The organism is Nonomuraea sp. NPDC051191, from assembly GCF_044455665.1.
GTDB lineage: Bacteria > Actinomycetota > Actinomycetes > Streptosporangiales > Streptosporangiaceae > Nonomuraea.
On sequence record NZ_JBITEZ010000001.1, the window covers coordinates 884,560 to 934,143 of the forward strand.

The following is a 49,584-nucleotide window of genomic DNA, read 5'->3' on the forward strand; positions in this document are numbered from 1 at the left end:
GAGTCTTCGCGTGGAACGCTGACCGCTTTTCGGCTGACCGAGTGGGTGGGTGGAGTCGTGGGGCCGTCTGCTACTTCGCGATCGTCTTCACCTCGCCCGTCTGCGCAGCCGCGCGGTGCGGGTGGCGGCGGCCGTCGCGGTCCTCGCCTGCCGTCGTTGCACGTGGTGGGGAGCGAGGGGGGCGAGGTCGCGGGCGCCGTCCTGCAGGCGGTCGTCGGCTCGTGCCTGCTGAGCCCGTCTCGCGGATGACGCCGGGACGGGCAGGGGTCAGATCGCGGCGGTGAAGCGGGCCAGGAGGGTGCGGAGGGTGGCGCGTTCCTCGGGGGTGAAGGCGTCGGAGATCCTGCGTTCGATGATCACGGCGGCCTCGTCCGCCACCCGGAGCGCCTCGCGGCCCGCGTCCGTGAGGTGGGTCTCCAGCATGGTGCGGTGCCATTGGTGGGGGGAACGTTCGATCAGGCCGTGTTCCAGCAGGTTCTTCAGTACGACGTTCATGGCCTGCGGGGTCACCAGGCACTCCCTGGCCAGGGCGGCGGCGGAGATGCCGGGGCTGGCGTCGAGGGCGAGCAGGGCGGCGTACTGGGGGACGGTCAGCCCGGCGATCTTGACCGCCGCGTGCTTGGCCGCCATGAGTCGCTGCTCGGCGCGCTTGACGTCGAGGCCGAGCCGCTCCTCCGGGGGCATGTCCATGCAGGGAGCCTACAAGCCGGCACGCTATACAAGCCCGTATAGATATCAAAGCTTTGATAGTGTGCTGCCATGTCTGTGATTCCGGAGAGCCACCTCGACCTGCTGACCCGCCCCCTGTACGCCCACCTGGCGACGTTGATGCCCGACGGCACCCCGCAGGTGACCCCCGTGTGGACCGTCTGGGACGGCGAGTTCCTGCGCTTCACCACCACGAACGACCGGCAGAAGGGGCGCAACGCCGCCGCCCGCCCGTACGTTGCCATTTCCGTCAACGACCCCGACCGGCCGTACCGCTACCTGGAGGTCCGGGGCACGGTCGAGCGCGTGGAGCCCGACCCTCAGGGTGACTTCTTCGACGTCCTGGCCAGGCGGTACGGCCTGGACTACGAACGGCCGGTCGGCGACGCCGAACGCCGGGTGGTCATCGTGGTCCGGCCCACCCGCTGCACCAGCCAATGACCGGGCACCTGTAGGACCCTCTAGGACGGCTGCCGGGAGCGGGGCTGGGCGCGCATGTGCATGCGTTCGCCCTGCCGTCCGAACAGGTTGAGCACCTCCACCGGTTGATCGCCCGCGGGGCCGAACCAGTGGGGCAGGTGGGTGTCGAACTCGGCGGCCTCACCCGGCCCCAGGATCAGGTCGTGGTCGCCCACGATCAGCCGGACGCGCCCCGAAAGCACGTACATCCACTCATAGCCCTCGTGCGTGACCGGCTGCGGCCGCTTCTGGTCGGCGGGGATGACCGACTTCCACGCCTGCAAAGGGCCGGGCTGGGTGGTCAGAGGCAGCACGGTCCGGCCGTTGCGGACGACCGGTTTGAGCCGCACGCGCGGATCGCCCACCTCCGGCGCGCCGACCAGCTCGTCCAGCGGCACCTGGTGCGCCTCCGCGATCGGCAGCAGCAGCTCCAGGCTGGGACGGCGCTGCCCCGACTCCAGCCGCGAGAGCGTGCTCTTGGAGATACCGGTGGCCTCGGCCAGGGCTGCCAGGGTCACCCCGCGCTCGGTGCGGAGATGCCTGAGCCGGGCGCCGACCTGGGCCAGCGTGGCGTCTATCCGGGATTGCTGTTCCATGAGGCCCATTCCACCTCCGCTGTCCCGGAAATGGCAACAGAAGTTGTCATCTCCGCGTGCCGGATCGCACCATCGGGGCCAGGAGGTGATCGTCATGACCAAGGCGATGAACAGCAAGGACACCGAGCACGACGTGGTGGTGGTCGGCGCGGGGGCGGCCGGACTGAACGCGGCTCTGCTGCTCGGGCGGGCGCGGCGCAATGTGGTCGTCGTCGACGCGGGCGCGCCGCGCAACGCCCCGGCCGCGCACATGCACGGCTACCTGTCCCGCGACGGCCTGCCGCCGTCGACTTTGCTGGAGCTCGGACGGGCCGAGATCGCCCGGTACGGCGTGCGGCTCGTCCGGGCGCGCGTGGACGAGATCGAGCCGGGCCCGTCCGCGTGGCAGGACGGCGAGATCGGGTTCTCCGTGCGGTTGGAGGGCGGTCCGGTGCTCGGTGCGCGTCGGCTCCTGGTCGCCACCGGCCTGTACGACGAACTGCCCGCCATCCCCGGCGTACGGGAGCAGTGGGGCAAGGACGTCCTGCACTGCCCGTACTGCCACGGCCACGAGGTCGGCGACCGGCCGCTCGCGGTGCTCGGCACGCATCCCAGGGCGGTCCACCAGGCCCTGCTCCTGCGCCAGTGGAGCGACGACGTCGTCTTCCTCGCCCACACCCTCGACCTGACGCCGGCGGACCGCGACCGTCTGGAGGCCCGCGGCCTGCGCATCGTCGAGGGTCCGATCGACCACCTCGTCGTCGAGGACGGACGGCTGCGCGGCGTCGAGCTCGCCGACGGACGGGTGCTGCCACGCGCCGCCGTGTTCCTGTTCCCGCGCATGGTGCCGAACGACCAGCTGCTCACCCGCCTGGGCTGCGAGAAGGACGACGCCGGCTGGGTCGTCACCGACCGCACGGGACGGACGAGCGTGCCCGGCGTCTGGGCGGCGGGCAACGTCGTGGACCCGCGGGCGCAGGTCGTCACGGCGGCGGGGATGGGGGCGGCGGCCGCTTTCGCGCTCAACGCCGACCTGGTGGACGAAGAGGTCCGGCACGCCGTCGAGCGGCGCCGCGCCCCAGCTCGCTAGCAACCCCCTCATACGTAAGGAGGTCTCGTCATGCCCGCGCATGCTCCGGGCTCGGTGCGCAGCGTCACCGAGCAGAACTTCATCGAACGCGTCCTCCAGGCGGAACGTCCGGTTCTGATCCAGTTCTGGGCGGCGTGGTGCCGTCCGTGCCGGCTGGTCACGCCGATCGTGGAGAGCCCGGCCGCCCGGCACGACGTCACCGCCGTCCCCGCCTACCTCACCGCGGCCCTGCGCGACGCGGGGGTAGACCGTTGAGCGCCGAGGCCGCGGCCGCCCGGGGGACGGCGGTCGCCCGCGGCAGGCTCCCCCTGGGGGTCTACCTGCTGTCCTTCAGCCTGTTCTCGATGGGCAGCGCGGAGTTCCTGCTCGCCGGGGTGCTGCCGGCGGTCGCCGAGGACCTGCGGATCACGCTGTCCTCCGCCGGCGGGCTGATCTCCGCCTTCGCCGCGGGCGTCGTGATCGGCGGGCCGCCGCTGGCCATCCTGACCCTCCGCTGGCCGCGCCGGACGACGCTGGTGGCCGCCCAGGCGACCTTCGCCGCCTGCGTCGCGGTCGGCATCCTCACCGACAGCCATCCGGTGCTGCTGGTCGCGCGGTTCCTCTGCGGTCTCGCGTACGCGGGGTTCTGGGCGGTCGCGGCGGTCACCGCGATCGGACTGGTCCCGGCGGACCGTACCGCCCGCGCGTCCGGGGTCGTCGTCAGCGGGCTGAGCCTGGCGATGATCGCGGGTGGGCCGGCCGGGGCGATGATCAGCTACTTCACCGGGTGGCGTGGCGGGTTCTGGGCGGTGGTCGCCCTCACCGTCGCGGGCGCCGTCCTGACGCTCGTCGCGCTGCCCGCCACCGGCGGGCACGGGCGGGCGAGCGTCCGCGGCGAGCTCCGCACGATGCGGCGGCCTCAGCTCTGGGTCGTGTACGCCGTCACCCTGCTGAGCACCGCGGCCTACATGATCTCCTACAACTACCTGGCGGCGTTCCTGACCGAGGTCACGGGCGTGCCCGGGGTCTGGGTCCCGGTGATCCTGACGCTCTTCGGCGTGGGGGCCTTCGCCGGGTTGTCGATCGGCGGCCGGATCGCCGACCGGTTGCCCACGCACGCGCTCCTGGCCGGGGTGCTCGGCATCGCCGCCTGTTCCGTGCTGCTCGCCGTGCTCGGACGGCACGTCCCGGCCGTCGTGCCGCTGGTGCCGCTGCTCGGCGTGGCCGGGTTCGTGCTGAACCCGGCCGTCTACGGGCGCGTGTTCGCCATCGCGTCGGGGGCGCCGACGCTCGCCGGGGCCACCACCGTCTCGGCCTTCCAACTGGGCATCAGCCTCGTCCCGGTGCTGGCCGCCGCCGCACTGGACGCCGGGGCGGGGATCGCCGCCGTCCCGTGGATCGGCGCGGCACTGGCCGCGACCACGCTCGTCCCCGTCCTGCTGGACCGCTTGTTGTCGCGCCGGTCGCTCTGAAGGTCGTCTTCGCTGTGTGGTGCGGATCACAGTGGGGGCGTGTCACGGATGGGGTGGCTGTTTGCATCGCGTGGTCAGAGGCACCGTACGAAAGGGACGATGATGACCACACAGCGCGAGAACGGCAAGGCTCCGCATCACATCCTGGTTCTGGGGGCGGGGTACGCGGGGATGGCGGCGGCGGTTCAGCTCGCGGCGCGGACCAAGGGGCGTGAGGACGTCCGGGTGACGCTGGTCAATCCGCAGGAGCGGTTCACCGAGCGGTTGCGGATGCACGTCGTGGCGAGTGGGCAGCAGGTCGCCGAGATGAGCATTCCGGAGCTGCTGGAAGGTACGGGGGCGCGGTTCGTCCGGGGCTGGGTGACGGCCGTGGACGCGGACGCCAGGAGCGTGCGGATCGACGACGACCGGGTCCTGCACTACGACACCCTCGTGTACGGGCTGGGCAGCGTGGCCGACACGGCGACCGTGCCCGGGGTGGAGGAGCACGCGTACACGCTGGACAGCGTGCAGGACGCCGAGGCGCTGGCCGCCCGGCTGACCCGGCTGGCCCAGGCGGGCCGGGGCACGGTGGTCGTCAGCGGCAGCGGGCTGACCGGCGTCGAGTCGGCCGCCGAGATCGCCGAGCGTCACCCCGAGCTGGACGTCGTGCTGCTCGGCAGGCAGGAGCCGGGCGCGGCCATGGCGGCCGGGCCGAGGGCGTACCTGCGCGAGGCCCTCGCCCGGCTGGGCGTGCGGGTGCGTAGCGGCGTCGAGGTCACGAAGGTGCTGCCCGGCTCGGTGGAGGTGGCGGGCGGGGAGAGCGTCGCCGCGGACGCCGTGCTCTGGACGAGCGGGACGCGGGTCTCGCCGCTGGCGGCGGCCGCCGGGCTCACCGTGGACGAGCGCGGCCGCATCGTCACCGACGCCTTCCTGCGCTCGGTGTCGCACCCGGACGTGTACGCCCTCGGCGACGCGGCCGCGATCAGCCAGGGCTACGGCGTCATGCACGGCACCTGCCAGAGTGGCATGCCGACCGGCGTGCACGCCGCGGTGTCGATCCTGCGCGCCCTGGACGGCCGGCGGCTCAAGCCGTTCCGCTTCGGCTACTACCACACCCCGGTGAGCCTCGGACGGAACGACGGCGTCGTGCAGTTCACCCACCCCGACGACAGCCCGCGCAGGGTGTACCTCACCGGCCGGATGGCCGCACGGTATAAGGAGACGGTGACCGCAGCACCCTGGCCGACGTACGTCCGCATGAAGAAGATGCCGGTCTCCGGCGCGCTCTGGCCGCGTGGCGGCCGGTTCACCCGGATCGGCGCCGGGCGATGAGCCGCGCGTACTCGGAGCAGGATCAGCAGGTCTTCGACGAGCATCGCAGGCTGCTGTTCTCGGTGGCCTACCGCGTACTGGGGTCCGTGGCCGACGCGGAGGACGCGGTCCAGGACGCCTGGATCAGGTGGTCGGCCGACGACCGTTCGCAGGTGGCCGATCCGAAGGCGTATCTGGCGCGGATCGTGTCGAACCTGGCGTTGCAGCGGTTGCGGTCGACGCAGTACCAGCGCGAGACGTACGTGGGGCCGTGGCTGCCGGAGCCGATCCTGACCAGCGGCGACACCGCCGACGACGTCGCGGGCGCCGACTCGGTCTCGACGGCGATGCTGGTGGTCCTGGAGACCCTGAGCCCGCTCGAACGGGCGGTGTTCGTGCTCAAGGAGGTCTTCGGCTTCAGCCACGCCGAGATCGCCGAGGCGGTGGAGCGTTCCGAGGCGGCGGTGCGCCAGGTCGCGCATCGGGCGAAGGAGCACGTACAGGCCCGCCGGCCGCGCTTCACGGCGGACCGGACGCGGCAGCGGGACGTCACGCGGCGCTTCCTGGCCGCCGCGACCGGCGGCGACATCAACACGCTCATGGAACTGCTGTCCCCCGACGTCACCCTGTGGACCGACGGGGGAGGCAAGGTGCGCCAGGCGCTGCGGCCGGTCGTGGGCGCGCAGACGGTGGCCTCGTGGTTCGCCGCGATCGGCACGGTCTCCTACCAGGGCGTCGAGCCGGGCGACATGCGGGCCGAGCTCGCCGAGATCAACGGCGGCCCCGGCGTGGTGTTCAGCGGTCTGGGCCGGGTCGTCGCCACCGTGACCTTCGACTTCGACGCCGACGGGCACATCACCGCCGTCCACAACGTCGCCAACCCCGACAAGCTGGGCGCGATCGCGGCTGGGACCGCCCGCGACCTCACGCCTTGACAACCGTCGCTGACCCGGACGGTGGCGACGACCTGACATGTCGGTTGTCCGCCATGACCTAGTCATGGTGTGTAAGTCCCTTTCTGGCGAAACTTTGTTCTGCCGGTTGCGCAACCCCCCAACCGGTAGAAAGAGAGCCACCGCCATGCCATTCAGTCGTAGAGCGGCGCTGCTCAGCGCCGCCCTCGCCGCCACGCTCGTCGCGGCCGGCACCGGAAGCGCCCACGGTGACGCGACGGCCCCCGCCGCCGGAGTCGCCGGCGTCACCGGCGTCCCGGCGTCGTCGGTCACCACCGCGCGGGTCACCCTCATCACCGGGGACGAGGTCACCGTGGCCGGCCAGGCCGGCCGTCCCGTCTCGGTCACCGTCACCCCCGGCGAACGCTCGGCCGGCGACCTGCGCACCTACACGGTGGGCGGCGACGTGTACGTGCTGCCGAACGAGGCCGCGCCGCTGGTCGCCTCGGGCCAGGTGGACAAGCGGCTGTTCAACGTCACCCAGCTCATCGCCCAGGGGTACGACGACGCCCACAGCGAGTCGATCCCGACCATCGTCCGCTACTCCGGCAAGGGCCTGGCCAAGGCCGCTCCGCCCGACGGCGGCCGGCTCACCCGGTCCCTGCCCGGTATCCGGGGAGCGGCCGTCGCCGCGGACAAGAAGCGCGGCGGCGCGTTCTGGGAGGCCGTGGACGACGACACCGCCAAGGCGGGAACGCCCAAGGCCCGGCTCTCCGGCGGCATCGAGAAGCTCTGGCTGGACGGCAAGGTCAAGACGCTGCTCGACAAGAGCGTGCCGCAGATCGGCGCCCCCGAGGCATGGGCCGCCGGTTACGACGGAACCGGCGTCAAGGTCGCCGTCCTGGACACCGGTGTGGACGCCGAGCACCCCGACCTGGCCGACCGGATCGCCGAGAGCCGCAGCTTCGTCCCCGGCGAGACGGCTCAGGACGGCCACGGGCACGGCACGCACGTCGCCTCCACGATCGCGGGCAGCGGCGCGGGCTCGGGCGGCAAGTACAAGGGCGTGGCGCCCGGCGCCCGGCTGATCGTGGGCAAGGTGCTGGCCGACGAGGGCGCCGGCATGGAGTCGTGGATCCTCGACGGGATGAACTGGGCGGCCCACTCGGGCGCGAAGGTCGTCTCGATGAGCCTGGGCGGCCAGGAGGGCGCCGACGGCACCGACCCGATGGCCGTGGCGGTCAACGAGCTGACCGCCGAGACGGGCGTGCTGTTCACCATCGCCGCGGGCAACAGCGGCCCGGGGGCGACCACGGTGGGCTCGCCCGGCGCGGCCGAGGCGGCGCTCACCGTCGGCGCGGTCGACTCGGCCGACGCGGTCACCGACTTCTCCAGCCGCGGTCCCCGCGGCGGCGACGGGGCGCTCAAGCCGGAGATCACCGCTCCCGGCTTCAAGATCGTGGCCGCCCGCGCCGCGGGCACCTCGATGGGCACGCCGGTGGACGGCACGTACACCACGGCGAGCGGCACGTCGATGGCCACGCCGCACGTGGCGGGCGCCGCCGCCATCCTCGCGCAGCGGCACCCCGACTGGACCGCCGCGAGGCTGAAGAACCAGCTCGTCAGCACGGCGCGGACGACGGCCGGCACCTCCGTGCACAGCCAGGGCGCCGGCCGCGTGGACGTGAGCCGCGCCGTACGCCAGCCCGTCTCGGGCTCCGGCGTGATCGACTTCAGGCTCGCCGACTGGGACGCCGGAGAGCCGGCCACCAAGCAGATCGAGTACGTCAACGACGGCGACCAGCCTGTCACCCTGACGCTCGCCGCCAAGGGCGCGGGCGAGGATCTGCCGGCCGCGGCGCTGACCCTGGGCGCCCAGACGGTGACCGTGCCGGCGCACGGCACCGCGTCGGCGGCCGTCAACGTCGACACCTCGGCCGTGCCGGCGGGGGCGCACGGCGCGCACGTCACCGCGTCCACCGCCGACGGCCAGACGGTCGTGACCACGGCCGTCGGCTTCGTCCGGGACGTGGAGCGCTTCGACGTCACCCTCAAGGTGCTCGACCGGGACGGCAAGCCGACCACCGGCGCCGCCGTCGTGCACGACATCAACCTCGACAGGCTGGCCCTTCCGGACAGCTACCTGATCGGCGCGGACGGCACCGCCAAGGTCCGGCTGCCCCGGGGCGAGCACGCCTTCATGGCGGAGATCTTCCACTACGCCGCCGAGGGGAACCGGGTCTGGGAATACACCTACGGCGCCGAGCCGGGCGCGGTCATCGACTCCGACCGGACCATCACCTTCGACGGCGCCAAGGCCGGACCGGTCACCATGGACACCCCGAAGCCGAACCAGGCGAACAGGGTCCGGCTCGGCCTGTCGGTCCAGAGTGCGGCCGGCACCAGCGCCTACGGCCTCGAACAGTGGATGAACGGCGAGACGAAGGTGTACTCCGTCCCGTCCCAGGGCACGAGCAGCCGCTTCGAGTCCCGGGTCGCCTGGTCGCTCACCGCGCCGGAGCTGAAGGCCCAGGTCCTCGGCGCCGGGGCCGAGCCGATCGAGCCGGCCTACTTCCGGGGCCGGGCCGGCTCCGCGCGCATCGACGGCGCCCAGGTCCTGCGGGCCGCGGACGCCGGGACCGGGCGTCCTGAGGACTACGCGGGGCAGCCGGTCCGGGGACGGCTCGCGCTGGTCAAGCGCAGCGCCGAGCTCACGCCGCAGCAGCAGGTCGACAACGCGGCCGCCGCAGGAGCGGGCGCGGTCATCATCTACAACGACAAGCCCGACAACTGGGGCGCCGACAACTGGAGCACGTCGCCGACCAGGATCCCGGCGATGACGCTCGCGGGTGAGCAGGGCGCCCGGCTGGCCGCGGCGGCGGCCAAGGGCAGGCTGCAGGTCCGGCTCTCGGGCACGGCGGTGAGCCCGTACGCCTACGAGCTGGTCAAGTACCGCAACGGCGGCGTCCCGGCGGACCAGCGGTACAAGGTGCGCGACGGCGAGCTGGCCACCGTGCAGTCGTCGTTCCACGCCTCGGCACCGGCCACGGAGGCCGGGTACGCCCGGTCGCTGGTCTCGCCGATGCAGGGCACGGCCTACGCGGTCTTCACCCGGATGATCACGCCGCGGCCCCTCACCGAGTACGTCACGGCCGACCTGCGGACCTTCGAGTCGATGCAGGTGGGCTCGGTCTGGGAGGGCGGCCAGGCGTGGCAGCAGACCGCGCCGTCCGTGCTCAAGGCCGGTCAGCGGGTGTCGCGCGACTGGAACAAGGCGGTGGTCCGCACGGCGCTGCCGGCCGCGGCGGACAAGTCCGCGGTCCGCGAGGGCGCGATCGGCGTGCTCTTCGCGGGCGGGCTGTTCGACACCGCGCCCGGCCAGACGTACCTGTTCCGCGCCTCCGCCGACAAGGAGCAGTCGACGGTCTACCGCGACGGCGAGCTGCTGGGCTCCGCGCCGTCGGCGGCCGTCGCCTTCCCGGTGGTGCCGGAACGCGCCCAGTACCGCGTGGTGACCGACGTGCAGCGGAACGCACCTTTCTGGACGACCTCCACCAAGGTGCGCACCGACTGGACGTTCCACTCGCAGCAGGTGGCCGCCCAGGACCTGCTGCCGGTCCTGTCGATCGACTACGACCTCGACGTGGACGAGACCAACAGCGCCCACGCAAACGCCCCCACCCGCGTCGGCCTCGGCCTGCGCTACCCGAAGGGCCTGGCGGGGCCGCGCATCACCCGGGCCGCCCTGTGGACCTCGGCCGACGACGGCGCCACCTGGCAGCCGGTACGGCTCGCCGGGGCCGGTGAGCGGGCCTTCACCGGCGCGATCAGGAACCCGGCGAAGCCCGGCGGCTTCGTGTCGCTGCGCGTGCAGGCCACCGACGCCGACGGCGGCACCGTCGAGCAGATCGTGACCCGCGCGTACCAGCTACGCCGATAGTTCCAGGTGAGGGGCGTCCCCGGCGGGGGCGCCCCTCACAGCGGGATCATGCCGGACCGGGCCGCGTACCAGGCGAGCTGCATGCGGCTGTCGGTCCCGGCCAGCTTCATCAGCCGCCGGATCCGGCGCTGGACGGTGCGCTCGCTGGTGCCGAGCCGGCTGGCGACCGTCTTGTCCGGCATCCCGGACAGCAGGTACGTCATCAGCGCGACATCGGTGTCGTCCCAAGCCGCGACCCCCTCGGTCACGCTCGTGGCGGTGAGCCGCAGCGGGGTCGCCGCCTGCCACACCCGCTCGAACAACTCGACCAGAAGATGGACCAGGGACTGCCCCCTGACCAGGAGGAAGCCCGGCTCCACGCTCGTCTGGTCAGGTAGGACGGGCAGGAGCACGACCTCCCGGTCCACGATGATCATCTTGCTGGGCAGCTCGACGGCGATCCTGATCTCGTAGCCGCCCTTCAGGAACCTGGCGATCTCGGCCGGGGCCCTGGGGTCGTCCAGCGCGGCGCGTTCGTACACGTAGCGGTAGGTGGCCAGGGCGTTGGTGGAGTCGTCGAGGTTGACGTCGAGCACGTACGGAGGCCGGAAGAACGCCAGCACCTCCCGGCGGGCGCCGCGTTCCAGGTTGCCGAGCCAGGTGGCGAGCTGTTCCGGCGTGGTGAGCGCCTCGATCTCGCCCGCGGGCGAGGCCGCGCCCGTGCGGTACACCTCCACCAGCTCGGCCAGCCTGCCCTGCACCTGCTGCAACGCGGCTTGGCGCTCGGCGATCAGCGTGCCGAGGCCGACGTCGGGGGGCACGGCCATGTACAACCCGGTGTTGTCGCGGCTGGCCAGGCCGAGCGCGACGAGCCGCGTCACGGCCGCCGTCACGGCCGCCACCGGCAGGTCCAGCGCCTCGCCCACATCGGGGATCGTCACCCGGCGGCGGCGCAGGAGCTCCAGGTAGACGACCTCCTCCTCGTCGCTGAACCCCAGCCTATCCAGCATCTCTCATCACTTTCCGGCTGTCTGGCGGCATCACGGTCGCTCGTACGCGGGCGCGGCCAGCTCCCAGAGGCCGACCGGCCGCAGGGTGGCCGCGGCGGCGAGCAGCTGCTTCTCGTCCATGTCCTCGCCGGAGAGCCGCACGAGGGTGTTCCCATGGGCGGTGAACACGACGTTGCCGAAGTCATCTCTCAGGATCCAGAGGTCCGGCGCCGCCTGCACGCAGGTCACATCCTCGTGGCGATCCACTTCGTCAGCGCAGGCCTGCGCCGGGGGCATGGTCTCCGGCAGGACTTCGACCAGGAGGATGTCCGGGGCGCGCTCGTACCTGAGGGAGAGCTCCGGGCCGCGGACCTCCACCTTGTCGAGCCGGAAACCGGGCAGGTCGGGCACGACGTTCGAGGTGTCCCGGGCGGTCATGGCCTGCGCCTGGGCGGCGAGTGCGATCACGTCCTGGTTCGACCACGCCGCCAGGAACAGGGACGCGGCCACGCCGACCGCCGAGACGCGCACAGGTGCGGCAACCGGCAGGGCGATGCCCGCTCCCAGCGCGTAGCCGCACGCCCCGGCGGCCATGATGATCAGGCCGACGCGCCAGGCGCCGAAGCCGACCATGACGGAGACGGGGGCGGTCACGTTCAGGCCGACGTACAGCGCGATGAGGGCGAACTGCCCCAGCAGCGAGGCGAGCCACCAGTTCCGCAACATGGCGTACCAGGACAGCAGCATGCCGAGCGGAAGGGTCGCGAACAGCATCAGCAGCAGGTTGCCCGCGGCGTCATCGGGGCCGTGGAAGGCGATGACCGCCTGTGCCAGGCCGACCACGGCCCCCACGAGCGCCGCACGGATCAACGCATTCATACTCGATCATGGACGTTCTGCGCCCACTGCTGTCAAGAGGGGGTGTCCGCCCGGTCCCGGCGGGAGAACCAGCGCCAGGACGGCGGCAGGAGCAGCAGGACGACGACGGGCAGCGGCCCGAGGGCGGTCGCGAAGAGCACCCGTTCCAGGTCGAGGCCGGGGTCGAGCGCGTCCACCGCGACGGCCCCGCCGACCTGCAGCAGTTCCAGGGCGACGGCGGCCCAGAGCGTCCACGTCCTACGGGCGCCGAAGCGTTCCATCAGCCATCCGGTCAGCAGGAGGAACGTCACCTGCACCCCGAACAGCAGGAGCGGGCCGGGCGCGAAGGCGGCCAACACCGCTCCGGCCAGGAAGACCAGCCCCACGAGGCCGAACGCCACCTGAAGCGTCATGACGAACCTGGCGGCCCGTACGACGAAGGGCATCGGCTCGATCCCGACCGTCTTCATCATGGGACAAATGCTGACGGATCGGCCATCCATCGGGACAGAGAAACCACGCGTGAATCCCACCTTTCGATCAGGAGACGATCGTCCCCCGCAGGGGCCCCCAATTGGACAGCGGCATGCGCGCAACGGATATTGGACGGGAATAGGAGGATCTATTACATGGATGCGCGTCTGGACCATCTCGTTCTCTGGGTCTCCGACCAGCTCGCCGCCCTGCGTTTCTACGAGCAGGTGGTGGGCCTGCCGGGGGTCCGGGGGGAGGAGTTCCGCGAAGGCAAGGCGGGGTTCCCGAGTGTACGGATCACCGATGAGACGATCATCGACCTGATGGCGCACGACGTGTCGAACGGCGTGGAGGAGGGCACGGGGGTGACGGGCAGCGCCGGGCACCAGATCAACCACTTCTGCCTGTCGGTGAGCCGGGAGGACTTCGACGCGCTCCAGGTCCGGCTGAAGGACCACGGGATCGAGGTCACCGGCAGAGGCTCCAACTCCTTCGGCGCCCAGGGCATCGCCCCCGAGACCATCTTCTTCCCCGACCTGGACCGCAACGTCATCGAGGTTCGTCACTACCGCTGAGCCGGCGAGGTTGTCGGTCGGGTTTGGTAGACAGACGGCATGGGTGTGAGCGTCGACGAGTTCCTTGATCTGGTGCGGGGGTTGCCGGAGGTGACCGAGCATCCCAGCGCGGAGTGGGTCGGTTTCAAGGTCAACGGCAAGGGCTTCGGCTACCTGTGGGAGAAGACCGAGACGGTCGGGGTCAAGGCCACGATCGAGGAGCAGCTCGCGCTGGTGGCCGAGCGGCCCGAGGTGTTCGAGGTGCAGTTCACCGCCGGGCGCTTCGGGTGGGTCGTCGTCCACCTCGACAAGATCGAGGCCGACGAGCTGTTCGAGCTGATGGCCGAGGCGTGGTGCCTGACCGCGCCCCGGCCGCTGGTCAGCGCGTTCGAGGAGGCGCACCAGATCGCCCCGTCATGAGCCGCGGGTAGTCTCGGGCAGCGTGACCCCCATCGACATCCGGCTGCGCGAATGGCGTGAGGACGACGCCTCGGTCGTGCTGCGTGCGTTCGAGACGCCCGATCTGCGCCGCCAGTCGCCTTTCCCCGTCGTCACGCTCAAGGACGCGATGGGCTGGATCACGTCCTGGACGGGCGTGGGGCACGCGTTCGCCGTGACCGTCGAGGGTGGCACGGTGGTCGGGAACGTGGCGGTGGCCGGGATCGACGCCCACGACAACGGGTGGGTGTCCTACTGGGTCCTGCCCCCACACCGGGGGCTCGGGATCGCGACGGCGGCCACCGAGGAGCTGGCCCGGTGGGCGTTCGGCGAGCGCGGGCTCTTCCGGCTGGAGCTGGGGCACCGCACCGACAACCCGGCGTCGTGCCGGGTGGCGACCAAGGCGGGGTTCCTGGCCGAGGGCATCGAGCGCGGCAAGCTCTGCTACGAGGGCGTGCGCCACGACGTCGAGCGCCACGCCCGCCTCGCCACCGACTGACCCCGCCCCGCGGCGGGCCGGTGGCGGCGGAGCAGGGCCGCGGGCCGGGGTGATCGGCCGGCCTGGTCACGTGGTGGTGGGGTGAACTACCCTTTCCGGGTGGACAGCGAGAGCCGGGCCGCGGCCGGGCTGCTGGCGGCCCTGAGCAGGGCGGCCGAGATCCTCGCCGACTTACGCCACCCCTTCGTGCGCGGCAACCCCTTCACCCGCTTCGTCCCACCCTCGGGCGTGCGCACCGGCACCGCGTTCACCCTGCCCGACGGCCGCGAGGTGCTCTTCGAGGTCTCCCTCACCGTCTCCGGCGACGCCTTCCACGTGGAGGGCGGGATCACCGCCGAGGGCGAGCCGCTGCTGGAGCTGCCGCGCCGGAGCCTGCCGGACGTACACGACGCGCTCACCGTCCTGGACGACTACGCCGGCGACGTCGCCGCCCCCGCTGACCGCATGCTGGACGGACTTCTGGACGAAATTGTCTAATTGTCTGACAATGGAGGCATGAAGAACGGACCTCTCGCCGTCGTGGGCGCCTCCGCGCTCTGGGGCACCGCCGGCACCGCGGGGCTGCTCGTCTCGGCCGGGTCGGTCGGTTCGGTGGACTCGGTCGCGCTGGCCGCCGCCCGACTGGTCATCGGCGGCGCCGCGCTCGGCCTGCTGGCGAGGGCCGGCCTCAGGCGAGTGCTGCGGCCGGGGCTGCTGCTGGCCGCGCTGGCGGTGGCGGCGTACCAGTTGTGCTTCTTCGCGGCGGTCGCGCGGACCGGGGTGGCCATCGGCACGGTGGTCGCGATCGGCAGCGGGCCGGCGTTCACCGGCGTGCTGTCCTGGGTGCTGCACCGGCGGCGGCCGAGCGGGCGGTGGGCGCTGGCGACCGCGGCGGCGGTCTGCGGCTGCGCGGCGCTGATCGTCGGCGGCGGCGCGCAGGCGGGCGGGCGGCTGGTGTCGGGCGTGCTGTTCGCGCTGCTCGGCGGCCTGCTCTACGCCTTCTACGCGGTCTCCGCCGCCAGGGCCATCGAGCAGGGGGCCGAGTCGGACGCCGTGATGGGGGTGATGTTCGGCGGCGCCGCCGTGGTCATGCTGCCGGTGCTGCTGGTCGGCGGCGTCGGCTGGATGGGGGAGCCGCGCTCGCTGCTCGCCGTGCTCTACCTGGGCCTCGGCACCACCGCGCTGTCCTACGTCCTGTACGGGCGCGGCCTGCGCACCACGCCGGTCGCCACGGCCGCGACGCTGGCCCTGACCGAGCCGGCCGTCGCCGCGCTGCTGGGCCTGCTGGTGCTGGGGGAGCGCCTGGCCCCGCTCTCGGTCGCCGGGCTGGTGCTGCTGGTGCTCGGCCTGGTGGCGGTGGCCGTGCCGGAACGAGGCAGGGAACGCGTCGCGGAAACGGCACTAGCATCACAGCCGTGATGTTGCCCCTCAAACCCGTCTCCACGGTCGGCGCGCTCGCCGACGCCCTGCGCAGCCGGGTGCTCTCCGGCGAGATCGCGGCGGGGACGTCGCTGCCCGAGCAGGAGATCGCCGCGTCGTACGGCGTGGCCAGGCCGACCGTGCGCGAGGCGCTGGCCGGTCTGGTGCACGAGGGACTGCTCAGGCGCGAGCGCAACCGCAGCGCCTATGTCCCGGAGGTGACGATCGCGGACCTCCAGGACCTCATGTACGTGCGCCGGCCCCTGGAGGACCTCATGGCCCAGGCCGTCGCCGGCCGCCGGGTCCCCGACGCTGAGGCCGCGCTGCTCAGATGGGAGGAGCTGCCCGCCGACGCGCCGTGGTCGGCGACCGTGGCCGAGCACATGGCCCTGCACGAGGCGCTGATCGAGGCGGCCGGCAGCAGGCGGCTCGTACGCCTCTACGCCGCGCTCGCCGCCGAGACCAGGCTCGGCATGGTCCGTCTGCGCGAGGTCTACCGCGACCGGGACGTCCTGGTCCGCGAGCATCGCGAACTGCTCGACGCCATCGCGGCGGGCCCGGCGGAGGCGGCACAGGCGGCCGTAGCGGCGCATCTCAGCCACAACTGGGGCAGTCCCGAGCGTCCCTGAACGGAAACGCCATGGCCGTCATTGAGCGCGAGCCCTTGCGGGACAAGCCCGGAACTCGCAAGAATCGCGGCCATGCACGGCAACCCGATGCCGGACTCCTACGTATATGTCACCGAAGAGGGCGTCACCCGTCACTACGCCGACGGCAGCGTCGAGGCCCTTGCGTGGGAGGACGTGGCGGAGGTCCGGGTCGCCACCGAATCCGGGGAAGACGTTCTCTTCATCCTGCTCGATCGTGAGGGCGAAGGCTGCGTGGTGCCGCGTTCCGCGACTGATGCCACCTTTCTCGCCCGTCTACGCTATTTGCCCGATTTCGATCTCGACCGGCTGAACCTGGCCGCCGATTCCGCGCGTGACGGGGTTGTGGTCGTGTGGCGCAGCCCTGATCCGCCGTCCGCATTGCCGGATCTGGAGTACGACTAGCGCGTTCGCTAGCCTGTTACCTGGCGAAATGTCGCCATAAACATCACATTTCCTCGCCCGCGTGCTGCACTTTTGGATCGTTCCGTCAACCCCCGAAACCCCTAGATCGACGTCCGATTGTGGACATTTCCCGTTATTCCCCAGGTTGGAATCGATCTTTACTCTTTAGTGGGGGCCGCCGCCCTTGATAACGCATGGGTCATTGTCAACCTATGTGGCACAAGGAACGTCCTGTTATCGCGGTGAAAGCAGTTATCACAGGGTGGTGCTATGAGGGTGGGGACTGGGGAGTCCACTGCTGTGCTCCTCAAGGCCGCGCCACGCCTTGAGTCCAGCATCTGGACCCGGGCGTACCTGCGGCTCCTGTTAGGCGGAGACACGGCATGCGCGCTGCTCGCGTGCGTGTGCGTGCTGGGCGTACGCCTGGCCTCCGGCGTGTACGTGCCGATCGCCGAGTACGTGCTCGGGCTCGGCCTGCTCGTCGCGTGGCCGGCAGCGCTCAAGATGGGAGGCGCGTACCGCCAGCGCGCCAACGGCGAGGGCCCGGAGGAGTTCAAGGCCGTCTTCACCGGCGGGATCGGGCTGATGGCCACCACGGCCGTCCTGGCCTACGCCACGCAGACGGCCATCGCGCGCAGCTTCGTCATGGCGATGCTGCCGCTGGTGCTGATCGCCACGCTCTACTTCCGCTACCGCATGCGCAAGCGGCTGCATCGCAGGCGGGCGATCGGCGAGTACATGCGGCAGGTGATCGCGGTCGGGCACCGGGAGTCGATCCTCGACCTCGTCGTGCAGTTCCGCCGCCAGCCGCACCACGGCATGCAGGTCGTCGGGGCCTGCCTGCCGCACGACACGCTGGACGTCGACCTCGACGGCATCCCCGTGATGGGCTCCTTCGGCGACGTCGCCGAGGTCGTGGCCCACTCACGGGCCGACGCGGTGGCCGTCCTGGCCTGTCCCGAGCTGGACGGGGCGGCGCTGCGCCGGCTGGCCTGGAGCCTGGAGACGGCGCGTACGGACCTGTTCGTCGCGCCCGCGCTCATGGACGTCGCCGGCCCGCGCATCAGCATCAGGCCGGTGGCCGGGATGCCGCTGCTGCACGTGGAGCACCCGGAGTTCGACGGCACGCGGCAGTTCGCGAAGGCGGTCTTCGACCGCATGGTGGCCGGCGCGGCCCTGTTGGTGCTCGCGCTGCCGCTGCTGGCGCTCGCCCTGGTGATCAGGCTGACCAGCCAGGGTCCCGCGCTGTTCCACCAGACCAGGGTGGGCAGGGGCGGCAGGGAGTTCCGGGTGGTGAAGTTCCGCACGATGGTGGTCGACGCGGAACGGCTCAAGCACCAGCTTCTTGAGGCGAACGAGTTCGACGGGGTGCTGTTCAAGATGAGGAACGATCCAAGGATCACCCGGGTGGGCGCCTTCCTGCGCCGTTACTCCCTGGACGAGCTGCCGCAGCTGCTCAATGTGATCCGTGGTGAGATGTCCCTCGTCGGCCCCCGTCCGCCGCTGCCGGAGGAGGTCGCCAGGTACGGCGCCGACGTGCGCCGCCGCCTGGTGGTCAAGCCCGGCATGACCGGCCTCTGGCAGGTCAGCGGCCGTTCCGACCTGACGTGGGAGGAGTCCGTACGGCTCGACCTGCGTTACGTGGAGAACTGGTCGCTCCTGCTCGACCTGCAGATCCTGTGGAAGACCTGGTCCGTCGTCACCCGTGGAGAAGGGGCTTACTAGCAGTGAAGGCACTCGTGCTCGCCGGGGGGTCGGGCACACGGCTCCGGCCCATCACGCACACCTCGGCCAAGCAGCTGGTCCCCGTCGCCAACAAGCCGGTCCTGTTCTACGGGCTGGAGGCCATCGCGGCGGCCGGGATCAGGGAGCTCGGCCTGGTGGTCGGGGACACGCAGGCGGAGATCGAGTCGGCCGTCGGGGACGGCTCGGCGTTCGGGCTGCAGGTGACCTACCTCCGCCAGGAGGCGCCGCTCGGGCTGGCGCACGGCGTGCTGATCGCCCGCGAGTACCTGGGCGACGACGACTTCGTGATGTACCTGGGCGACAACTTCGTCGTCGGGGGCATCAACGACCTGGTGGACAGGTTCACCAGGGAACGGCCCGCCGCGCAGATCATGCTGACCAGAGTCGGCGACCCCGGCCAGTTCGGGGTCGCCGAGCTGGACGCGGAGGGCCGCGTGGTCGGCCTGGAGGAGAAGCCGGCCAGCCCCAAGAGCGATCTGGCGCTGGTCGGCGTCTACCTGTTCAGCCCGGCGATCCACGCCGCCGTCGCCGAGCTCAAGCCGTCGTGGCGGGGCGAGCTGGAGATCACCGACGCGATCCAGTGGCTGATCGAGGCCGGCCTGCGTGTGGAGTCGTCGGTGATCTCGGGATACTGGAAGGACACCGGCAACGTCACCGACATGCTGGAGGTCAACCGGCTGGTCCTGGAGTCGGTCGAGCCCGGCGTGCGCGGGCGGGTCGACGAGGCCAGCGAGCTGATCGGTCGGGTGGTGGTCGAGCCGGACGCGGTGGTCGAGCGCTCCCGCGTGGTCGGCCCGGCGATCATCGGCCGGGGTGCGCGCATCCAGGACAGCTACGTCGGGCCGTTCACCTCGGTCGGCGCGTCGTGCGTGGTCACCGGCAGCGAGATCGAATACTCGATCCTGCTGCCTCGGGCGTCCATCGACGGCGTGGGCCGGATCGAGGCGTCCCTGATCGGCCACGACGTCGAGGTCACCCGAGCGCCCAACACGCCCAGAGCCCACCGCCTCGTGCTGGGCGATCACAGCAAGGTACAGATCACTACATGACAAGAATTCTGGTGACGGGCGGCGCGGGGTTCATCGGCTCCCACTTCGTCCGGGGGCTGCACGACGCGTACGTGACCGTCCTCGACAAGCTCACCTACGCCGGGAACCGCGCCAACCTCGAAGGCGTGCGCCACGAGTTCGTCCACGGCGACATCTGCGACGCGGAGTTGCTGCGCGAGGTCGTCCCGGGTCATGACCTGGTGGTGAACTTCGCCGCCGAGTCCCACGTCGACCGGTCGATCGAGGGCGCCGCCGCCGAGTTCATGCGGACCAACGTGCTCGGCACCCAGACGCTGCTCCAGGCGTGCCTGGAGGCGGGCACGCCGAAGGTCGTCCAGGTCTCGACGGACGAGGTCTACGGGTCGATCGACATCGGCTCCTGGGACGAGTCCGCGCCGGTGCGCCCGCGTTCGCCGTACGCGGCCAGCAAGGCGGGCGGCGACCTGATCGCCCGCTCGTACGCGATCACCTACGGCCTGGACGTGTCGATCACCCGCTGCGGCAACAACTACGGCCCCCGGCAGTACCCCGAGAAGCTGATCCCGCTGTTCGTCACGAACCTGCTGCGCGGCCGCCAGGTCCCGCTGTACGGCGACGGCGGCAACGTGCGTGACTGGATCCACGCCGAGGACCACTGCGCCGGAATCCGCCTGGTCGCCGAGAAGGGCGAGCCCGGCGAGGTCTACCACATCGCCGGCACCGCCGAGCTGACGAACAAGGAGCTGACCGCCCGCCTGCTCGAAGCCTGCGGCCGCGACTGGGACTCGGTGCGCTACGTCGAGGACCGCAAGGGCCACGACCGCAGGTACTCCCTGGACGACGCCAAGCTGCGCAAGCTCGGCTACCGCCCGGAGATCCCGTTCGACCAGGGGCTGAAGGACACCGTCCGCTGGTACGCCGACCATCGCGACTGGTGGCCCTCGTGACCGGAGGTCTGTCATGAGGTGGCTCGTCACGGGCGGCGGCGGCATGCTGGCCGCCGACGTGCTCGAACGGGCGGCGCGGACCGGCGATCCGGTGCTCGCGCTCGGCCGTTCCGAGCTCGACCTGTGCGACCGGCGCTCCGTCCGCGACTTCGTCACCGCCTACCGGCCCGGAGTGGTGGTCAACTGCGCCGCCTGGACCGCCGTGGACGACGCCGAGACCCACGAGGCCGAGGCGCTGGAGATCAACGGGCACGCGGTGGGCTGGCTGGCGGAGAGCTGCGCGCGGGCCGGGGCGCGGCTCGTGCACGTGTCCACCGACTACGTCTTCGACGGAACCGCGCCGGCGCCGTACCCGGAGGACGCGCCGACCGCGCCGGTGAACGCGTACGGCAGGACCAAGCTCGCCGGTGAGCGAGCGGCGCTGGAGCACGGGCACCACGTGGTGCGCAGCGCCTGGCTGTACGGCGCGGCCGGCCCCAACTTCGTGCGCACCATGATCAGGCTGGCGGCCGAGCGCGACACCGTGGACGTGGTCGACGACCAGCGCGGCCAGCCGACGTGGACCGCCGACCTGGCCGACTACCTGGTACGGCTGGCGCAGTCCGAGCTGCCGCCGGGCGTCTACCACGGCACCAGCTCCGGGGAGACGACATGGTGCGGCCTGGCCAAGGAGATCTTCACGCTGCTCGGCCTGGACCCGGAGCGGGTGCGCCCGGTGAGCTCGGCGGGCTTCCCCCGGCCGGCCCGGCGTCCGGCCAACAGCGTGCTCGCGCACACCAGGGGAGAGCCGATCCGGGACTGGGACCAGGCGCTGCGCGCGGCCTGGCCGGCGCTGACGCACGGGCGCCGGTGCGGCGTCGCGTAGGCGGCGCGGTGCTGTGGCTCATGGTGGCGGGCCTGGCGGGGTGGGCGGGGCTGCGGCTGTCCGGGTGGGAGCCGAAGTTCCTGTGGTCGCAGCTCGTGTCGTTCACGCCGTACGCGGCGGCGCTGTCGGTGGTGCCGCTGGGCTTCGCGTTCCACCTGCGCTCCTGGCCGCTGATCGCCGCCGCGCTCGCCGTGACGTGCGCGTTCGCGGTGGCCGTCGTGCCGCGCGCGGTGCCCGAGGGCAACCCGCCGGCCGCCGGGCCGGTGCTGCGGGTGATGGCGGTCAACCTGCTGCACTCCTCCGTGCTGCCGCCGGTGCTGGTGGAGACGGTCGAGCGCGAGCGGCCGGACGTGCTGAACCTGCTGGAGTTCACCGGCCTGATGCGGGAGCGGGTGGAGGAGCTGGGGCTGGCGCGGCTGCTGCCGTACCGGATCGTGCTGCCGGGGGAGGACTCGTCGGGGGCGGCGATCTACTCGCGTTACCCGCTGCGGGCGGCGGACCTGCCGATCGCGGCGCCGCCCTTCGAGGAGAGCCCGCGCCACCTGCCCGCCGTCGTCACGCTGCCGGGCGGGCGGGAGGCCGAGATCGTCGCGGTGCACGCGTGCGCGCCCTCGGAGGGCTGGCGGACGGCGTGCTGGGCGTCCAGCATCCGGGCGCTGCCGCCCGCCGCGGCGCCCTTGCGGATCCTGGCCGGGGACTTCAACTCCACCCTCGACCACGCGGTGCTGCGCGACCTGATCGCCACGGGCTACCGGGACGCAGCCGACGTCACCGGGAAGGGGCTCTCCATGACGTGGCCCTACTACGAGCAGCCGCGGCTGTTCCCGAAGGTGGCCATCGACCACGTGCTGGCCGACCGGCGGATCGCGATCCGGAGCTTCCAGACCCTGCGGGTGCCGAGGACCGACCACCGGGCGACGCTCACCGAGCTGGTCCTTCCTTGATGTGACGTTTCCGGAGCTGAGACCGATATGTCATGGACACCCAGGGGGACGGATGACGAGGTTGCCGGAGAGGAAGACGGTGTTCGGCACCGTGCTGGACGCCCTCACCATGAGCCAGGTGATCGACCGTTGCGTGGCGGCCGTCGCGGCGGACGGCAGGCTGACCATCGGCGTGGTGAACGCCGCCAAGGTCGTCAACATGCGCGCGGACGCCGCCCTGCGCCAGTCGGTGCTGGACAGCGACCTCGTGCTGGCCGACGGGCAGTCGGTGGTCTGGGCCGCGCGGGTGCTCGGCCACCGCCTCCCCGAGCGGGTGGCGGGCATCGACCTGTTCACCGAGCTGATGGCCGAGGGCGCCCGGCGCGGCTACCGGGCCTACTTCCTCGGCGCGACCGCCGAGGTGCTGGCCGGGGTGCTGGACGAGGTGCGCGCCCGCTACCCGGGCCTGGCCGTCGCCGGCTCCCGCGACGGCTACTTCGCGCCGGAGGAGTCGGGCGAGGTCGCCGCCGAGATCGCCGCCTCGCGGGCCGACCTGCTGTTCCTGGGCATCACCTCGCCGAAGAAGGAGATCTTCATCCGCGAGTGGGGGGAGCGCACCGGCGCGCGGATCATCCACGGCGTGGGCGGCTCGTTCGACGTGCTGGCCGGGCGCACCCGGAGGGCGCCGCTGCGCTGGCAGCGATTAGGGCTGGAATGGCTCTACCGCATGCTTCAGGAGCCGTTGCGGCTCGGGCCGCGCTACGTGCGCACCAACGGCAGATTCCTGCTCCTGGTGATCAGGGAGTGGGCCGGTGTCAGACGCAGGATCGAGGAGACGACGTGACGGATCACCGGATCGCTCTGCTGAGCTCCGGCCACCAGGACTTCGTGCGGGACATGCTGGACCTGTCGGTACGCGGCCTGCCCCCCGGATACCGCGACGGCGGCTTCGTCTTCACCCGCCGGGGCCGGCAGCAGGCCGACGGCACCTGGACGGCCGTGCCGGAGGGGCGCAGCATCCGCTACTCCGCGATCGTCGCGCTCGGCGTGGCCACCATGGAGGAGTCCCGGCAGCGGGCGGCGCTGGCCGGTGACGACGTCCTCGACCTGGTGGGGGACCTGGTCAAGCGGCTCCCCGAGGTGACCGGCGCCGGTGACGCCGCGCTGATCTGCTGGGCGGCGGCCGAGAGCGGGCACGCCGACCTCGACCAGGCCCTGAGCCGTCTCGCCGAGCTGGACGCGGGCGATCAGATCTACACCGTCGAGGCGGCGTGGGTGCTGGCCGCCCTGGTCGCGGCCGGGGTGCGCGACGTCCGCGCCGAACGGGCCCGCGAACGGCTGCTCGGCGGGCTGGCCGGCAACAGGCTCTACCCGCACGCGCTCGGCCGGGGCCCGCTGGTGCCCCGCTACCGCGCCCACGTGGGGTGCTTCGCCGACCAGGTCTACCCGCTCCAGGCGCTGGCCAGGCTGCACGCGGCCACCGGCGACGCCGAGGCGCTGCGGGCCGCCGAGCAGGTGGCCGCGGGCATCTGCCGGGCCCAGGGGCCGCGGGGCGAGTGGTGGTGGCACTACGACGCCCGTACCGGCTCGGTGGTCGAGGGGTTCCCCGTCTACAGCGTCCACCAGCTCTCCATGGGGCCGATGGCGCTGCTGGACCTGGCCGACGCGGGCGGCACGGCGTACGTGGCGGAGATCTCCAAGGGGCTCGACTGGATGATCGAGCGGCCCTCGTTCGTGCTCGACGATCTGGCGCTGACCTGGCGCAAGGAGGCCAGGGACGACCCCCGCAAGCTGGTGCGCGGGCTGCGGGCGATGGCGACGGGCGTGCACAGGGGGTCGCGGCTCGGCGTGCTGGACCGGGTCTATCCGCCGGTCGCCGTGGACCGGGAGTGCCGGCCGTACGAGCTGGGGTGGCTGCTGTACGCGTGGCTGGCCAGTTGCGGACAAAGCGCGTGACTTGGCCCTGAATCGGTGCGATAGATCGATTCAGGGCTCGGGGGATATTTCCGTTTCAAGGGGGTTCCCGTGTTACGGCGGCTTCGCCATGCGCTCCTTTCCGTCCTGCTGATCACGACCGGGCTGGCCATCGTCGCGCCACCGCCCGCGCAGGCACTGCCGAGCAGCTTCCAGAGACAGGTGGTCTTCAGCGGGCTGACCAATCCGACCAACATCGAGTTCGCCTCCGACGGCCGGGTGTTCGTCGCCGAGAAGAGCGGCCTGATCAAGGTCTTCGACTCCCTCACCGACAGCACACCGGCGATCTACGCCGACCTGCGCACGCAGGTGCACAACTTCTGGGACCGCGGGCTCCTCGGCCTGGCCCTGCACCCGGACTTCCCGGCCGACCCGCGCATCTACGTGCTGTACTCCTACGACGCGGTGCCCGGCGGCAGCGCGCCACGCTGGGGCACCGCGGGCGCGAGCGCCGACCCGTGCCCGACCCCGCCCGGCGCGACGGGTGACGGCTGCCTGATCACCGGGCGGTTGTCCGTGCTGACGCCCTCGGGCGGCTCGGTGGCCGAGACCCCGCTGATCACCGACTGGTGCCAGCAGCACCCCAGCCACTCCGTCGGCGACCTGGCGTTCGGCCCCGACGGCATGCTCTACGCCAGCGGCGGCGACGGCGCCAGCTTCAACTTCGCCGACTACGGCCAGGACAACCTGACCAGCTCCGACGTCACCCCGGACAACCCGTGCGGTGACCCGCCCTCGCCCGTCGGCACCGCGCTCAGCCCGCCGGCCGCCGAGGGCGGCGCGCTGCGCTCGCAGGACCTGCGCACCGGCGGCGACCCGGCGGGCCTCAACGGCAGCATCATCAGGATCGACCCCGACACCGGCGCCGCCGCCCCCGGCAACCCGAACGCGGGGAGCAGCGACCCCAACGCGGCCCGGATCATCGCCTACGGCCAGCGCAACCCGTTCCGCATCACCGTACGGCCCGGCACGAACGAGATCTGGGCCGGCGAGGTCGGCTGGAACACCTACGAGGAGATCAACCGCATCACCTCTCCGACCGGCCCGGTCAGCAACTTCGGCTGGCCCTGCTACGAGGGCCCGGCCCGGCAGGGCGGCTACGACAACCTGAACCTGACCCTCTGCGAGAACCTGTACGCGGCGGGCCCGGCGGCGGTGACGCAGCCGTACTTCGCCTGGAACCACGCCTCCAAGCCCGCGCCGAACGACCCGTGCCCGTCAGGCGGATCGTCCTCCAGCGGCGTCGCGTTCTACGAGGGCGGCTCCTACCCGGCCGCCTACGACGGCGCGCTGTTCTTCTCCGACTTCAGCAGGTCGTGCGTCTGGGTCATGACCAAGGGCGCGAACGGCCTGCCCGACCCGGCGACGGTGACCACGTTCGACTCCGGCATGCCCGCCGTGGAGGTGCAGACCGGCCCCGGCGGCGACCTGTTCGCGGTCGACTACACCAACGGGCAGATCATCCGATACCTGTACAACAACATCCCGCCGACCGCCGTCATCGGCGCCAGCGCGACCTCGGGCAACGCGCCGCTCACGGTGAACTTCACCTCCGCCGGATCCGCCGACGCCGACGGCGACCCGCTCACCTTCCGCTGGGACCTGGACGGCGACGGCGACTACGACGACTCCACCTCGGCCACGCCGTCCCACACCTACGCGCAACCCGGCTCCTACGTGGTGAAGCTCCGGGCCGACGACGGGCGAGGCGGCCAGGGGACCGCGACCGTCACGATCAACGTGAACAACACGGCCCCCACGGCGACGATCAACTCCCCGTCGCCCTCGCTGACGTGGGCCGTCGGTGACACGATCACGTTCTCCGGCACCGGCACCGACGCCCAGGACGGCACGATCCCCGGCTCGCGGATGCAGTGGAAGCTGATCATGCATCACTGCCCCGGCACCTGCCACGAGCACGAGATCACCACCTTCACCGGCACCGGTGGCTCCTTCGCGCCGCCGGACCACGAATACCCGTCGCACCTGGAACTCCGGTTGACCGTGACCGACGCGCACGGCCTGACCGACACCAAGAGCGTGCTGCTGCAGCCGAAGACGGTGAACCTGACCTTCCAGACCGTGCCCGCCGGGTTGCAACTCGGCTTCAACAGCGAGCAGACCGTCGCCCCCTTCACCAGGACGGTGATCGTCGGCTCCCACAACTCGGTCTCCGCGCCCTCGCCGCAGAGCTCCGGCGGCTCCAGTTACACACTCACCTCCTGGTCCGACGGCGGCGCGGCCACGCACAACGTCACGGCGCCGGCCGGCGCGGCGACCTACACCGCGACCTACCAGCAGTCCCAGGTGCCGGACGGCCTGGTGGCGGCGTACGGCATGGACGCGGGCGCCGGCACGGCGGTCGCCGACGCCTCGGGCAAGGGCAACAACGGCACGGCCGCGAACACGGCGTGGTCCCTGACCGGCAAGTACGGCCAGGCGTTGTCGTTCGACGGCACGTCGAGCTGGGTGACGGTGGCCGATTCGAGTTCGTTGCGTCTGACCAACGGGATGACGTTGGAGGCGTGGGTGCGTCCGTCGAGTGTGACGGGGTGGCGGACGGTGTTGATGAAGGAGTTCGGGGCTGATCTGGCGTACGCGATCATGGGGAGCGGCGGCAGCGGCCCGGCGGCGTTCGTCTACACGTCCTCGGGCGCGAACGCACCGGCGGCGGGCAATCTGCCGTTGAACACCTGGAGTCATGTGGCGGCGACGTACGACGGTTCGACGTTGCGGATGTTCGTCAACGGCACGCAGGTGGCGGCCAACCCGACGGTCGGCAACCTGCGCACCGGGACGAGCCCGTTGCGGATCGGCGGGAACAGCGGTTCGGGCGAGTACTTCAGCGGTCTGATCGACGAGGTGCGGGTCTACAACAAGGCGCTTACCGCCGCCCAGATCACCACCGACATGAACACCCCCGTCGGGCAGCAGGGACCGCCCGACACCCAGCCGCCCACCGCGCCCGGCTCGCTGGCCGCGACCGGCGGTCAGGGCAGCGCCCAGCTCACCTGGACGGCCTCGACCGACAACGTGGCCGTCACCGGGTACACCGTTCACCGGTCGGCGACCGCCGGGTTCACGCCGTCCGGGGCCAACCAGGTGGGCTCGACCGCGAGCACGTCGTTCATGGACTCGGGGGTCGCGGCGGGCACGTATTACTACCGTGTCGTGGCCTTCGACGGCTCCAGCAACACAGGGCCGCCGTCCGACGAGGCGTCGGCGGTGGTCACCCCGCCGCCCACGGTCAGCGGGCTGGTGGCGGCGTACGGCATGAACGCGGGTACCGGGACGGCCGTCGCCGACGCCTCCGGCAACGGCAACAACGGCACCCTCACCGCGGCGACCTGGACGGCCGGCAAGTACGGCCAGGCGTTGTCGTTCGACGGCACGTCGAGCTGGGTGACGGTGGCCGATTCGAGTTCGTTGCGTCTGACGAACGGGATGACGTTGGAGGCGTGGGTGCGTCCGTCGAGTGTGACGGGGTGGCGGACGGTGTTGATGAAGGAGTTCGGGGCTGATCTGGCGTACGCGATCATGGGGAGCGGCGGCAGCGGCCCGGCGGCGTTCGTCTACACGTCCTCGGGGGCGAATGCTCCGGCGGCGGGCAATCTGCCGTTGAACACCTGGAGTCATGTGGCGGCGACGTACGACGGTTCGACGTTGCGGATGTTCGTCAACGGCACGCAGGTGGCGGCCAACCCGACGGTCGGCAACCTGCGCACCGGGACGAGCCCGTTGCGGATCGGCGGGAACAGCGGTTCGGGCGACTACTTCAGCGGTCTGATCGACGAGGTGCGGGTCTACAACAAGGCGCTCACCGCCGCTCAGATCACCACCGACATGAACACGCCGGTCAGTTAGCCCCGGCTGCTCTCGTCGCGCAGCCAGGTGGTGTAGTCGCCCGCGCGGATCGCGCGGGCGGCCCGCCACCTGGCCAGCACGGCCATCGCGGCGAAGACCACGGCCGCGCCCGCCAGGCGCGGCTCCTTCGCCACGATGGCCGCCAGGTCGCGCGGCCCGGTGCGCTCGCCGGCGGTGGCCGAGGTCCGTTCCAGCTCGGTGACGCTGGTCATCGCCCGGACCCGGCGGCGCAGCAGGTCGGCGACCGTGCGCGGCGGATGGATCACCGCGCGGGCCGTGCCGACGATCACGCGTTCGTCGGGTGCGAACGCCAGAGACGCGGTCAGGTCGTCGGCCATCACGGGCGGCAGCGCGCGCAGGCGCTCGTTGCCCACGCCGTTCACCGCGATCACGCCCCGGGCGAACAGTCCGGCGCGGACGTGCGGCAGCCGCGTCCAGATGGCGTAGTAGGCGCGCACCGGCCACGGGCTGCCGGCCAGCCTCAGGTCCCGCTCCGGCCCGGCGGCGAGCGGCCCGTCCGGCGCGCTCAGCACGGCCGCCAGGGCGCGGGCGGAGGCGGTGCTGAGCTCGACGTCGGCGTCGACGTACAGGCGGGGGTAGCCGCGGGCCGCCTGGTCGCCCATGCGCAGCGCCGCGCTCTTGGACGGGACGGGCGTGGTCAGCACCCGCACGTCGTACGGACGCGCCACGTCGGCCGTGCCGTCGGTGCAGCCGTTGGCCACGACCACCACGTCGAACTCGCCGGGCGCCGCCTCGCCGAGCAGGCCGTCCAGCAGGCGGCCGAGCACCTTGGCCTCGTTGTGGGCCGGGATCACGACGCTCACCACGACGGGAGGATCCCCGCGTCGCGGGCCTGCTTGAGCGTGGGGGCGGCGGCGTCCTTCGCCGACAGGACCGGCTCCACGTCGATCGGCCACTCGATGGCCAGGTCGGGGTCGAGCGGGTGGATGCCGTGCTCGTGCGCCGGGTCGTACGGGGAGGAGCAGAGGTAGACGACCGTGGCCGACTCGCTGAGGGCCATGAAGCCATGACCCAACCCCTCGGTCAGGAAGATGCCCTGGCGTGAGACGTCGTCCAGCCGCACCGCCTCCCACCGCCCGTACGTCGGCGAGCCCACCCGGACGTCCACGACGACGTCCAGGGCTTCGCCCGCCAGGCACATGACGTATTTGGCCTGGCCGGGCGGCACGTCGGCGAAGTGGATGCCGCGCAGCACGCCGCGGCTGGAGACCGAGCAGTTGACCTGGGCCAGCTCGATCGAGCGCCCCGTCGCCTCCCGAAGGTCGGCGGCGCGGAAGCTTTCCAGGAAAACGCCCCGGGGATCGCTGTGGATGCGGGGGGTGTAGAGCAATGCTCCATCGATGCTCAGGCGTTTCATGAAGACACTTGTAACACTCATTGCTGCCCACCCGAAGTATGGCTGTGGGTTTCCAAAGGGGGAAATCTTGTCATTTCTGGGTGGGGCCCTTTGTTGATGACATCGTGCCGGTTGTGCGGCTCGACGGACCTGGTCGGCGTGGTGGATCTCGGGGCGACACCGCCCTGTGAGCTCTTCCTCACGACGGAACAACTCGATCAGCCGGAGCTCACCTATCCTCTTCATCTGCGGGTATGCACGGGCTGCTGGCTGGCCCAGATCCCGCCGTTGATCACGCCGGAAGAGACATTCACCGAATACGCTTACTTTGCGTCATTCTCTGCTTCCTGGGTGGAGCACGCGCGGCGGTTCGTCGACTCCGCGGTGGAACGGTTGAAGCCGTCGTTCGTGGTCGAGGTGGCCAGCAACGACGGCTACCTGCTGCAGCACGTGGTCGAACGCGGCATCCGGTGCCTCGGCATCGAGCCGTCGGCCAACGTGGGCCAGGCGGCCAAGGACAAGGGCGTGCCGACGCTCACGGCGTTCCTGACGCCGGAGACGGGCGCGTCGGTGCGGGCCGGGAACGGTCCCGCCGACCTGGTGGTGGCCAACAACGTCTACGCGCACATCCCCGACGTCATCGGCTTCACCAAGGGGCTGCGTGCCCTGGTGGCCGACGACGGCTGGGTCTCGATCGAGGTCCAGCACCTGCTCACGCTCGTGGAGCTGAACCAGTACGACACGATCTACCACGAGCACTTCCAGTACTACACGGTGGCCTCCGCGCAGCGGGCGCTGGCGAGCGGCGGGCTGACCCTGGTCGACGTCGAGCTGGTGCCCACCCATGGCGGGTCGATCCGGTTGTGGGCGCGCCCCTCGGGGAGCCCGTCGGACCGGGTGCTCGACGTGCTCGCCAGGGAGAAGGCCGCCGGGCTGCACGACCTCTCCGGTTACGCGGGGTTCGCGGAGCGGGTCGCCCGCGTCCGCCGTGACCTGTTGCGATTCCTGATCACCGCCGCCGAGGAGGGCAAGACGGTCGCCGGGTACGGCGCGCCGGGCAAGGGCAACACGCTGCTCAACCACTGTGGGATCAGGCCGGACCTGCTGGCCTACACGGTGGATCGCAATCCGTACAAACACGGCAGGTTCACGCCGGGCACCAGGATCCCGATCGCTCCGCCGGAGCGCATCGCCCAGGACCGCCCGGACTATGTGCTGGTCCTGCCGTGGAACCTGCGCGAAGAGCTCACGGCTCAGCTCTCCTATGTGCACGAATGGGGAGGCCGGCTGGTCTTCCCGATCCCACACCTGGAGGTCGTGTGAAGGTTGTACTGTTCTGCGGAGGATTCGGCACCCGGATGCGGACCGGTGTGCCGGGCGAGGTGCCCAAGCCGATGGCGCTCGTCGGTCCGCGACCGCTGCTCTGGCACGTGATGCGCTACTACGCCCACTTCGGACACAAGGAGTTCATCCTGTGCCTGGGGTACGGCGCCCACCACATCAAGGACTTCTTCCTCCGCTACCAGGAGGCCACGTCCAACGACTTCGTGCTGCGCGACGGCAAGGTCGAGCTGCTGTCGAGCGACATCTCCGACTGGTCCATCTCGTTTGTGCAGACCGGGACGAACTCCCCGATCGGCGAACGGTTACGCCGGGTCCGCAGCCATCTGGGCGATGACGAGATGTTCCTCGCCAACTACGCCGACGTGCTCACCGACGCGCCGCTGCCCGAGATCATCGACCGGTTCACCGGCTCCGGGGCGGCCGCCTCGATGATGGTGGTGCCGCCGTCCCAGACCTTCCACTGCGTGGACGTCGGCGAGAACGGGCTGGTCGCCGGCATCTCACCGGTCAGCGAGATGCCGGTGTGGGTCAACGGCGGCTACTTCGTGCTGACCCAGGAGGTCTTCGAGCACATCCCGGAGAACGGCGACCTGGTCGCCGACGGCTGTGCCGAGCTGGCCAAACGCGGACGCCTGCTGGCCTACCCGCACCGCGGCTACTGGCGGCCCACCGACACCGTCAACCAGCGCATGGAGCTGGACGAGGCGTACTCGCGCGGTGTGCGTCCGTGGGCTCTGTGGGAACGGTCCCGGTGATCGGACTGCGTCCCGGAGGCGTGACCTCCGTCGTGGCGCTCGCCGCGCACTGCGACGACCTGGCGATCGGAGCCGGCGGCAGCCTGCTGACGATCTGCGCCGCCCGTCCCGGCCTGCGCGTGGACGCGCTGGTGCTGTCCGGCGGCGGGACCGAGCGGGAGGAGGAGGAACGCGCCGCGCTGGCCGACTTCTGCCCCGGCGCGGACCTGCGGGTGAGCGTGCTCAAGCTGCCCGACGGCTACCTGCCGGCCCGCTGGGAGGAGGCCAAGGCCGCGGTGGAGGAGCTGCGCGCCCGTACCGAGCCCGGCCTGATCCTCGCGCCCTGGCGCGGCGACGCCCACCAGGACCACCGGGGGCTGGCCGAGCTGGTGCCCACCGCCTTCCGCGACCACCTGACGCTCGGCTACGAGATCGTCAAATGGGACGGCGACCTGGCCGCGCCCGCCCTCTACCAGCCGCTCACCGCGGAGGTGGCCGAGCGCAAGGTGGACCTGCTCCAGCGCCACTACGCCTCCCAGCGGCACCGCCCCTGGTACGACCGAGAGGCGTTCCTGGGGCTGGCCCGCATCCGGGGCATCGAGTGCCACGCGCGGTACGCCGAGGCGTTCCACGTATCCAAGCTGACCGTCGATCTGGAGAACTGATGCGGGTACTTCTCACCGGCCACCAGGGCTACCTGGGCAGCGTGATGGCCCCCGTCCTGGCCGAGGCCGGGCACCAGGTCGTCGGCCTGGACTCCGGCCTGTTCGCCGACTGCGTGCTCGGGCCCGAGCCGGAGCCGGTCGAGGCGCACGCCGTGGACCTGCGCGACGCCGGTCCCGAGCACGTCGCCGGGTTCGACGCGGTGATCCACCTGGCCGCGCTGTCCAACGACCCGCTCGGCGCGCTCGCGCCCGACCTGACCTACGACATCAACCACCACGCCTCCGTACGGCTGGCCAGGCTGGCCAAGGAGGCGGGCGTGCGCCGCTTCCTGTACGCCTCCACCTGCTCGGTCTACGGCGCCTCCGGCGGCGCGGACCTGCTGGACGAGGACGCCCCGCTGCGCCCGGTCACGCCGTACGCCGAGTCGAAGGTGCGGGTCGAGGACGACCTGACCGCGCTGGCCGACGACGACTTCACCCCGGTGTTCCTGCGCAACGCCACCGCCTTCGGGTTCTCGCCCAGGCTGCGCGCCGACATCGTGCTGAACAACCTGGTGGGCCACGCCCACCTGACCGGCGAGGTCCGGGTGCTGTCCGACGGCACGCCCTGGCGTCCGCTGGTGCACGCCAGGGACATCGCCGACGCGTTCGCCGCCGCCCTGACCGCGCCGCGCGAGGCCGTGCACGCCACGGCCTTCAACGTGGGCACCGAGGTCAACAACGTGACCGTGGCCGAGATCGCGGCCGAGGTGGTCGCGGCCGTGCCCGGCTCGACGCTGACCATCACCGGCGAGACGGGCGCCGACCCGCGCTCCTACCGCGTCGACTTCTCCCGGATCAGGTCCGCCCTCGGGTACGAGGCCCGCTGGACGGTCAAGGCGGGCGCCGTCGAGCTCATCGACGCCTACCGCGAGCACGGCCTGACCCGGCACGACTTCGACCGCCGCTTCACCAGGCTGGCCCGGCTCGCCGACCGGCGGGAGTCCGGCACCGTCGACGACACCCTGCGGCCATGACCGGCCCCGAGATGCACGACCTGGTACGGCGGCTCTACCCGCTGTGCCGCAGCATCACCGGCGACGGCCTCCGCCGCACCCTGGAGATCATCGACGGGTCGCTCCCGCTGGAGGTCACCGAGGTGCCGACGGGCACGAAGGTCCTCGACTGGACGATCCCCCGCGAATGGAACATCCGCGACGCCTACCTCCAGGACGCCGCCGGGAACCGCGTCGTCGACTTCCGGCGGAGCAACCTGCACGTCGTGGGCTACAGCGTGCCGGTCGAGGCCACCATGTCGCTGGAGGAGCTGCGCGGGCGCCTGCACACGCTGCCCGGCCAGCCGGACCTGGTCCCGTACCGGACCAGCTACTACGCCGAGACCTGGGGCTTCTGCCTGAGCCAGAACACCCTGGACGGGCTGGCGGACGGCCCGTACGAGGTCAGGATCGACTCCACGCTCGCCGACGGCCACCTGACCTACGGCGAGCACGTGATCCGGGGCCGCAGCTCGGAGGAGGTGCTGATCTCCTGCCACGTCTGCCATCCCTCGCTGGCCAACGACAACCTGGCCGGGGTGGCGGTCGCGGTGGCCTTGGCCCGGAGACTGGTCGACCCCTGGTACACCTACCGGTTCGTCTTCGCGCCCGGCACCATCGGCGCGATCACCTGGCTGGCCCGGAACCGCGAGCGCACCGACCGGATCAGGCACGGCCTCACCCTGGCCTGCGCCGGGGACGCCGGGACGATCACCTACAAGCGCAGCAGGCGCGGCGACGCCGAGATCGACCAGGTCTTCGCGTACGTGCTCAAGGACCGGCCGCACACCCTCCTGGACTTCTCGCCCTACGGCTACGACGAGCGGCAGTACTGCTCGCCGGGGTTCGACCTGCCCGTGGGCTCGCTGACCAGGACGCCCTACGGGAGCTACCCGGAGTACCACACCTCGGCCGACAATCCCGACTTCGTGCGGCCCGAGGCGATGGAGGACACCCTGGAGACGTTGTGGAGCGCCGTACGGGTCCTGGAGGGCAACCGCCGCTACCAGAACCTCAGCCCGTACGGCGAGCCCCAGCTCGGAGCGCGCGGCCTGTACGGCTCGCTGGGCGGCCGCAGTGACACGAAACAGGCCCAGATGGCGATGTTGTGGGTGCTGAACCTCTCGGACGGGCTGCACAGCCTGCTCGACATCGCGGAACGGTCGCACCTGCCGTTCCAGGCATTGGCGGACGCGGCGAACGCCCTGCAGAACGCGGGCCTGCTGAAGGAGTGGGTGGATTGAGTCTGGCGCTGAAAGTCGGCGACGTGGTCGAGGTTCTCAGTGCTGAAGAGATCCTGGCGACCCTTGATGAGCGCGGAGAGCTGGACAGCCTTCCGTTCATGCCGGAGATGCTGCGGTTCTGCGGGCAACGGCTCACCGTCCACAAGGTGGCCAACAAGCTCTGCGACACGATGACCAGGACCGGGATGCGGAAGATGGAGGACGCCGTCCACCTGACCGGATCCCGCTGCGACGGCTCGGCCCATGGCGGCTGCCAGACGGCCTGCCTGCTCTACTGGAAGACCGCCTGGGTCAGGAAGGTCGACGGGCCGCCCACGGCCGGCGAGCGGGTCCGCCCCGAGCGGCCGCTGCTGCCGATCCTGGAGGTCAACACCCGGCGGGAGCCGGCGCCCGACGGCGAGGAGCGCTTCCGCTGCCAGGCGACGGAGCTGCTGCGCGCCGCCCCCGAGCTGCTGCCCTTTCGCGACCTCGGGCAGTACGTCACGGACATACGCGTGGGGAACTCCGGGCTCTGGGCCACCATGCGCGCGCTCTTCTTCGGCCTGTTCAACCGCTACCAGCGGCTGTCCAGGAGGTTCCCCCGCGCCCTCCGCATCAGGAACGGCCTGGCCTGGGGCTTCGTGCAGGCGGGCCCGCACACCGGCGCCACCCCGACGGGCACGATCGACCTCCAGCCGGGCGAGCTGGTGCGGATCAAGTCGAAGGACGAGATCATCGCCACGCTCTCCACGAAGGGCTTCAACCGGGGCCTCGGCTTCGAGGAGGACATGGCGCGCTCGTGCGGCCGGGTGGCCCGGGTGACGGCCCGCGTCGAGCGCTGCATCGAGGAGTCGACCGGCCGGATGCTGGAGATGAAAAGCCCCTGCATCACGCTCGACGACATCATCTGCGAAGGCATGTACAAGTCCAACTGCCCCCGCGCGTTCATCCCGTTCTGGCGGGAGATCTGGCTGGAGCGGATCGGCGAGCCGAGTTAGGAAAGGCGGGCATGGGAGAGCAACCGAGCCCGGACATCAGTGACATCGGACGCAAGGCGGGCCGAGGGGCGGTGTGGAGCCTGCTCGGCACGCTGGTCACGCGTGCGGGCTCGTTCGTCCTCGGCCTGATCCTGGCCAGGCTGCTCTCGCCCGACGACTTCGGCACGTACGCCGTCGCGCTCGCGGCCACGCAGTTCGTCATGGTCGTCAAGGACGTCGGCGTCATGTCGGCCGTCGTGCAGTGGCGGGGGCGGCTGGAGGAGATCGCCCCCACGGCCACGACCCTGACCATGATCTCCGCCCTCGGCCTGTACGGGATCTTCTGGGTCGGGGCGCCGTACTTCTCGGCGCTGGCGGGCAGCGTGGAGGCCACCTCCGTGGTGCGCATCCTCACCGCGGTCATCCTCGTCGAGGCGGTCACGGCGGTGCGCAGCGCGGCCCTGCTGCGCTGGTTCCGCACCGGCAAGAACGCCAAGGCGGTCCTCGCGGGCTTCCTGGTCAACGCGCCGGTGGCCATCGTGCTCGCGGTCAACGGGGCCGGGGCCTACAGCTTCGCCTGGGGCCAGCTCGTCGGGGCGGTCGTCACCGGCGTCTTCATGCTGATCTACGCGCGGCTGCCCTACCGGTTCGGGTTCGACCGGCGGATCGCGGGCCGGCTGCTGAGGTTCGGGATCCCCTCGGCGGCCGGGATCGCCCTGGAGGTCCTGCTGCTCAACGTGGGCTACATCATCGTCGGCAACATCATGGGCGCGGCCTGGCTCGGCTTCTACCTGATGGCCTTCAACGTGTCGAGCTGGGTGCCCGGCATCATCGGCAGCGCCATCCGCATGGTGTCGATCGCCGGCTTCTCGCGGCTGGCCGAGCGGGACCCGGAGTCGCTCTCGCTCGGCGTGCAGAAGAGCCTGCCGCTGCTCATCGCGATGATCCTGCCGCTGGCCGTCTTCATGGCGGTGCTCGCCCACCCTGTGATCATCTTCATCTACGGCCTGGAGTGGGAGCAGTCGGCGGGCGTGCTGCGCTTCCTCGCGGTGCTGATGCTGGTCCGCATGCTCACCGCCTTCGCCCTCGACATCCTGAACGGCCAGGGCGCCACCCGCTCGACCGTCTGGATGAACCTCGGGCACGCGGCGGCGATGATCCCCGCGGTCATCGTCGGCGCGAACCTCGACGGCATCCGCGGCGCCGCGATCGGCCAGGCGGTCGCGGCGGTCCTGGTCGCCCTCCCGCTCGCCATGATCGCCGTGCAGCGGGCCGGCGTACGTCTCGCGCCGGTCCTGCCCGGCCTGGTCCGGCCCGCCCTGGGCGCGCTGCTCTGCGGGGCGGTCATGCTGGGCCTGACGATGCTGACCGAGGGGAGTCCCTTCGTCCAGCTCGTCGTGGCGGGCGGCGCGGGGCTGCTGGCGTACACGCTGGTCGTGGTGACCCGCGACCAGTTCCACCTGCTGAGCGATCGTGTGGTGCGGCTGCTTCCCGCCCGCGCGCGCTGACCTTGAGGAGAAGCGATGCTGGTGTCCATCGGAATGCCGGTCCGCAACGGCGCGGACCACCTGGAGGCGGCCGTCCGGTCGGTGCTCGCCCAGGAACACGCCGAGATCGAGGTGGTGATCTCCGACAACGCCTCCACCGATGACACCGAGGAGCTGTGCCGCCTGCTGGCCAAGGAGGACAGCCGGATCGTCTACCACCGGCAGGAGCGCGACCTGCACGTCGTCGACAACTTCGAGGAGGTGCTGCGGCGCTCGCGCGGCCGGTTCTTCCGCTGGATGGGCGACGACGACCGCCTCGAACCGACCTACGTCTCCCGTGCCCTTGAGCCATTCCGGGACGACGAGCGGCTCATCCTGGTCACCACCGAGGTCACCTACACCTGGCTCGACGGGACCGTGCACGAGCCGCGCTACCTCGGCACCCGCCTGCTGTCCGACGACCCCGTCGACCGCCTGGAGGAGTTGTGCGAGGTGTGGGCCGCCCAGCACCTCAGGCTCGACCCCCTCTACGGCCTGATGCGGCGGGAGCGGGTGGCCGCCGTGCCGCGCCCCCGGATGATCCGCGAGGACGAGGTCTTCGCCGCGCGGCTGGCGCTGACCGCGCCGTGGGGGCACGTGCCCGAGCCGCTCGCCCACCGCCACCTGCGCGAACGCCGGCTGTCGGCGATCGCCTCGATGCTCGGCGTGCCGGCCTGGACCGCGCGGTTCGCCACCACGCTGCAGTTCCGCGCCATCCACGAGGCCCTGGGCGGGATGGAGCTGTCGGCGGAGCAGCGCGGGCGGGCCCGTGCCGTGCTGATGCGGGCGTACTGGCGGCGGCAGCGGAAGATGCTCGCGCACCGCGGCCGCAAGCTGGCCGGGATGGCCACCAGGGCGGTCACCTCGAAAAGGTGATCGCGCGGTCTCCGTGTAACGAAGAAGCGGACCGGGACGAGAGAAAGGAAAAGCACCACGCGAGGGGGAATATCTCGCTATGCCCGTTTTATTAGCCAACAGCCGGATTAATGACGATGTCCGGCGCAAAATGATCTTCCAGGGTGATGTCTTTCTCTACTCCGCGACGCCCGCCTCGACCGAACTGATCGAGTTCGCCCGCGAGCTGATCGAGGAGGCGTTCGACGGCCGCGACCCGCAGACCGCCCAGTACGAGATGCCCGTCGAGGAGTTCGCCGCACTGCTCGCGCAGCTCAAGCCGCGCTTCATCCACCACCCCACCAGCAAGAGGATCCTCGCCGCCCTGCTGGAGGAGCAGGGCATGGCGCTCGACAAGACCTACTTCGACGTGCCGAGGCTGCGCACCTCCACCGCCGACCACTACCTCGACTCCGGGATCTCCTACGCCTACCACGCGCATCGCGACTGCTGGTACTCCGCGCCGTTCTGCCAGGTCAACTGGTGGATCCCGGTCTACGAGGTCGTCCCGGAGAACGTCTTCGCCCTGCACCCGCACTACTTCGACCGCCCCGTACGCAACGGCAGCGGACGCTACGACTACGCGGAATGGACCGCCGTCAGCCGGCCCGCGGCCGCGCAGCACATCCACAGCGACACCCGCGAGCAGCCCAAGCCGGAGGAGGAGCTCGATCTGGGGGCCGAGCTGCGGCTGGTCCCCGAGCCGGGCGGCATGATGCTCTTCTCCGGGGCGCACCTGCACTCCACCGTCGCCAACACCTCCGGCAGGACCCGCTTCAGCATCGACTTCCGCACCGTGCACATCGACGACGTGCGTTCCCGTGCGGCGGCGCCCAACGTGGACGCGACCTGCCAGGGCACCACCCTGCGTGACTTCCACCGAGCCGACGACCTGAGCCGCATCCCGGAAGAGCTCGCCGCGGCCTACGAGGCCGAGGCGCTGGCCAAGCTCACCTGACCCGCGCGCGTACGGCCTCGCGCAAGCCCTTCCAGCTCCGATGCCGCTGGAAGGGCAGCTCGAAGACGGACGCGAACAACCACGCCGCCGCGATACTGGCCGGCACGGCCAGGGCGAGCGTGAGGAGGAACGTGGGCATGCCGGGCGGCGTGCGCGGGGCGACGACAAGCCGGTTGATCATGACGACCAGCGGCGCATGGATCAGGTAGAGGCTGTAGGAGAAGGAGCCGAGGCGCCGGACCGGACGGGTGTCGAGCAGCCGTACGAGCCACACCGGCCGGCCCGAGGCCACGCCCGCCAGCAGCAGTCCGGCGGCCGGGCCGATCGCGAGGTCCACCCAGAAGAAGTTGCCGACCACCCACACCGGCCCGGCGGCCACCACCAGCAGCAGCACCGGCGCGGCGGCCGCGGCGGCGTACCAGTGCCAGGCGGCCCGGCCCGACTCCTCCGGCGTGCGCAGGACTCCCGCGCAGACCGCGCCGATGGCGAAGAGCGCGGCGAACTGCGGGGTCAGCCGCATCAGCAGCTCCACGGCTGGCACCGCGGGCGCCAGCGCCCCCACCGCCACGACGATCAGGGTCACCGCGCCGAGCATCAGCGCCGCGCCCCACCTGCGCAGGACCAGCAGCATCAGCGGGAACACCAGGTAGAGCTGCGCCTCGACGGCGATCGACCACATGGCCCCGTTGGGGCTGGGGGAGCCGAAGACGTCCTGGAGCAGCAGCCCGTAGATGAGGGCCGACTGGCCTGTGGGCGGCTGCTGCCCCGGCTGCGGGATGACCGCCCACGCGATCACGAGGCTGAACAGCAGCGCCGCCCAGTACGGCGGCAGAATGCGCCAGGCCCGCCGCTGGAAGAACGTCCGGATGCTGCCGAGCCGCCACCCGGACCTGGCGGGCGAGACCGCCAGCGAGAACCCGGACAGGACGATGAACACCACGACCGCGAAATGGCCGTAGAGCAGCCATTTCGTCCAGCCGGGCGAATCGTTGACGGGAAACCCCGGCCACGTCAGCAACCAGCAGTGGTGCAGCACCACGAACAGGGCCGCCAGGCCGCGTAATCCGTCGAGCCCGGCCAGCCGGCCCCGCGTCGCCGGACGCTCCACTGTCAGCCCCAAGGGAACCCCCGTCGCCGTAGTCGGTAGGTCTATCGGTCGGGCGCGGCGGGATGTAACCGGTCCGGAGCGATGTAACGTCTTCCTGCTTTTCGGCGATGGCCGTCTATAGGGCAAGCGTCGCCGATGCGGGGGAACGTACCAAAATGGAGTTCTGGAAGGCGATCCTTGGTCTTCTCCGGCGAATTCACATAGGTCCACCGCTCATCCTGCTCTCCGTCCTGGTGGGCGGCGTCGTCCATCTCGTCATCCCGGCCCAGTACACGGCCGACGTCTCGCTCGTGCTCGCCACCCCCGTCAACGGCGGCACGGTCTCCAACGACAAGGCCAAGCAGGGGCTGACCAACCCCTTCCTCAACTTCAACGACGCCCTGAAGACCGGAGCCAGCATCGTCATCCTGGCGATGAACACCCAGGACGTCTGGACGCAGCTCGGCGCCCCCAAGGACGGCCCGACCGAGATCACGATCGACGACGGGCGCACCAACCCGAACGTCCTGGACATCAACGGCCCCTACATCTATGTCAGGGTCAACAGCGACTCGGCGGAGAAGGCGACGGCCGTGCTCATGGCGGCCCGTGAGCGTGTGGCGGCCGAGCTGTTCAAGTGGCAGAAGGCGCTCGGCGCGCCGGCGAACACGTTCATCACCTCGACCGACATCGTGCCGCCCGCCAAGCCCGAGGCCGACAGCAGCCTCAGCTGGCAGGGCGCGATCGGCGCCGCCCTGCTGTGCCTGTTCCTGGGCCTCGGCATCGCCTACGGCGTGCTGACCAAACGGGCGCCCGCCCCCGAGAAGCGGCCGGACGCCGAGGCCCCGGCCCGCGAACCGCTCGCCGCACCGACGCCGCCCCCACCTCTGGCCCCACCTCTGGCCCCGGCCCCGACTTCGGCGCTCGACGAGGACAGCTCCGCCACGATGGAGTTCCCCGTCTACCGGGGAGAGCCCCTCTCGCGCGTGCCCGGGCCCAGGAAGGCGAACCAGGACGACGGCGAGGGATGAGGCCCGGCATGGACTTCTGGGCGACGGTGACGGTCCTGTTCAGACGCTGGTACGTGACCGTGCCCGCGTTCCTGCTCACGATCGCGGGCACCTTCGGCGTGTACGCCGTGGCGCCCAAGACGTTCATCTCCACCTCGGCGCTCGTCCTCACCCTGCCGGTCACCGGCGGCAGCGTGCCGAGCGACCCGGCGTTCCCCAACCCGCGCACCAACCCCCTGGTCTCCTTCGACCAGGGGCTGAGCATGACCTCCTCCATCCTCATCCAGGCGCTGAACACCCCCGAGACGGGTGCCGCGGTCGGCGCGCCGCCCGGCGGCGCCGTCACGCTCAAGATCACCAGTGGTGGCACCAACCCCGAGCTGATGCCGGCGACGCCCTTCATCGTCGTCGTCTGCGAGGCGCCGACCGCCGAGCTGGCCCACGGCATCGTCACGAAGGTGACGGCGCTGGCCCAGAAGGAGCTGCGGGCCCGGCAGATCAAGGTCAACGCGCCGCCCACCACGTACGTCACCGCCACGGTCGTGGTGCCGCCGACGCAGGCCGACGAGAAGAAGGGCAGCCGGATGCGCAGCGCGGTGGTCGCCGGGGCGCTGGCGTTCTTCATGAGCCTGTTCGCCGCGTTCATGACGGAGAGCTTCGTCCGGCACCGCCGTGCCCGCCGGTCCGGCCCGGCCACGCCCCCGCGCGTCGAGGCCGCCGCGGCCAACGGCACCCGCTCGCTGGCCGGACGTGAAGGATGACCCCGATCCTCATGCCGAGGCGCGCCGACGGCGCCACGATGATCGGCATCTTCGTCCTGGTGCTGCTGGTCCTCCCGGCCCGGCTGGTGGTGGCCGGCCTCCCGCTGTCGCTCACCCCCGCCGAGATCGTGGCCCTGACGCTGGGCCTGGTGTGGGTGTGCGCCCAGATGATCAGTACGACGGGCGCCGCCAAGGGAGCCAACCCCGCCCGTACCGCGATCTTCGTCTACGGCGCGCTCCTGCTGGCCGTCTACGGGTACACGACCTCGGTCTACCTGCCCTCCGACGAGCTCAACCTCGCCGACCACACGCTCGTGCTCTACCTCGGCTACGTGAGCCTGGTCCTGGTGATGTGCGACGGGCTGGGCAGCCGAGAGCGGCTCGACTTCGTGCTCAAGGCCGTCGTGGTCGGCGGCACCTTCTCGGCGGTCGTCGCCCTGCTGCAGTTCAGGCTCGACCTCGACATCACCCAGTACATGCAGTTCCCGGGCCTGCGCCACTCGTCCACGGAGGAGGTGCCGACCGTGATCTCCCGGTCGGACCTGCGCCGGGTCGCCGGGACGCTCGGGCACCCGATCGAGTTCGGCGCGGTGTCGGCGATGGTGCTGCCTATCGCCGCGCACCTCGGCTTCCAGGCGCGCAGCCGCGGTCAGGCCGCGACCCGCTGGTGGATCTGCGCCGCCGTCATCGGGGCCGGCCTGATGTTCTCGGTGTCCAGGACGGCCGTGCTCGGTCTGGCGGGCGCGAGCATCATCCTCCTGCTCGGCTGGTCGAACCGGCGCAGGCTCATCGCGGCCGGCGCGTTCGTCGTGTTCCTCGGGTTCATGAAGGTGCTGGTGCCCGGCCTGCTCGGAACGTTCTACAACCTGTTCGCCGGGGCGGGCGAGGACAGCAGCATCATCTACCGCACGCACGACTACCCGTTCGCGATGCGGGAGTTCGGCAGGAGCCCGATCTTCGGCCGCGGGCCGGGCACCTGGTACCCGTTCAAGCACCAGGTGTTCGACAACCAGTACCTGCTGTCGCTGGTCGAGACCGGGCTGATCGGCGTGGTCGGCTTCGTCGGCGTGATCGTGGCCGGGATGTCCGTCGCCTTGTGGGCGCGCCGGCTCAGCACCGACCCGAACGTGCGCAACCTCGGGCTGACCATCGCCGCCTGCCTGGTGATCCCGCTGCTCGGCGCGGCCACGTTCGACATGTTGTCCTTCCCCGGCATCACCAGCCTGATGTTCCTGCTGATCGGCGCCGCCGGGGCGATGTTGCGCCTGGAACGCGCCGATCAGGCGGCCAGGACGCTCCTCAGCTCCTTCCACGACCCCGCCGAACGGTCGCGCTCGCTGATCGCGCTGACCGGCAGGGGCCAGGGCAGCGCGAGGTCGGGGTCGTCGTAGCGGACGGCCAGGTCCTCGGCCGGGTCGTGCTCCCTGTCGATGCGGTAGCAGACGTCGGCGTGCTCGGTCAGCGCCTGGTAGCCGTGCAGGATGCCCGGCGGCACGTACAGGTGCGCGAACGTCACGTCGTCGAGCCGGACGGTGACGTGCGAGCCGAACGTCGGCGACCCAGGACGCGCGTCCACCAGGACGTCGAGCACCGCGCCGTGGGCGGCCCGCACCAGCTTGGCCTCCCCGCGGCCGGACCGGCCGTGCATCCCCCTGATCGTGCCGAGCCGCGAGCGGGACTGGCTGTCCTGGACGAACGCGGTGTGGTCCAGCCCGTGCGCGGCGGCGATCGCGGCGTCGAAGGTCCTGGTGAACAAGCCCCGGTCGTCGTGGCTCGGCGTCGGCACGAACAGCAGCACGCCGTCGAGGTCCAGCCGCTCGACTCTCATGGTGTTCCTCTCATCCGGGTAGGGCCCGCATCCGGCGGGAGGGTCTGAGCAGGGCCACGACGGAGGCCCGCGCCGTACGCCGGCCCGCCGCCGCCCGCATCGCCTCGCCGAGCAGCACGGCGAGGTAGAAGCCCGCGGTCGCGATCCGGCCGCGGCGCAGCCTGAACAGCCGCACGCGGTTGACCGTGAGCAGCGCGGCCAGCATCGGACTGATCTTCGCCTCGCCGCCGATGTGCTCGACCAGGGCGGCGGGCTCGTACCAGAGGGTCCAGCCCGCGTCCGCGGCGCGCAGGGCGTACTCGGTCTCCTCGCTGTACAGCAGGAAGGACTCGTCCCAGGGGCCGACCTCGGCGAGCGTCGCCACCGACAGGAGCATGGCGGCCCCGGTGGCCCAGTCCGCCGGGCCGGGCCGTTCGTAGCGGTCCGGGTCGGCGACCATCTCGCCCAGCGTGCCGATGCGGCCCGCGAGCCGCCCGCCGAGCAACGACTCGGCCAGCGCCCGGCGGACGGCGGGCGTGCGCCGCAGCGAGTGGTGCAGCACGCCCTCGGTGCTGACCAGCCGGGGAACGGCGATGCCGGTGCCCGGACGGCCGAGCGCGGCCGCGAGCACGGCCAGCGAACCAGGACGAAGGCGGCAGTCGGGGTTCATCACGAAGACCGCGTCGAGCTCGTCGAGGTCGAGCGCCGCGATGCCGGCGTTGATCGCCGCCGCGTAACCGGCGTTCCTGCCCACCTGCAACGGCCTGACCGGCAGGCCGGCGGCCTGCTCGGCGAGGCGGAGCGAGTCGTCCTTGGAGGCGTTGTCCGCCACGACGACGTCGGTGAGGAGCACCCCTTCGGCGCCCTCCCGCAGGGAGGCCAGGCATCCGCCGAGGACCGGCGCGCTGTTGTAGGTCACGATCACGATCGCGAGACGGGGAGGGCCGGACGTCACATGTCGCCCATCGCGCCCCAGGAATGGATCGTTACAGGTAACAGATGGCACCGGTGAGGCGATATGGGGATAGCGGCCGGTGTCGTAGAGACGGAGAGAGACTCCATGCAGAACCTGCAGGCTTTCACCTTTCGCCGGGACGAGCTCTTTCCACTGGCGGACAAGTACTCCGAGCGGTTCCGCACGGCCTCGCCCTTCCGCCACGTGGTCATCGACGACTTCCTCCCGCCGGACGTGCTGGAGCCCGTGCTCGACGAGTTCCCGGAGCCGCGCGACGCCACCTGGGAGCGGTTCGACAGCGCGCGCGAGGTGAAGCTGGCGCTGGCCGACACCGAGCGCATGGGGCCGGCCACCCGGCACCTCCTGGCGGAGTTCAACTCCGGGGTGTTCATGGAGTTCCTGGAGCGGCTGACCGGCATCGGGCAACTCGTCTCCGACCCGCACTTCGAGGGCGGCGGCCTGCACCAGATCCGGCCGGGCGGCTTCCTCAAGGTGCACGCCGACTTCAACAAGAGCCGCAAGCTCAACCTGGACCGCCGGCTCAACGGCCTGCTGTACCTGAACAAGGACTGGGAGGAGAGCTACGGCGGCCACCTGCAGCTGTGGAACAAGGACATGACGGCGTGCGAGTCGAAGGTGCTGCCGGTCTTCAACCGGTTCGTCCTGTTCGCCACGACCGATGACGCCAACCACGGCCACCCCGACCCGCTCACCTGCCCGCCCGACCGCGCGCGGCGCTCGATGGCGCTCTACTACTACTCGAACGGCAGGCCGGCGGACGAGGTCACCGACGACCACACCACGCTGTTCAAGCAGCGGCCCGGCGAGGCGTGGAAGAGCAACCTGCGCCAGGTCGCCAAGCGCTGGACGCCGCCCGCGCTGGCCGACCTCGTCGGCGGCCGGAAGTCCAAGGGCGAGTGAGGCCGTACGCCGGAGGGTTGTGCCTTGGCCTGGTCCTGGCGGTCGTGCTGCTGAGCGCGTGCCAGAGCTCCGGGAGGGAGCCGCTCGGCTCCCGCTCACCCGCCACGCCGTCCGCGTCCGTCTCCGCCACGCCGTCGCGGGCGTCCGGGCGGGTCTGGCCGGGCCCGGACAACACGGGCGTGCCCGACGGCGTACGCCTGCGCCCGTCGGACTCCCTGGTGGTGAGCGAGAAGGGCGCGGTCATCGACGGTCTGGACGTGACCGGCTACATCACGGTCGAGGCCGACGACGTGACCATCCGCAACACGCGGGTGCGCGGGCAGCAGGACTGGTGGGGGATCCTCCAGCGTGAGGGGCGTACCGGGCTGACGGTCGAGGACAGCGAGATCTTCGGCAACGGCAAGGTGCGCACCCAGTTCGGCATCCTCAACCAGGGCAAGCTGATCACCGTCCGCCGGGTGGACGTCCACACGATCTCCAACGGCATCCTGACCCAGCAGGGCCTGGTCGAGGACTCGTACGTGCACGACCCGAAGTACTACGCGGGCGACCACACCGACATGATCATGTCCACCGGGCCGCCCGCCCCCGGCACCGAGCTGGTCATCCGGGGCAACACCGTGATCAACACGCTGGACCAGACCGGCGCGATCGCCCTGTTCCAGGACTTCGGCGTGAGCCGCGACGTCACCGTGCAGGGGAACCTGCTGGCCGGCGGCGGCTGGTCGTTGTACGCCGGGGCGGGGGCGAAGGGCAGGTCGTCCAACATCAAGGTGATCGGCAACGTCTTCAGCCGCCGCGTCTGGCCCAAGGGGGGATTCGCGGGCCCGGTCTCATATTGGGATAAGAACGGGTCCGGAAATCGATGGGACGGGAACACCTGGGAGAACGGCGGGACGGTGCCGCCGGGATGACGACCTTTTGTCGGATTCAATATGACAGATGAAAAAGCTGTGATTATTGTGAATTAAGAGGAAAGCGGCGTCCTTTTCGGTAAAAAGCCTCACTCCTGCTTCCGGCATGGCTACTCTCTCCCCTTGGGGGACTCGGACCTGGCCTAGATCGGAAGGAGTCACCTGTGTCAAGGCATCGAAGAGGGAAGAGACGCGCGGGGTGGTTATCCCTGGCCGGCGTTTCCGTGGTGGCGCTGCTGGCCGGCGGGTACGGCATCATCGCCACCGACGTACTGGAGCCCCGGGCGGTCCTGACGGACGCCGGCGGGGCGCAGGCCGCGGCAGGGCCGCACGCCGCCGCCGGCCAGAAGCCCAGATCGCGTCCCACTACCCAGAAGCCCCGGCCCAGGAAGACCCGGAGCCAGGAACCGCAGTGGTGGCCCAGGCGGCCCACGAGGAAGCCGACCGCGCGCCCCACCCGCCGCCCGACCCACCGGCCCACCCATTGGCCCACTCGCTGGCCGACACACCGGCCGACCGGGAAGCCCACGGTGAGCCCGCCCGTGACGCCCACAGTGGACCCGCCCGGCACCCCGACGCCGACGCCGACGCGCACCCCGACCACCACGAGCACCCCGACCACCACGAGCACACCGACGCCCACCCCGAAGCCGACCCCCACGCGGACAGCCACCCGGACGCCCAGCCCCACGCCCAGCCAGACCCCCACGGCGACCCCCACCAAGTCACCGACGGCCACCCCCACCAGCACACCCACGGCGACGCCCACCAGCACGCCCACCAAGACGCCCCCCTCCAGCCCGCCCCCGTCCCGGGACTGGCCGGGAGAGGGCAACACCGGCGTCCCCGACGGCACGAACCTGGTCAAGAAGACCGGCTCGATCGTCATCAAGGAGGACGGCAAGGTCATCGACGGCTGGGACGTCACCGGCGACATCACCGTCGAGGCCGACAACGTCACCATCCGCAACACCCGCGTCCGCGGCCAGAGCGACTACTGGGGCATCCTCCAGCGCGAGGGCTTCTCCGGCCTGAAGGTCGAGGACAGCGAGATCTTCGGCAACGGCAAGGTGCGCACCCAGTTCGGCATCCTCAACCAGGGCAAGCTGATCACCGTCCGCCGGGTGGACATCCACACGATCTCCAACGGCATCCACACCGACCAGGGCCTGATCGAGGACTCGTACGTGCACGACCCCAAGTACTACTCCACCGACCACACCGACATGATCATGTCGACCGGCACCGCGCTCCCCGGCACCGAGCTGATCATCCGCCACAACACGGTCATCAACACGCTCGACCAGACCGGCGCGATCGCCCTGTTCCAGGACTTCGGCGTGACCCGCAACGTCACCGTGCAGGGCAACCTGCTGGCCGGCGGCGGCTGGACGCTCTACGCGGGCGCCGGTCGCAAGGGCCTGTCCTCGAACATCAAGGTCGTCGACAACGTCTTCAGCCGCAAGGTGTGGCCCAAGGGCGGCTACTCGGGCGCGGTGGCGTACTGGGATCCCGAGGGGCCGGGCAACGTCTGGCGCGGCAACACCTGGGAGAGCGGCGGCGCGAGCGTGCTGGCCGACTGACGTCGCAGGCCCTCAGGACCCCTGTGAAGCACGTGCTAGGCCCGGATCGCGATGACCGACTTCACCAGCCCGCCCAGCCGCTCGAAGTGGATCTGGGACTTCGGGAAGTAGTGCCGCATCTCGGTCACGCTGAGCAGCTCGACCTCCATGGCGATCATGCGCGCGGCGTCCCGGTCGGAGGTCGGCGTGTGCACGAGCGGCCAGCGGCGCAGGATCGTCGTACGGGCGGCGAGGGGCAGGAACTGGAACCCGGGGAACAGGAAGTGCGGTTCGACCGGGAAGTACCGGTACGGCGTCTGCACCCAGTGCCGCTCGGCCATCTCGTGCACGGTGTCGGCGAACCGCTGCCGGCGCTGGTGGCCGCCGACGTGCTCGATGACGGCGTTGGAGAAGACCAGGTCGTAACGGCTGGAGCGGATCGAGGACGGGAGGTCGCAGGCGTCGGCGACGTCGGCCCGCAGCCACGACGGCAGGTCGGCGGGCGGCTGTTCCAGGTTGACGATGTGCGCGTGCGCCGGCTTGACCGGCGCCCGCATCCAGGCCCCGGCCGTGCCGCCGAGGTCGAGGACGCTCATCTGGTCGAGGTCCGGGAACCGGTCGGCGAACCAGCGCCACCGCCGTGCTCGTGCCTTGGCTCCCAGGGAGTCAGGAGCGTCCACAAAACGACTGCGCAGCGCATTCAGACGGCTCATGCAGGGGCTCCTCGGCTCCGGCCGGATCAGTAACCCCTATGCTCGCAGAATTCCGCCTGATCGGCTAAGAGTGCGATTCTTCGTGACATTCTTGCGACGCATACCAATTAACGGTCCGGCGCAGCCCTTCGTCCAAATCCGTGGCAGGTCGCCAGCCGAGCCGGTCCGCCGCCGGTGCAATGTCGCCGACCTGCGTGATGTCATGCGGGCGATCGGGGGCGGAACCGAATTCGGGTCGCGTGGGCGCGCCGGCGATCCGGTAAAGCCGTTCGACGATCTCGTGGGCCGGGGTTTTCAGGCCCGTCCCGATATCGAGCGTGTGACCGACCGCTTTATCCGACGTGCCCGCCAGGACGAACGCGTCGACGACGTCGTCCACGTAGATCCAGTCGGCGAGCTTGGCCCCCCTGGTGAGCCGGGGACGCTCGCCGCGCAGGAGACAGAGCGTCACGTACGGCACGAGCTTGGTGGTGTCGGGCTGGGCCGGGCCGTAGACCATGCTGGGACGCAGCACGGTGACGGGCAGGTCCCAGAGCCGGTGGTAGAGCTGCGCGTAGCCGGTGGCGGCCCACTTGGACATCGCGTACGCCGACGACGGCGGCGCGTGGTCGTTGCCCGGCCGCGGCTCCTCGATCGAGCCGGTGAACACGGTCCGGACGCCGTGCTCGCGGGCGGCCGACAACACGTTGACCGCGCCCACGACGTTGCTCTCCAGCGTGGCCCGGACGACCTCGTCGCCGCGTGACCCGGTGACCTCGCCGGCGAGGTGGAACAGCAGGTTCGGGCGTACCGACCGGAAGAGCCGCGAGGTGTCGCCGGCGTCGTCGAGCCGAACCTGGTGCCAGATCTCGCCGTGGCGGGCCCGCTGCGGCCGCCGGCTGATCGCATGCACCTGCGCGCCGAGCGAGCGTAAGCGTCTGACCAGGTGCGATCCGATGAACCCGGCCGCACCCGTCACCAGCACCACGGCCTCGGGCCAATACGACATCGTGGATTGACCTCCGTGGAAGATGGAGCCGTTCGGGCCGACGGCTCCATCTAATACACGAACTAGTGGGCCGTCACGCAACCTTGGCCGGGTAACTGGTCCAGCTTCTGATCGGCGAACTGGCGGCGAAGTTCGTCTTGGGCTGGGCTCGGGCGTT

At 71.1% G+C, this 49,584-nt stretch carries 50 protein-coding genes and 1 pseudogene (1 of these 51 only partly in view); 39 read left to right on the plus strand and 12 right to left on the minus strand.

Going from position 1 to position 49,584, the window contains the following annotated elements; genetic code table 11:
* Window positions 1–22 carry the 3' end of a GNAT family N-acetyltransferase gene (locus tag ACIA8R_RS04360; RefSeq protein ID WP_397036461.1) on the plus strand. Its footprint begins 608 nt before the window's first position, so the window shows 22 of its 630 coding nt (coding positions 609–630); the start codon falls outside the window, past its left edge; it ends in the stop codon at window positions 20–22.
* Between the two features lie 245 nt (window positions 23–267).
* Here the strand turns inward: ACIA8R_RS04360 and ACIA8R_RS04365 are convergent, their stop codons facing one another.
* The gene (locus tag ACIA8R_RS04365) at window positions 268–690 is read right to left on the minus strand and encodes a MarR family winged helix-turn-helix transcriptional regulator (RefSeq protein ID WP_397036463.1); all 423 of its coding nucleotides are present in this window, start codon (window positions 688–690) and stop codon (window positions 268–270) included.
* A 69-nt stretch (window positions 691–759) separates the two neighbouring features.
* Between ACIA8R_RS04365 and ACIA8R_RS04370 the strand changes: the two genes are divergently transcribed.
* On the plus strand, window positions 760–1,149 hold the full coding sequence (locus ACIA8R_RS04370) for a PPOX class F420-dependent oxidoreductase (RefSeq protein WP_357692354.1): 390 nt from the start codon (window positions 760–762) through the stop codon (window positions 1,147–1,149).
* A gap of 20 nt (window positions 1,150–1,169) precedes the next feature.
* Here ACIA8R_RS04370 and ACIA8R_RS04375 read toward each other — a convergent pair whose 3' ends face one another.
* Window positions 1,170–1,763: an XRE family transcriptional regulator gene (locus ACIA8R_RS04375; RefSeq protein ID WP_357692352.1), complete on the minus strand. Its 594-nt coding sequence runs from the start codon at window positions 1,761–1,763 to the stop codon at window positions 1,170–1,172.
* Window positions 1,764–1,857: 94 nt separating this feature from the next.
* Between ACIA8R_RS04375 and ACIA8R_RS04380 the strand changes: the two genes are divergently transcribed.
* The 6 genes from ACIA8R_RS04380 (at window position 1,858) to ACIA8R_RS04405 (ending at window position 10,409) form a co-directional block, all read left to right on the plus strand.
* A complete protein-coding gene (locus tag ACIA8R_RS04380; protein ID WP_397036466.1) occupies window positions 1,858–2,832 on the plus strand; it encodes an NAD(P)/FAD-dependent oxidoreductase in 975 nt (324 codons plus the stop codon).
* Window positions 2,833–2,862: 30 nt separating this feature from the next.
* Window positions 2,863–3,087: a thioredoxin domain-containing protein gene (locus tag ACIA8R_RS04385; RefSeq protein ID WP_364099386.1), complete on the plus strand. Its 225-nt coding sequence runs from the start codon at window positions 2,863–2,865 to the stop codon at window positions 3,085–3,087.
* Window positions 3,084–4,283 (plus strand): MFS transporter, encoded by a 1,200-nt coding sequence (locus ACIA8R_RS04390; RefSeq protein WP_397036468.1) that lies wholly within the window; start codon window positions 3,084–3,086, stop codon window positions 4,281–4,283. Before ACIA8R_RS04385 ends, ACIA8R_RS04390 begins: the two co-directional genes overlap by 4 nt.
* Window positions 4,284–4,382: 99 nt before the next feature.
* The gene (locus ACIA8R_RS04395; protein ID WP_357692344.1) at window positions 4,383–5,597 is read left to right on the plus strand and encodes an FAD-dependent oxidoreductase; all 1,215 of its coding nucleotides are present in this window, start codon (window positions 4,383–4,385) and stop codon (window positions 5,595–5,597) included.
* A complete protein-coding gene (locus ACIA8R_RS04400) occupies window positions 5,594–6,511 on the plus strand; it encodes an RNA polymerase sigma-70 factor (RefSeq protein WP_397036470.1) in 918 nt (305 codons plus the stop codon). The genes ACIA8R_RS04395 and ACIA8R_RS04400 overlap by 4 nt, the downstream gene beginning before the upstream one ends.
* A 145-nt stretch (window positions 6,512–6,656) precedes the next feature.
* Window positions 6,657–10,409, plus strand: coding sequence for a S8 family serine peptidase (locus ACIA8R_RS04405; protein ID WP_397036472.1), 3,753 nt, complete (start codon window positions 6,657–6,659; stop codon window positions 10,407–10,409).
* A gap of 35 nt (window positions 10,410–10,444) precedes the next feature.
* On the opposite strand, the gene ACIA8R_RS04410 is transcribed toward ACIA8R_RS04405, so the two are convergent.
* From ACIA8R_RS04410 to ACIA8R_RS04420, 3 genes are read right to left on the minus strand one after another with little or no spacing between them, the layout of a single operon-like run.
* Window positions 10,445–11,398 carry a helix-turn-helix domain-containing protein gene (locus ACIA8R_RS04410; protein ID WP_357692339.1) on the minus strand — a complete coding sequence of 318 codons (954 nt, stop codon included), beginning with the start codon at window positions 11,396–11,398 and terminating at the stop codon, window positions 10,445–10,447.
* 30 nt (window positions 11,399–11,428) lie between these two features.
* On the minus strand, window positions 11,429–12,256 hold the full coding sequence (locus tag ACIA8R_RS04415) for a hypothetical protein (protein WP_397036474.1): 828 nt from the start codon (window positions 12,254–12,256) through the stop codon (window positions 11,429–11,431).
* A gap of 32 nt (window positions 12,257–12,288) precedes the next feature.
* Complete coding sequence (locus ACIA8R_RS04420) at window positions 12,289–12,708, minus strand: hypothetical protein (protein WP_397036476.1); 420 nt, start codon at window positions 12,706–12,708, stop codon at window positions 12,289–12,291.
* 156 nt (window positions 12,709–12,864) lie between these two features.
* On the opposite strand from ACIA8R_RS04420, the gene ACIA8R_RS04425 reads away from it, so the two are divergent.
* The 15 genes from ACIA8R_RS04425 (at window position 12,865) to ACIA8R_RS04495 (ending at window position 27,997) form a co-directional block, all read left to right on the plus strand.
* On the plus strand, window positions 12,865–13,284 hold the full coding sequence (locus ACIA8R_RS04425; RefSeq protein ID WP_364099364.1) for a VOC family protein: 420 nt from the start codon (window positions 12,865–12,867) through the stop codon (window positions 13,282–13,284).
* Between the two features lie 39 nt (window positions 13,285–13,323).
* The gene (locus ACIA8R_RS04430) at window positions 13,324–13,683 is read left to right on the plus strand and encodes an MmcQ/YjbR family DNA-binding protein (protein ID WP_357692331.1); all 360 of its coding nucleotides are present in this window, start codon (window positions 13,324–13,326) and stop codon (window positions 13,681–13,683) included.
* A gap of 22 nt (window positions 13,684–13,705) precedes the next feature.
* Entirely contained in the window at window positions 13,706–14,200 is a 495-nt protein-coding gene (locus tag ACIA8R_RS04435; protein WP_397036479.1) for a GNAT family N-acetyltransferase, read from the plus strand.
* A gap of 99 nt (window positions 14,201–14,299) precedes the next feature.
* The gene (locus tag ACIA8R_RS04440) at window positions 14,300–14,677 is read left to right on the plus strand and encodes a hypothetical protein (protein WP_364099358.1); all 378 of its coding nucleotides are present in this window, start codon (window positions 14,300–14,302) and stop codon (window positions 14,675–14,677) included.
* Window positions 14,678–14,695: 18 nt separating this feature from the next.
* A complete protein-coding gene (locus ACIA8R_RS04445) occupies window positions 14,696–15,598 on the plus strand; it encodes an EamA family transporter (protein WP_357692325.1) in 903 nt (300 codons plus the stop codon).
* A complete protein-coding gene (locus ACIA8R_RS04450; RefSeq protein ID WP_364099412.1) occupies window positions 15,598–16,227 on the plus strand; it encodes a GntR family transcriptional regulator in 630 nt (209 codons plus the stop codon). The genes ACIA8R_RS04445 and ACIA8R_RS04450 overlap by 1 nt, the downstream gene beginning before the upstream one ends.
* Before the next feature lie 72 nt (window positions 16,228–16,299).
* Entirely contained in the window at window positions 16,300–16,650 is a 351-nt protein-coding gene (locus tag ACIA8R_RS04455; protein ID WP_357692323.1) for a hypothetical protein, read from the plus strand.
* 270 nt (window positions 16,651–16,920) lie between these two features.
* A complete protein-coding gene (locus ACIA8R_RS04460) occupies window positions 16,921–18,375 on the plus strand; it encodes a sugar transferase (protein ID WP_397036482.1) in 1,455 nt (484 codons plus the stop codon).
* A gap of 2 nt (window positions 18,376–18,377) precedes the next feature.
* Entirely contained in the window at window positions 18,378–19,445 is a 1,068-nt protein-coding gene (locus tag ACIA8R_RS04465; protein WP_357692319.1) for a glucose-1-phosphate thymidylyltransferase, read from the plus strand.
* The gene (rfbB, locus tag ACIA8R_RS04470) at window positions 19,442–20,371 is read left to right on the plus strand and encodes a dTDP-glucose 4,6-dehydratase (RefSeq protein WP_397036484.1); all 930 of its coding nucleotides are present in this window, start codon (window positions 19,442–19,444) and stop codon (window positions 20,369–20,371) included. The genes ACIA8R_RS04465 and rfbB overlap by 4 nt, the downstream gene beginning before the upstream one ends.
* 13 nt (window positions 20,372–20,384) lie before the next feature.
* Complete coding sequence (gene rfbD, locus ACIA8R_RS04475; protein WP_397036486.1) at window positions 20,385–21,236, plus strand: dTDP-4-dehydrorhamnose reductase; 852 nt, start codon at window positions 20,385–20,387, stop codon at window positions 21,234–21,236.
* On the plus strand, window positions 21,221–22,180 hold the full coding sequence (locus tag ACIA8R_RS04480; protein WP_357692313.1) for an endonuclease/exonuclease/phosphatase family protein: 960 nt from the start codon (window positions 21,221–21,223) through the stop codon (window positions 22,178–22,180). The genes rfbD and ACIA8R_RS04480 overlap by 16 nt, the downstream gene beginning before the upstream one ends.
* A 52-nt stretch (window positions 22,181–22,232) precedes the next feature.
* Window positions 22,233–23,003 carry a WecB/TagA/CpsF family glycosyltransferase gene (locus tag ACIA8R_RS04485; RefSeq protein WP_357692311.1) on the plus strand — a complete coding sequence of 257 codons (771 nt, stop codon included), beginning with the start codon at window positions 22,233–22,235 and terminating at the stop codon, window positions 23,001–23,003.
* Window positions 23,000–24,115, plus strand: coding sequence for a hypothetical protein (locus tag ACIA8R_RS04490; RefSeq protein ID WP_397036489.1), 1,116 nt, complete (start codon window positions 23,000–23,002; stop codon window positions 24,113–24,115). Before ACIA8R_RS04485 ends, ACIA8R_RS04490 begins: the two co-directional genes overlap by 4 nt.
* A 69-nt stretch (window positions 24,116–24,184) precedes the next feature.
* Window positions 24,185–27,997, plus strand: a complete 3,813-nt coding sequence (locus tag ACIA8R_RS04495) for a LamG-like jellyroll fold domain-containing protein (RefSeq protein WP_397036491.1) — start codon at window positions 24,185–24,187, stop codon at window positions 27,995–27,997.
* On the opposite strand, the gene ACIA8R_RS04500 is transcribed toward ACIA8R_RS04495, so the two are convergent.
* Window positions 27,994–28,824: a glycosyltransferase gene (locus ACIA8R_RS04500; protein WP_397036492.1), complete on the minus strand. Its 831-nt coding sequence runs from the start codon at window positions 28,822–28,824 to the stop codon at window positions 27,994–27,996. The two genes, ACIA8R_RS04495 and ACIA8R_RS04500, sit on opposite strands and share 4 nt — an antisense overlap.
* The gene (gene rfbC / locus ACIA8R_RS04505; protein WP_357692303.1) at window positions 28,818–29,375 is read right to left on the minus strand and encodes a dTDP-4-dehydrorhamnose 3,5-epimerase; all 558 of its coding nucleotides are present in this window, start codon (window positions 29,373–29,375) and stop codon (window positions 28,818–28,820) included. Before rfbC ends, ACIA8R_RS04500 begins: the two co-directional genes overlap by 7 nt.
* A gap of 96 nt (window positions 29,376–29,471) precedes the next feature.
* On the opposite strand from rfbC, the gene ACIA8R_RS04510 reads away from it, so the two are divergent.
* From ACIA8R_RS04510 to ACIA8R_RS04550, 9 genes are all read left to right on the plus strand, one after another.
* On the plus strand, window positions 29,472–30,677 hold the full coding sequence (locus ACIA8R_RS04510; protein ID WP_364099409.1) for a class I SAM-dependent methyltransferase: 1,206 nt from the start codon (window positions 29,472–29,474) through the stop codon (window positions 30,675–30,677).
* The gene (locus ACIA8R_RS04515) at window positions 30,674–31,453 is read left to right on the plus strand and encodes a sugar phosphate nucleotidyltransferase (RefSeq protein WP_357692301.1); all 780 of its coding nucleotides are present in this window, start codon (window positions 30,674–30,676) and stop codon (window positions 31,451–31,453) included. Before ACIA8R_RS04510 ends, ACIA8R_RS04515 begins: the two co-directional genes overlap by 4 nt.
* On the plus strand, window positions 31,450–32,097 hold the full coding sequence (locus ACIA8R_RS04520; RefSeq protein ID WP_357692299.1) for a PIG-L family deacetylase: 648 nt from the start codon (window positions 31,450–31,452) through the stop codon (window positions 32,095–32,097). Before ACIA8R_RS04515 ends, ACIA8R_RS04520 begins: the two co-directional genes overlap by 4 nt.
* Window positions 32,097–33,113, plus strand: coding sequence for an SDR family oxidoreductase (locus ACIA8R_RS04525; RefSeq protein WP_357692297.1), 1,017 nt, complete (start codon window positions 32,097–32,099; stop codon window positions 33,111–33,113). The genes ACIA8R_RS04520 and ACIA8R_RS04525 overlap by 1 nt, the downstream gene beginning before the upstream one ends.
* Window positions 33,110–34,375 (plus strand): DUF4910 domain-containing protein, encoded by a 1,266-nt coding sequence (locus ACIA8R_RS04530; RefSeq protein WP_364099328.1) that lies wholly within the window; start codon window positions 33,110–33,112, stop codon window positions 34,373–34,375. Before ACIA8R_RS04525 ends, ACIA8R_RS04530 begins: the two co-directional genes overlap by 4 nt.
* Window positions 34,363–35,352, plus strand: coding sequence for a hypothetical protein (locus tag ACIA8R_RS04535; RefSeq protein ID WP_397036498.1), 990 nt, complete (start codon window positions 34,363–34,365; stop codon window positions 35,350–35,352). Before ACIA8R_RS04530 ends, ACIA8R_RS04535 begins: the two co-directional genes overlap by 13 nt.
* Window positions 35,353–35,363: 11 nt before the next feature.
* A complete protein-coding gene (locus tag ACIA8R_RS04540) occupies window positions 35,364–36,839 on the plus strand; it encodes an oligosaccharide flippase family protein (RefSeq protein WP_397036500.1) in 1,476 nt (491 codons plus the stop codon).
* 15 nt (window positions 36,840–36,854) lie between these two features.
* Window positions 36,855–37,733, plus strand: coding sequence for a glycosyltransferase family 2 protein (locus ACIA8R_RS04545; protein WP_397036502.1), 879 nt, complete (start codon window positions 36,855–36,857; stop codon window positions 37,731–37,733).
* A gap of 130 nt (window positions 37,734–37,863) precedes the next feature.
* Window positions 37,864–38,709, plus strand: coding sequence for a hypothetical protein (locus ACIA8R_RS04550; RefSeq protein ID WP_364099321.1), 846 nt, complete (start codon window positions 37,864–37,866; stop codon window positions 38,707–38,709).
* On the opposite strand, the gene ACIA8R_RS04555 is transcribed toward ACIA8R_RS04550, so the two are convergent.
* Window positions 38,702–39,829: an acyltransferase family protein gene (locus ACIA8R_RS04555; RefSeq protein ID WP_397036504.1), complete on the minus strand. Its 1,128-nt coding sequence runs from the start codon at window positions 39,827–39,829 to the stop codon at window positions 38,702–38,704. The genes ACIA8R_RS04550 and ACIA8R_RS04555 overlap by 8 nt on opposite strands.
* Window positions 39,830–39,972: 143 nt before the next feature.
* Here ACIA8R_RS04555 and ACIA8R_RS04560 point away from each other — a divergent pair, with 143 nt between their 5' ends.
* The 3 genes from ACIA8R_RS04560 to ACIA8R_RS04570 are packed head-to-tail and all read left to right on the plus strand — an operon-like array spanning window position 39,973 to window position 42,958.
* On the plus strand, window positions 39,973–40,827 hold the full coding sequence (locus tag ACIA8R_RS04560; RefSeq protein WP_397036506.1) for a hypothetical protein: 855 nt from the start codon (window positions 39,973–39,975) through the stop codon (window positions 40,825–40,827).
* An 8-nt stretch (window positions 40,828–40,835) separates the two neighbouring features.
* Entirely contained in the window at window positions 40,836–41,567 is a 732-nt protein-coding gene (locus ACIA8R_RS04565) for a hypothetical protein (RefSeq protein WP_397036508.1), read from the plus strand.
* Window positions 41,564–42,958 (plus strand): O-antigen ligase family protein, encoded by a 1,395-nt coding sequence (locus tag ACIA8R_RS04570; RefSeq protein WP_364099309.1) that lies wholly within the window; start codon window positions 41,564–41,566, stop codon window positions 42,956–42,958. Before ACIA8R_RS04565 ends, ACIA8R_RS04570 begins: the two co-directional genes overlap by 4 nt.
* Here the strand turns inward: ACIA8R_RS04570 and ACIA8R_RS04575 are convergent.
* Together ACIA8R_RS04575 and ACIA8R_RS04580 are read right to left on the minus strand one after the other, a co-directional pair.
* Window positions 42,847–43,395: a dTDP-4-dehydrorhamnose 3,5-epimerase family protein gene (locus ACIA8R_RS04575; RefSeq protein ID WP_357692277.1), complete on the minus strand. Its 549-nt coding sequence runs from the start codon at window positions 43,393–43,395 to the stop codon at window positions 42,847–42,849. The two genes, ACIA8R_RS04570 and ACIA8R_RS04575, sit on opposite strands and share 112 nt — an antisense overlap.
* Window positions 43,396–43,405: 10 nt before the next feature.
* The gene (locus ACIA8R_RS04580) at window positions 43,406–44,380 is read right to left on the minus strand and encodes a glycosyltransferase family 2 protein (RefSeq protein ID WP_397036510.1); all 975 of its coding nucleotides are present in this window, start codon (window positions 44,378–44,380) and stop codon (window positions 43,406–43,408) included.
* A 54-nt stretch (window positions 44,381–44,434) separates the two neighbouring features.
* Here ACIA8R_RS04580 and ACIA8R_RS04585 point away from each other — a divergent pair, with 54 nt between their 5' ends.
* The 4 genes and pseudogenes from ACIA8R_RS04585 to ACIA8R_RS04600 all read left to right on the plus strand — a co-directional run bounded on the left by ACIA8R_RS04585 (window position 44,435) and on the right by ACIA8R_RS04600 (window position 47,747).
* Window positions 44,435–45,250, plus strand: coding sequence for a 2OG-Fe(II) oxygenase (locus tag ACIA8R_RS04585; protein ID WP_357692273.1), 816 nt, complete (start codon window positions 44,435–44,437; stop codon window positions 45,248–45,250).
* A 17-nt stretch (window positions 45,251–45,267) separates the two neighbouring features.
* Window positions 45,268–46,164: a hypothetical protein gene (locus tag ACIA8R_RS04590; protein WP_397036513.1), complete on the plus strand. Its 897-nt coding sequence runs from the start codon at window positions 45,268–45,270 to the stop codon at window positions 46,162–46,164.
* Window positions 46,165–46,391: 227 nt separating this feature from the next.
* Window positions 46,392–46,682: pseudogene (locus ACIA8R_RS04595) on the plus strand (PT domain-containing protein); the annotation flags it as partial.
* A 24-nt stretch (window positions 46,683–46,706) separates the two neighbouring features.
* A complete protein-coding gene (locus ACIA8R_RS04600; protein ID WP_397036545.1) occupies window positions 46,707–47,747 on the plus strand; it encodes a hypothetical protein in 1,041 nt (346 codons plus the stop codon).
* A gap of 35 nt (window positions 47,748–47,782) precedes the next feature.
* Here the strand turns inward: ACIA8R_RS04600 and ACIA8R_RS04605 are convergent, their stop codons facing one another.
* Window positions 47,783–48,439 carry a hypothetical protein gene (locus tag ACIA8R_RS04605; protein ID WP_364099299.1) on the minus strand — a complete coding sequence of 219 codons (657 nt, stop codon included), beginning with the start codon at window positions 48,437–48,439 and terminating at the stop codon, window positions 47,783–47,785.
* Between the two features lie 64 nt (window positions 48,440–48,503).
* The gene (locus tag ACIA8R_RS04610) at window positions 48,504–49,427 is read right to left on the minus strand and encodes an NAD-dependent epimerase/dehydratase family protein (RefSeq protein ID WP_364099296.1); all 924 of its coding nucleotides are present in this window, start codon (window positions 49,425–49,427) and stop codon (window positions 48,504–48,506) included.
* Between the last annotated feature and the right edge of the window lie 157 nt (window positions 49,428–49,584).

Bases quoted from the DNA above. Each gene is read 5' to 3' on its own strand.
- ACIA8R_RS04365 (WP_397036463.1), bottom strand. From the start codon at position 690: ATGGACATGCCCCCGGAGGAGCGGCTCGGCCTCGACGTCAAGCGCGCC.
- ACIA8R_RS04370 (WP_357692354.1), top strand. From the start codon at position 760: ATGTCTGTGATTCCGGAGAGCCACCTCGACCTGCTGACCCGCCCCCTG.
- ACIA8R_RS04375 (WP_357692352.1), bottom strand. From the start codon at position 1,763: ATGGAACAGCAATCCCGGATAGACGCCACGCTGGCCCAGGTCGGCGCC.
- ACIA8R_RS04380 (WP_397036466.1), top strand. From the start codon at position 1,858: ATGACCAAGGCGATGAACAGCAAGGACACCGAGCACGACGTGGTGGTG.
- ACIA8R_RS04385 (WP_364099386.1), top strand. From the start codon at position 2,863: ATGCCCGCGCATGCTCCGGGCTCGGTGCGCAGCGTCACCGAGCAGAAC.
- ACIA8R_RS04395 (WP_357692344.1), top strand. From the start codon at position 4,383: ATGATGACCACACAGCGCGAGAACGGCAAGGCTCCGCATCACATCCTG.
- ACIA8R_RS04400 (WP_397036470.1), top strand. From the start codon at position 5,594: ATGAGCCGCGCGTACTCGGAGCAGGATCAGCAGGTCTTCGACGAGCAT.
- ACIA8R_RS04405 (WP_397036472.1), top strand. From the start codon at position 6,657: ATGCCATTCAGTCGTAGAGCGGCGCTGCTCAGCGCCGCCCTCGCCGCC.
- ACIA8R_RS04410 (WP_357692339.1), bottom strand. From the start codon at position 11,398: ATGCTGGATAGGCTGGGGTTCAGCGACGAGGAGGAGGTCGTCTACCTG.
- ACIA8R_RS04415 (WP_397036474.1), bottom strand. From the start codon at position 12,256: ATGAATGCGTTGATCCGTGCGGCGCTCGTGGGGGCCGTGGTCGGCCTG.
- ACIA8R_RS04420 (WP_397036476.1), bottom strand. From the start codon at position 12,708: ATGATGAAGACGGTCGGGATCGAGCCGATGCCCTTCGTCGTACGGGCC.
- ACIA8R_RS04425 (WP_364099364.1), top strand. From the start codon at position 12,865: ATGGATGCGCGTCTGGACCATCTCGTTCTCTGGGTCTCCGACCAGCTC.
- ACIA8R_RS04430 (WP_357692331.1), top strand. From the start codon at position 13,324: ATGGGTGTGAGCGTCGACGAGTTCCTTGATCTGGTGCGGGGGTTGCCG.
- ACIA8R_RS04445 (WP_357692325.1), top strand. From the start codon at position 14,696: ATGAAGAACGGACCTCTCGCCGTCGTGGGCGCCTCCGCGCTCTGGGGC.
- ACIA8R_RS04450 (WP_364099412.1), top strand. From the start codon at position 15,598: ATGTTGCCCCTCAAACCCGTCTCCACGGTCGGCGCGCTCGCCGACGCC.
- ACIA8R_RS04455 (WP_357692323.1), top strand. From the start codon at position 16,300: ATGCACGGCAACCCGATGCCGGACTCCTACGTATATGTCACCGAAGAG.
- ACIA8R_RS04460 (WP_397036482.1), top strand. From the start codon at position 16,921: ATGAGGGTGGGGACTGGGGAGTCCACTGCTGTGCTCCTCAAGGCCGCG.
- rfbB (WP_397036484.1), top strand. From the start codon at position 19,442: ATGACAAGAATTCTGGTGACGGGCGGCGCGGGGTTCATCGGCTCCCAC.
- rfbD (WP_397036486.1), top strand. From the start codon at position 20,385: ATGAGGTGGCTCGTCACGGGCGGCGGCGGCATGCTGGCCGCCGACGTG.
- ACIA8R_RS04485 (WP_357692311.1), top strand. From the start codon at position 22,233: ATGACGAGGTTGCCGGAGAGGAAGACGGTGTTCGGCACCGTGCTGGAC.
- rfbC (WP_357692303.1), bottom strand. From the start codon at position 29,375: ATGAAACGCCTGAGCATCGATGGAGCATTGCTCTACACCCCCCGCATC.
- ACIA8R_RS04510 (WP_364099409.1), top strand. From the start codon at position 29,472: ATGACATCGTGCCGGTTGTGCGGCTCGACGGACCTGGTCGGCGTGGTG.
- ACIA8R_RS04525 (WP_357692297.1), top strand. From the start codon at position 32,097: ATGCGGGTACTTCTCACCGGCCACCAGGGCTACCTGGGCAGCGTGATG.
- ACIA8R_RS04530 (WP_364099328.1), top strand. From the start codon at position 33,110: ATGACCGGCCCCGAGATGCACGACCTGGTACGGCGGCTCTACCCGCTG.
- ACIA8R_RS04540 (WP_397036500.1), top strand. From the start codon at position 35,364: ATGGGAGAGCAACCGAGCCCGGACATCAGTGACATCGGACGCAAGGCG.
- ACIA8R_RS04545 (WP_397036502.1), top strand. From the start codon at position 36,855: ATGCTGGTGTCCATCGGAATGCCGGTCCGCAACGGCGCGGACCACCTG.
- ACIA8R_RS04550 (WP_364099321.1), top strand. From the start codon at position 37,864: ATGATCTTCCAGGGTGATGTCTTTCTCTACTCCGCGACGCCCGCCTCG.
- ACIA8R_RS04560 (WP_397036506.1), top strand. From the start codon at position 39,973: ATGGAGTTCTGGAAGGCGATCCTTGGTCTTCTCCGGCGAATTCACATA.
- ACIA8R_RS04565 (WP_397036508.1), top strand. From the start codon at position 40,836: ATGGACTTCTGGGCGACGGTGACGGTCCTGTTCAGACGCTGGTACGTG.
- ACIA8R_RS04570 (WP_364099309.1), top strand. From the start codon at position 41,564: ATGACCCCGATCCTCATGCCGAGGCGCGCCGACGGCGCCACGATGATC.
- ACIA8R_RS04575 (WP_357692277.1), bottom strand. From the start codon at position 43,395: ATGAGAGTCGAGCGGCTGGACCTCGACGGCGTGCTGCTGTTCGTGCCG.
- ACIA8R_RS04585 (WP_357692273.1), top strand. From the start codon at position 44,435: ATGCAGAACCTGCAGGCTTTCACCTTTCGCCGGGACGAGCTCTTTCCA.
- ACIA8R_RS04605 (WP_364099299.1), bottom strand. From the start codon at position 48,439: ATGAGCCGTCTGAATGCGCTGCGCAGTCGTTTTGTGGACGCTCCTGAC.
- ACIA8R_RS04610 (WP_364099296.1), bottom strand. From the start codon at position 49,427: ATGTCGTATTGGCCCGAGGCCGTGGTGCTGGTGACGGGTGCGGCCGGG.